Source organism: Propioniciclava sinopodophylli, assembly GCF_004324755.1.
Taxonomy (GTDB): domain Bacteria; phylum Actinomycetota; class Actinomycetes; order Propionibacteriales; family Propionibacteriaceae; genus Propioniciclava; species Propioniciclava sinopodophylli.
In genome coordinates this window covers 226,980-282,266 of sequence record NZ_SDMQ01000002.1, presented here as the reverse complement: position 1 = coordinate 282,266, position 55,287 = coordinate 226,980, and the positions used below count along the sequence as shown (strand labels likewise).

Annotated in this window: 56 protein-coding genes, 1 other RNA gene and 1 pseudogene (2 of these 58 running past the window's edge); 31 read left to right on the top strand and 27 right to left on the bottom strand. The window is 71.3% G+C overall.

The annotated features are described in order from the left end of the window. A protein-coding gene (locus ET989_RS03550; protein ID WP_131167179.1) for a DivIVA domain-containing protein crosses the window boundary here: on the top strand, positions 1-160 show its end. 170 nt of this gene lie to the left of the window's left edge; the window shows 160 of its 330 coding nt (coding positions 171-330); the start codon falls outside the window, past its left edge; the stop codon is at positions 158-160. Then, positions 132-299: a DUF3117 domain-containing protein gene (locus ET989_RS03545; RefSeq protein ID WP_131167178.1), complete on the top strand. Its 168-nt coding sequence runs from the start codon at positions 132-134 to the stop codon at positions 297-299. The genes ET989_RS03550 and ET989_RS03545 overlap by 29 nt, the downstream gene beginning before the upstream one ends. A gap of 70 nt (positions 300-369) precedes the next feature. Here the strand turns inward: ET989_RS03545 and glgA are convergent, their stop codons facing one another. Beyond that, entirely contained in the window at positions 370-1,566 is a 1,197-nt protein-coding gene (glgA, locus tag ET989_RS03540) for a glycogen synthase (protein ID WP_131167177.1), read from the bottom strand. A 139-nt stretch (positions 1,567-1,705) separates the two neighbouring features. Between glgA and glgC the strand changes: the two genes are divergently transcribed. Continuing rightward, positions 1,706-2,929 carry a glucose-1-phosphate adenylyltransferase gene (gene glgC / locus ET989_RS03535; RefSeq protein WP_131167176.1) on the top strand — a complete coding sequence of 408 codons (1,224 nt, stop codon included), beginning with the start codon at positions 1,706-1,708 and terminating at the stop codon, positions 2,927-2,929. A gap of 68 nt (positions 2,930-2,997) precedes the next feature. On the opposite strand, the gene ET989_RS03530 is transcribed toward glgC, so the two are convergent. After that, positions 2,998-3,648 (bottom strand): O-methyltransferase, encoded by a 651-nt coding sequence (locus ET989_RS03530; RefSeq protein ID WP_241656186.1) that lies wholly within the window; start codon positions 3,646-3,648, stop codon positions 2,998-3,000. Between the two features lie 51 nt (positions 3,649-3,699). Here ET989_RS03530 and dapA point away from each other — a divergent pair, with 51 nt between their 5' ends. Genes dapA through ET989_RS03505 form a run of 5 tightly spaced genes read left to right on the top strand, consistent with a single transcriptional unit; the run spans position 3,700 to position 8,084 of the window. After that, on the top strand, positions 3,700-4,581 hold the full coding sequence (dapA, locus tag ET989_RS03525; protein WP_131167175.1) for a 4-hydroxy-tetrahydrodipicolinate synthase: 882 nt from the start codon (positions 3,700-3,702) through the stop codon (positions 4,579-4,581). Positions 4,582-4,613: 32 nt separating this feature from the next. Next, on the top strand, positions 4,614-5,069 hold the full coding sequence (locus tag ET989_RS03520; RefSeq protein ID WP_131167174.1) for a sec-independent translocase: 456 nt from the start codon (positions 4,614-4,616) through the stop codon (positions 5,067-5,069). Between the two features lie 35 nt (positions 5,070-5,104). Beyond that, positions 5,105-6,364 carry a magnesium transporter MgtE N-terminal domain-containing protein gene (locus tag ET989_RS03515; protein WP_131167173.1) on the top strand — a complete coding sequence of 420 codons (1,260 nt, stop codon included), beginning with the start codon at positions 5,105-5,107 and terminating at the stop codon, positions 6,362-6,364. Then, positions 6,357-6,896, top strand: a complete 540-nt coding sequence (locus tag ET989_RS03510; protein WP_131167172.1) for a DUF1003 domain-containing protein — start codon at positions 6,357-6,359, stop codon at positions 6,894-6,896. Before ET989_RS03515 ends, ET989_RS03510 begins: the two co-directional genes overlap by 8 nt. A 36-nt stretch (positions 6,897-6,932) precedes the next feature. After that, positions 6,933-8,084 (top strand): Mrp/NBP35 family ATP-binding protein, encoded by a 1,152-nt coding sequence (locus ET989_RS03505; RefSeq protein WP_131167171.1) that lies wholly within the window; start codon positions 6,933-6,935, stop codon positions 8,082-8,084. 155 nt (positions 8,085-8,239) lie between these two features. Here the strand turns inward: ET989_RS03505 and ET989_RS03500 are convergent, their stop codons facing one another. Then, complete coding sequence (locus ET989_RS03500; protein ID WP_131167170.1) at positions 8,240-8,653, bottom strand: OsmC family protein; 414 nt, start codon at positions 8,651-8,653, stop codon at positions 8,240-8,242. A 63-nt stretch (positions 8,654-8,716) separates the two neighbouring features. Between ET989_RS03500 and ET989_RS03495 the strand changes: the two genes are divergently transcribed. The 3 genes and pseudogenes from ET989_RS03495 to ET989_RS03485 form a co-directional block, all read left to right on the top strand. Further along, complete coding sequence (locus ET989_RS03495; RefSeq protein ID WP_131167169.1) at positions 8,717-9,397, top strand: GNAT family N-acetyltransferase; 681 nt, start codon at positions 8,717-8,719, stop codon at positions 9,395-9,397. A gap of 192 nt (positions 9,398-9,589) precedes the next feature. Next, positions 9,590-10,546, top strand: coding sequence for an HpcH/HpaI aldolase/citrate lyase family protein (locus ET989_RS03490; protein WP_131167168.1), 957 nt, complete (start codon positions 9,590-9,592; stop codon positions 10,544-10,546). Beyond that, positions 10,543-11,049: pseudogene (locus tag ET989_RS03485) on the top strand (YflT domain-containing protein); the annotation flags it as partial. The gene ET989_RS03490 and the pseudogene ET989_RS03485, both read left to right, overlap by 4 nt. Before the next feature lie 381 nt (positions 11,050-11,430). Here the strand turns inward: ET989_RS03485 and ET989_RS03480 are convergent. The 4 genes from ET989_RS03480 to ET989_RS03465 all read right to left on the bottom strand — a co-directional run bounded on the left by ET989_RS03480 (position 11,431) and on the right by ET989_RS03465 (position 15,997). Further along, positions 11,431-12,741, bottom strand: coding sequence for a TrpB-like pyridoxal phosphate-dependent enzyme (locus ET989_RS03480; protein WP_131167167.1), 1,311 nt, complete (start codon positions 12,739-12,741; stop codon positions 11,431-11,433). 67 nt (positions 12,742-12,808) lie between these two features. Further along, positions 12,809-13,867 (bottom strand): magnesium and cobalt transport protein CorA, encoded by a 1,059-nt coding sequence (locus ET989_RS03475; protein WP_131167166.1) that lies wholly within the window; start codon positions 13,865-13,867, stop codon positions 12,809-12,811. Then, a complete protein-coding gene (locus tag ET989_RS03470) occupies positions 13,864-15,375 on the bottom strand; it encodes an aminopeptidase P family protein (protein WP_131167165.1) in 1,512 nt (503 codons plus the stop codon). The genes ET989_RS03475 and ET989_RS03470 overlap by 4 nt, the downstream gene beginning before the upstream one ends. 58 nt (positions 15,376-15,433) lie before the next feature. Next, the gene (locus ET989_RS03465) at positions 15,434-15,997 is read right to left on the bottom strand and encodes a histidine phosphatase family protein (RefSeq protein WP_131167164.1); all 564 of its coding nucleotides are present in this window, start codon (positions 15,995-15,997) and stop codon (positions 15,434-15,436) included. Positions 15,998-16,075: 78 nt separating this feature from the next. Here ET989_RS03465 and ET989_RS03460 point away from each other — a divergent pair, with 78 nt between their 5' ends. Both ET989_RS03460 and ET989_RS03455 read left to right on the top strand, forming a co-directional pair. Further along, positions 16,076-16,819, top strand: a complete 744-nt coding sequence (locus ET989_RS03460; RefSeq protein ID WP_131167163.1) for a zinc ribbon domain-containing protein — start codon at positions 16,076-16,078, stop codon at positions 16,817-16,819. A 3-nt stretch (positions 16,820-16,822) separates the two neighbouring features. Beyond that, positions 16,823-18,250 carry an RNB domain-containing ribonuclease gene (locus ET989_RS03455; protein ID WP_131167162.1) on the top strand — a complete coding sequence of 476 codons (1,428 nt, stop codon included), beginning with the start codon at positions 16,823-16,825 and terminating at the stop codon, positions 18,248-18,250. 16 nt (positions 18,251-18,266) lie between these two features. On the opposite strand, the gene rnpB is transcribed toward ET989_RS03455, so the two are convergent. From rnpB to map, 3 genes are all read right to left on the bottom strand, one after another. Next, positions 18,267-18,649, bottom strand: an RNA gene (gene rnpB, locus ET989_RS03450) — RNase P RNA component class A. Between the two features lie 46 nt (positions 18,650-18,695). Further along, positions 18,696-19,550, bottom strand: coding sequence for an aminodeoxychorismate lyase (locus tag ET989_RS03445; RefSeq protein ID WP_131167161.1), 855 nt, complete (start codon positions 19,548-19,550; stop codon positions 18,696-18,698). Next, positions 19,550-20,413 carry a type I methionyl aminopeptidase gene (map, locus tag ET989_RS03440; RefSeq protein ID WP_131167160.1) on the bottom strand — a complete coding sequence of 288 codons (864 nt, stop codon included), beginning with the start codon at positions 20,411-20,413 and terminating at the stop codon, positions 19,550-19,552. Before map ends, ET989_RS03445 begins: the two co-directional genes overlap by 1 nt. Positions 20,414-20,466: 53 nt before the next feature. Here map and ET989_RS03435 point away from each other — a divergent pair, with 53 nt between their 5' ends. The 3 genes from ET989_RS03435 to ET989_RS03425 all read left to right on the top strand — a co-directional run bounded on the left by ET989_RS03435 (position 20,467) and on the right by ET989_RS03425 (position 22,751). Beyond that, positions 20,467-20,718 (top strand): hypothetical protein, encoded by a 252-nt coding sequence (locus ET989_RS03435; protein WP_131167159.1) that lies wholly within the window; start codon positions 20,467-20,469, stop codon positions 20,716-20,718. 52 nt (positions 20,719-20,770) lie between these two features. Further along, on the top strand, positions 20,771-22,108 hold the full coding sequence (locus tag ET989_RS03430) for a glutamine synthetase family protein (protein ID WP_131167158.1): 1,338 nt from the start codon (positions 20,771-20,773) through the stop codon (positions 22,106-22,108). Between the two features lie 67 nt (positions 22,109-22,175). Then, positions 22,176-22,751, top strand: a complete 576-nt coding sequence (locus tag ET989_RS03425; protein WP_165490005.1) for a GNAT family N-acetyltransferase — start codon at positions 22,176-22,178, stop codon at positions 22,749-22,751. Positions 22,752-22,782: 31 nt separating this feature from the next. On the opposite strand, the gene ET989_RS03420 is transcribed toward ET989_RS03425, so the two are convergent. The 5 genes from ET989_RS03420 to ET989_RS03400 are packed head-to-tail and all read right to left on the bottom strand — an operon-like array spanning position 22,783 to position 28,130. Continuing rightward, positions 22,783-23,166, bottom strand: a complete 384-nt coding sequence (locus tag ET989_RS03420) for a sterol carrier family protein (protein ID WP_131167156.1) — start codon at positions 23,164-23,166, stop codon at positions 22,783-22,785. Beyond that, positions 23,163-25,043 carry an efflux RND transporter periplasmic adaptor subunit gene (locus ET989_RS03415; RefSeq protein ID WP_131167155.1) on the bottom strand — a complete coding sequence of 627 codons (1,881 nt, stop codon included), beginning with the start codon at positions 25,041-25,043 and terminating at the stop codon, positions 23,163-23,165. The genes ET989_RS03420 and ET989_RS03415 overlap by 4 nt, the downstream gene beginning before the upstream one ends. Further along, on the bottom strand, positions 25,043-26,266 hold the full coding sequence (locus ET989_RS03410) for an ABC transporter permease (protein ID WP_131167154.1): 1,224 nt from the start codon (positions 26,264-26,266) through the stop codon (positions 25,043-25,045). Before ET989_RS03410 ends, ET989_RS03415 begins: the two co-directional genes overlap by 1 nt. Then, entirely contained in the window at positions 26,263-26,952 is a 690-nt protein-coding gene (locus ET989_RS03405) for an ABC transporter ATP-binding protein (RefSeq protein ID WP_131167153.1), read from the bottom strand. Before ET989_RS03405 ends, ET989_RS03410 begins: the two co-directional genes overlap by 4 nt. Beyond that, on the bottom strand, positions 26,949-28,130 hold the full coding sequence (locus ET989_RS03400) for an efflux RND transporter periplasmic adaptor subunit (RefSeq protein ID WP_131167152.1): 1,182 nt from the start codon (positions 28,128-28,130) through the stop codon (positions 26,949-26,951). The genes ET989_RS03405 and ET989_RS03400 overlap by 4 nt, the downstream gene beginning before the upstream one ends. Positions 28,131-28,221: 91 nt before the next feature. Here ET989_RS03400 and ET989_RS03395 point away from each other — a divergent pair, with 91 nt between their 5' ends. The 5 genes from ET989_RS03395 to ET989_RS03375 all read left to right on the top strand — a co-directional run bounded on the left by ET989_RS03395 (position 28,222) and on the right by ET989_RS03375 (position 35,841). Continuing rightward, positions 28,222-31,179: a bifunctional [glutamine synthetase] adenylyltransferase/[glutamine synthetase]-adenylyl-L-tyrosine phosphorylase gene (locus tag ET989_RS03395; RefSeq protein WP_131167151.1), complete on the top strand. Its 2,958-nt coding sequence runs from the start codon at positions 28,222-28,224 to the stop codon at positions 31,177-31,179. A gap of 22 nt (positions 31,180-31,201) precedes the next feature. Then, positions 31,202-32,614: a decaprenylphosphoryl-beta-D-ribose oxidase gene (locus ET989_RS03390; RefSeq protein WP_131167150.1), complete on the top strand. Its 1,413-nt coding sequence runs from the start codon at positions 31,202-31,204 to the stop codon at positions 32,612-32,614. Continuing rightward, positions 32,611-33,372, top strand: coding sequence for a decaprenylphospho-beta-D-erythro-pentofuranosid-2-ulose 2-reductase (locus tag ET989_RS03385; RefSeq protein WP_131167149.1), 762 nt, complete (start codon positions 32,611-32,613; stop codon positions 33,370-33,372). Before ET989_RS03390 ends, ET989_RS03385 begins: the two co-directional genes overlap by 4 nt. Before the next feature lie 158 nt (positions 33,373-33,530). Further along, a complete protein-coding gene (locus tag ET989_RS03380; protein WP_206662204.1) occupies positions 33,531-34,949 on the top strand; it encodes an alanine/glycine:cation symporter family protein in 1,419 nt (472 codons plus the stop codon). A gap of 43 nt (positions 34,950-34,992) precedes the next feature. Continuing rightward, on the top strand, positions 34,993-35,841 hold the full coding sequence (locus ET989_RS03375; RefSeq protein WP_131167148.1) for a sulfurtransferase: 849 nt from the start codon (positions 34,993-34,995) through the stop codon (positions 35,839-35,841). Positions 35,842-35,902: 61 nt separating this feature from the next. Here ET989_RS03375 and glnA read toward each other — a convergent pair whose 3' ends face one another. Next, the gene (gene glnA, locus ET989_RS03370; RefSeq protein ID WP_131167147.1) at positions 35,903-37,333 is read right to left on the bottom strand and encodes a type I glutamate--ammonia ligase; all 1,431 of its coding nucleotides are present in this window, start codon (positions 37,331-37,333) and stop codon (positions 35,903-35,905) included. A gap of 110 nt (positions 37,334-37,443) precedes the next feature. Here glnA and ET989_RS03365 point away from each other — a divergent pair, with 110 nt between their 5' ends. The 10 genes from ET989_RS03365 to ET989_RS03320 all read left to right on the top strand — a co-directional run bounded on the left by ET989_RS03365 (position 37,444) and on the right by ET989_RS03320 (position 48,321). Further along, positions 37,444-37,863 (top strand): RDD family protein, encoded by a 420-nt coding sequence (locus ET989_RS03365; RefSeq protein WP_131167146.1) that lies wholly within the window; start codon positions 37,444-37,446, stop codon positions 37,861-37,863. Between the two features lie 211 nt (positions 37,864-38,074). Next, entirely contained in the window at positions 38,075-39,931 is a 1,857-nt protein-coding gene (locus ET989_RS03360) for an ABC transporter family substrate-binding protein (RefSeq protein ID WP_131167145.1), read from the top strand. Positions 39,932-40,070: 139 nt separating this feature from the next. After that, the gene (locus ET989_RS03355) at positions 40,071-41,597 is read left to right on the top strand and encodes an ABC transporter permease (protein ID WP_131167144.1); all 1,527 of its coding nucleotides are present in this window, start codon (positions 40,071-40,073) and stop codon (positions 41,595-41,597) included. Further along, complete coding sequence (locus tag ET989_RS03350; protein ID WP_131167143.1) at positions 41,594-42,838, top strand: ABC transporter permease; 1,245 nt, start codon at positions 41,594-41,596, stop codon at positions 42,836-42,838. Before ET989_RS03355 ends, ET989_RS03350 begins: the two co-directional genes overlap by 4 nt. Further along, the gene (locus ET989_RS03345; RefSeq protein ID WP_241656185.1) at positions 42,835-44,643 is read left to right on the top strand and encodes an ABC transporter ATP-binding protein; all 1,809 of its coding nucleotides are present in this window, start codon (positions 42,835-42,837) and stop codon (positions 44,641-44,643) included. The genes ET989_RS03350 and ET989_RS03345 overlap by 4 nt, the downstream gene beginning before the upstream one ends. Before the next feature lie 20 nt (positions 44,644-44,663). Further along, positions 44,664-45,137, top strand: a complete 474-nt coding sequence (locus ET989_RS03340) for a MogA/MoaB family molybdenum cofactor biosynthesis protein (RefSeq protein WP_131167142.1) — start codon at positions 44,664-44,666, stop codon at positions 45,135-45,137. After that, positions 45,137-45,586: a molybdenum cofactor biosynthesis protein MoaE gene (locus ET989_RS03335; protein WP_131167141.1), complete on the top strand. Its 450-nt coding sequence runs from the start codon at positions 45,137-45,139 to the stop codon at positions 45,584-45,586. Before ET989_RS03340 ends, ET989_RS03335 begins: the two co-directional genes overlap by 1 nt. Continuing rightward, entirely contained in the window at positions 45,583-46,629 is a 1,047-nt protein-coding gene (moaA, locus tag ET989_RS03330; RefSeq protein WP_206662203.1) for a GTP 3',8-cyclase MoaA, read from the top strand. Before ET989_RS03335 ends, moaA begins: the two co-directional genes overlap by 4 nt. 10 nt (positions 46,630-46,639) lie before the next feature. Then, positions 46,640-47,185 (top strand): pyridoxamine 5'-phosphate oxidase family protein, encoded by a 546-nt coding sequence (locus ET989_RS03325; RefSeq protein WP_131167140.1) that lies wholly within the window; start codon positions 46,640-46,642, stop codon positions 47,183-47,185. A gap of 188 nt (positions 47,186-47,373) precedes the next feature. Continuing rightward, positions 47,374-48,321 carry a hypothetical protein gene (locus tag ET989_RS03320; protein ID WP_131167139.1) on the top strand — a complete coding sequence of 316 codons (948 nt, stop codon included), beginning with the start codon at positions 47,374-47,376 and terminating at the stop codon, positions 48,319-48,321. Between the two features lie 145 nt (positions 48,322-48,466). On the opposite strand, the gene ET989_RS03315 is transcribed toward ET989_RS03320, so the two are convergent. The 11 genes in view from ET989_RS03315 to narH are tightly spaced (at most 25 nt apart) and all read right to left on the bottom strand, a layout consistent with a single transcriptional unit that may run on beyond the window. Further along, complete coding sequence (locus ET989_RS03315; RefSeq protein ID WP_131167138.1) at positions 48,467-48,706, bottom strand: MoaD/ThiS family protein; 240 nt, start codon at positions 48,704-48,706, stop codon at positions 48,467-48,469. After that, on the bottom strand, positions 48,706-49,551 hold the full coding sequence (locus ET989_RS03310; protein ID WP_131167137.1) for an NTP transferase domain-containing protein: 846 nt from the start codon (positions 49,549-49,551) through the stop codon (positions 48,706-48,708). The genes ET989_RS03315 and ET989_RS03310 overlap by 1 nt, the downstream gene beginning before the upstream one ends. Beyond that, complete coding sequence (moaC, locus tag ET989_RS03305; RefSeq protein WP_206662202.1) at positions 49,551-50,030, bottom strand: cyclic pyranopterin monophosphate synthase MoaC; 480 nt, start codon at positions 50,028-50,030, stop codon at positions 49,551-49,553. The genes ET989_RS03310 and moaC overlap by 1 nt, the downstream gene beginning before the upstream one ends. After that, positions 50,027-51,238, bottom strand: a complete 1,212-nt coding sequence (locus ET989_RS03300; RefSeq protein ID WP_206662201.1) for a molybdopterin molybdotransferase MoeA — start codon at positions 51,236-51,238, stop codon at positions 50,027-50,029. The genes moaC and ET989_RS03300 overlap by 4 nt, the downstream gene beginning before the upstream one ends. A 25-nt stretch (positions 51,239-51,263) precedes the next feature. After that, on the bottom strand, positions 51,264-52,454 hold the full coding sequence (locus ET989_RS03295) for a ThiF family adenylyltransferase (RefSeq protein WP_131167135.1): 1,191 nt from the start codon (positions 52,452-52,454) through the stop codon (positions 51,264-51,266). Beyond that, entirely contained in the window at positions 52,451-52,714 is a 264-nt protein-coding gene (locus ET989_RS03290) for a DUF6457 domain-containing protein (protein ID WP_131167134.1), read from the bottom strand. Before ET989_RS03290 ends, ET989_RS03295 begins: the two co-directional genes overlap by 4 nt. A 7-nt stretch (positions 52,715-52,721) precedes the next feature. Beyond that, on the bottom strand, positions 52,722-52,877 hold the full coding sequence (locus ET989_RS14775; protein WP_165490004.1) for a hypothetical protein: 156 nt from the start codon (positions 52,875-52,877) through the stop codon (positions 52,722-52,724). Then, complete coding sequence (locus tag ET989_RS03285; RefSeq protein WP_131167133.1) at positions 52,874-53,281, bottom strand: hypothetical protein; 408 nt, start codon at positions 53,279-53,281, stop codon at positions 52,874-52,876. The genes ET989_RS14775 and ET989_RS03285 overlap by 4 nt, the downstream gene beginning before the upstream one ends. Positions 53,282-53,290: 9 nt before the next feature. Beyond that, positions 53,291-54,031: a respiratory nitrate reductase subunit gamma gene (gene narI / locus ET989_RS03280; protein WP_131167132.1), complete on the bottom strand. Its 741-nt coding sequence runs from the start codon at positions 54,029-54,031 to the stop codon at positions 53,291-53,293. Next, positions 54,028-54,804, bottom strand: coding sequence for a nitrate reductase molybdenum cofactor assembly chaperone (narJ, locus tag ET989_RS03275; protein WP_241656184.1), 777 nt, complete (start codon positions 54,802-54,804; stop codon positions 54,028-54,030). The genes narI and narJ overlap by 4 nt, the downstream gene beginning before the upstream one ends. Further along, a protein-coding gene (narH, locus tag ET989_RS03270; protein WP_131167131.1) for a nitrate reductase subunit beta crosses the window boundary here: on the bottom strand, positions 54,801-55,287 show its 3' portion. The gene runs 1,235 nt beyond the window's last position; 487 of the gene's 1,722 nt are visible here — the last part of the coding sequence; its start codon lies beyond the right edge, outside the window — the gene reads right to left on this strand; it ends in the stop codon at positions 54,801-54,803. Before narH ends, narJ begins: the two co-directional genes overlap by 4 nt.

Here is a 55,287-nt window from a genome sequence, read left to right as displayed (position 1 = left end):
GGCGCGCGGCTACTCGATCGCCCAGGTGGACGAGCTGCTGGACCGGCTTGCGGGCCAGTTGGACGGGCCTTTCCCCGCGTCTGCGATAATGGAAGTCAGCGAGTTCTCGCAGTCTGGCAGAGAGGGAGAACATGGCAGCAATGAAGCCCCGCACGGGTGAGGGCCCCATCGAGGTCGCGAAGGAGTCCCGCGTCATCGCGATGCGGATCCCGGCCGATGGTGGTGGCCGGCTCGTGATCGAGATGAACGCGACCGAGGCAGCCGAGCTGCTCGAGGCCCTCAAGAGCGTCGTCGGCTGAGACACCCCACGAGAAGCAGGGCGTCCCCCGGGTTCAACCCGGGGGACGCTTTCGTTTCTCCGCCGCGGACTCAGCCCTGACGCGCCTGCCTGCGCTGCTGGGCCGCCTTGTAGACCTCGACGGTCTCCTGGGCGATCTTCTCCCAGCTGAACTCGTCGATGCAGCGTTGGCGTCCGGCCTTGCCCATCCTCTCGGCGAGCTCCGGGTCGCGCGTGATGGTGTTGACCTTGTCGGCGAAGGTCCTCTCGAAGTTCGCGATGAACTCCGCGTCGCCCGCCCTGGCGGGGTCGTAGGGCACCAGCAGGCCGGTCTCGCCGTCGACGACGACCTCCGGGATGCCGCCGACCGCGGACGCCACGACGGGCAGCTCGCAGGCCATGGCCTCGAGGTTGACGATGCCGAGCGGCTCGTAGATCGACGGGCAGGCGAACACGGTCGAGTGGGTGAGCACCTGGCGCACGGACGCGCGGGGGAGCATCTCCTGCACCCACTTCACGCCGCTGCCGCGGGCCTCGTTGAGCTCGGCGAAGGCGCCGTTGAACTCGGCGGCGATCTCCGGGGTGTCCGGGGCGCCGGCCAACAGCAGCACCTGGGTGTCCGGATCGAACATCTTCGCCGCGCGGACGAGGTGGATCAGCCCCTTCTGGCGGGTGATGCGGCCCACGAAAGTGACGATCGGCTTGGAGAGGTCGACGCCCAGGCCCTCGACGACGTCGGTGTCGTGGTCGGGCTTGAACTCCTGGGGGTCGATGCCGTTCTTCACCACATGGATGCGCTCTGTCTCCACGAACGGGTAGGCGTCCTGAATGTTCTTGATCATGGCAGCCGACACCGCGATGACGGCGTCCGCGTTCTCGTAGGCGGTCTTCTCGATCCAGCTTGAGACGCGGTAGCCGCCGCCGAGCTGCTCGACCTTCCACGGGCGGTCCGGCTCGAGGCTGTGGGCGGTGACGACCAGGGGGATGTCCTGGAACTGGCTCGCGATGATGCCGGCGAACTGGGCGTACCAGGTATGGGCGTGGACGACGTCCACCTCGGGGATGGCGGCGGCCATCGCCACGTCGGCGCCGAGCGTGCGGATCGCGCCGTTCGCGCCGGCCGGGTAGTTCTCGGCGTGGGCTGTGGCACCCTCGCGGGGCTCGCCCATGCACTGGACGTCGACCAGGTCGGTGAACTTCTCCAACTGGGGGACGAGCTGCCCGACGTGGACGCCGGCGCCGCCATAGATGAACGGGGGGTACTCACGTGTGAGGATCGAAACGCGCATGGCCCGATCGTGTCACAGCGTGCCCTCCGGGGAGGGGAAACAGGCGAGACCGCCCGTGGGGCGAACGCCGGGGGGACGGTGGCGTGACCATTCTCCGATTTCGGTGCCCTTTGCCCTCGAGGTGGCCTAGGTTGGGTTCATGCGCAATCGACCGAACGTCCTGTCGATTGTCCTGGCCGGTGGCGAGGGCAAGAGGCTGATGCCCCTCACCGCCGACCGGGCCAAGCCGGCGGTTCCCTTTGGCGGCACGTACCGCCTCATCGACTTCGTCCTGTCCAACCTGGCGAACTCCGGCCTCACGAAGATGGCCGTGCTCACCCAGTACAAGTCGCACTCCCTCGACCGGCACATCGCCCAGACGTGGCGTATGTCGACGTTGTTGGGCAGCTTCGTGGCCTCGGTGCCCGCGCAGCAGCGCACGGGCAAGCAGTGGTACATGGGCAGTGCCGACGCCATCTACCAGTCCCTGAACCTCATCACGGACGAGGAGCCGGACTACATCGTGGTCTTCGGTGCCGACAACATCTACCGCATGGACGTCAACGCCATGCTGGAGGCCCACATCGACTCCGGTTTGGAGTGCACCGTGGCCGGCATCCGCGTGCCGCGCTCCGAGGCGTCCGCCTTCGGCATCATCGACGCCGCGGACGACGCCAAGATCCTCCAGTTCCTCGAGAAGCCGGCCGACCCGCCGGGGCTGCCGGACAGCCCGGACGAGTCGTTCGCGTCCATGGGCAACTACATCTTCACCCGCAAGGCGTTCGTGGAGATGCTCAAGGCGGACGCCGAGGACCCGGACTCCAAGCACGACATGGGCGGCAACGTCGTCCCGTTCTTCGTGAACAAGGGCCAGGCCCAGGTGTACGACTTCACCAAGAACGACGTCCCCGGCTCGACCGACAAGGACCGCAACTACTGGCGCGACGTCGGAACCATCGACGCCTACCACGCGGCCCACATGGACCTCGTCAGCGTCGACCCCGAGTTCAACCTCTACAACCGGCACTGGCCGATCTTCACGCAGCAGTACCAGGCCCCGGGTGCGAAGTTCACCCTCCGCGGTACCGCCGAGGACTCGATCGTCTCGGCCGGCTGCATCATCTCCGGCGGCGACGTCGACCGCTCCGTCCTCAGCCCGAACGTCGTCGTCGACAAGTGGGCGAAGGTGGAGGAGTCGGTGATCTTCTCCGGTGCCCGCGTCGGTCGCAACGCCGTCGTCCGCCGAGCGATCCTCGACAAGGGTGTGCACGTGGAGGACGGCGCCGAGGTCGGCGTCAACCGGGACGCCGACCTGGCGCGTGGCTTCCACGTGTCGGACTCCGGCATCACGGTCGTCAGCAAGAACGGCAGCGTCAACGCCTGACCAGCACGGCGAACGGCCCCGCGGGAGTGATCCCGCGGGGCCGTTCCGCGTTCCGGAGGAGGTCCGCCTCAGGCGCGACGGGCCACCAGCAGGCCGTCGCCGAGGGGCAGCAGGACGGGGGAGAGTTCCTCGGACTCCTTCACCGCGGCCAGAGCCTCGCGGATGATGACGACCTCGTCGTCCTCGTTCGACTCGTCGGCCACGCGGCCGCCGGCCAGCGCGTGGTGCAGCACCAGCAGGCCGCCGGGGCGGAGCAGGCGCAGGCCCTGCTCGACGTACTCGACGTACTCCAGCGGGTCGCCGTCGACGAAGACCAGATCGTAGGCGCCGTCGCTCAGCTTGGGCAGCACCTGGAGCGCCGCGCCGGCGATCAGGCGGGCGCGGCGGTTGGCGTGGCCGGCGGCCGTGAAGACCGTGCGCGCGGCGCCCTGGTGCTCGGGCTCGGAGTCGATCGAGGTGAGGACGCCCTCGGGCGCCATGGCGTCCAGCAGGGCCAGGCCCGACACGCCGGTGCCGGTGCCGATCTCGGCCACCGCGCGGGCGCCGATGGTGCCGGCGAGGAAGCCGAGCACGCCGGCGACGCCGGGGGAGACTGAGCCGATGCCCATGCGCTCGGCGGCAGAGCGTGCGTCGCGGGCGGCCTCGGCCTCGGGCACGAAGGATTCCGCCCAGGCGTAGACGGACGGGCGGGGGGCGGCGGGCTTCGCGGCGGCGTTCACGCGCCCACCCTATCGCCAGAGCTGTGGCGGGCGTGTCCTAGACTGCTCAGCATGGCCAATCCTCCCTTCGGGCGCCTCATCACGGCCATGGTGACGCCCTTCAGCGATGACGGTTCCCTCGACCTCGACGAGGCGCGCCGCCTGGCGGCGTACCTGGTCGATGAGCAGGGCAACGACGCGCTCGTGATCAACGGAACGACCGGCGAATCCCCGACGACCGACGACGGCGAGAAGAGCGAGCTGCTCAAGGCGGTCGTGAACGAGGTCGGTGACCGCGCCAAGATCATCGCCGGCGTCGGCACCAACGAGACAGCGGCGACGATCAAGCGCTGCCGCGACGCGCTGGAGGCGGGTTGCGACGGCCTGCTCGTGGTCACCCCGTATTACAGCAAGCCGCCGGCCGACGCGCTGCTCGAGCACTTCCTGCTCGTCGCGGACGCCACCGACCTGCCCGTCATGCTCTACGACATCCCCGGCCGCTCGGCGATCCCGATCCCCGAGGACACGCTCATCGAGCTGGCCCGCCACCCGCGCATCGTCGCGGTGAAGGACGCCAAGGGCGACCTCGTCAGCTCCGCCAAGGTGATGTCGGTCACCGACCTGGCCTATTACTCCGGCGATGACGCGCTGACCCTGCCGCTGATGGCGGTGGGCGGCGTCGGCGTCGTGGGTACTTCGACGCACTTCAGCGGCGCGGCCACCAAGGAGTGGATGGACCTGGTCGCCGAGGGCGCCCACGAGGACGCCCTGGAGATCTACCGGCGCCTCCTGCCCGTCTACACCGGCGTCTTCGCGACCCAGGGCTGCATGCTCGTCAAGGCCGGCCTCGCCTCGCGCGGGTTCAACAAGACGGTGCTGCGGCGTCCGCTGAAGGCCGCGAGCCCGTCGCAGGCGCGCACGTTCGTCCAGTTGCTCGAGGCGGCCGGGCTCTAGGCCCGGCACGTCGCGGCGGGGGCCTCTCGGGTATGGACTTCAACCTGTGGGAGATCACCGGACTGGTGGTCCTCGCGATCATCGTGTTCGGCCCCGAGAAGCTGCCCGAGCTCGCCCGCAAGGCCGCCCGCGTCCTCAACTACCTGCGCCGCATCGGCAACGATGCGCGCGGGCAACTCCGCAAGGAGCTCGGCGACGAGTTCGCCGACATCAGCCTGGCCGACCTCAACCCGAAGACGTTCGTCGCCAAGCACCTGCTCTCGGGCGACGAGGTGGAGGATCTGCGCCAGATCCGCGAGGAGGCGATCGCCAGCGGCTCGCTGGTGCGGGAGACCTTGGAGAGCGGCCGCACGGCGGCGTCCGACATGGACACCGCCGAACCCACCCCGGACGCCGTCGGATCCGCCGGTGCGGGGGTTGAGAAGGCGGGCACGGAGCCTGTGGCCGCCGCCGCGGTGCACGTGCCGTTCGACCCCGAGGCGACCTGACCCGCCGCTGATTCCTCTGCGCTAACCTTCGCACCGTGAGTGCTTCGCCGTCATCGATCTTCGTCTCGCGGATCAAGGGCCTGCCCGTGCTGGACGCCAGCGGCGACCAGGTCGGGAAGGTCCGCGACGTGGTCGTCCAGAGCCGCACGAATGCGCGGCCGCCGCGTGTCAAGGGGTTCGTGGTGGAGCTGCTGCGCCTGCGCCGCGTGTTCCTGCCCATGGAGCGCGTCCACTCGATCGACGCCCAACAGGTGATCATCTCGGGCGTGGTCAACACCGTCGCGTTCCAGAGGCGCGAGACCGAGGCGCTGGTGTTCGAGGATCTGTTCGACAAGAAGGTCAACCGGGCCGGGGCTCCGGCGTCCACCATCTTCGACGTGGCCATCGAGCAGACCCGCACCCGCGGCAGCTGGGAGGTGGGCGAGGTCGCCCTGCGTGAGGTGACCAGCCGCTCACCGTTCTCGCGCGGCCACGTGGTCGTCGTCGACTGGGACGAGGTGCCCGACTTCTTCAACGACTCCGGGCAGGGCACCGACCAGGTGCTGGCCCAGCTGTCGGAGATGAAGCCCGCCGACGTCGCCCGCGAGCTGCACGAGATGAGCCCCGAGCGGCGGGCCGAGGTCGTCGAGGCGCTCGACGACGAGCTGCTCGCCGAGGCGCTGGAGGAACTGCCCGAGGCCGAACAGGTGCGGGTCATCCAGGCCCTCGACACCGAACGCGCCGCCGACATCCTCGAGGAGATGGACCCCGACGACGCGGCCGATCTCATCGCCGAGCTCGCCCCCGAGCTGGCCGAGACCCTGCTGGAGCGGATGGAGCCCGAGGAGGCCGAGGACGTCCGGCTGCTGCTCAACTACGACGCGGCCACCGCGGGCGGCCTGATGACTCCCGAGCCGGTCGTGCTCGGCCCGGACGCCACGGTCGCCGACTGCCTGGCCCTGCTCCGCAACGAGGAGGTCACTCCCGCCCTGGCGGCGTTGGCGTTCCTCTGCCGGCCTCCGCTCGACACCCCGACCGGGCGTTACCTGGGTGCGGTGCACATCCAGCGGCTGCTGCGCGAACCGCCGTCCGTACTGGCCGCCGGCCTGGTGGACAGCACGATCGCGCCCCTGCACCCGCACCACGACGTCGCCCAGGTCAGCCGCTACTTCGCGACCTACGACCTGGTTTGTGCGCCCGTGGTCAACGACGCCGGCCTGCTGGTCGGCGCGGTCACCGTGGACGACGTGTTGGACCACATCCTCCCGGCCGACTGGCGCGGCATCCAGCTCGCGCAAGGGGTGAGCGATGGCTGAGCGTCCGTCCGACCGCCTGAACACGCCCGGACGCCAGCGCACCTGGCTACCGAAGGTGAAGTTCTCCGAGGACGCGTTCGGCGCGTTCGCCGAGGCCTTTGCCCGGTTCATGGGCACCGCACGGTTCCTCATCTGGATGACGGTGTTCATCATCGCGTGGATCGTGGTCAACAACATCGCCCCCGACCTGCTGAACGACCCGTTCCCCTACATCTTCTTGACCCTGCTGCTGTCGTTGCAGGCCTCCTACGCGGCGCCGCTGATCCTGCTCGCCCAGAACCGGCAGGAGGCCCGCGACCGCGTCACCGCCGAGCACGACCGGCAGGTGGCGGCCCAGTCGCGCGCCGACATGGACTTCCTGGCCCGCGAGATCGCCTCGCTGCGCATGCGCATGAACGACATGCCCACCCGTGACTTCATCCGCGGCGAGCTGCGCGACCTGGTCGAGGAGCTGAACCGGGAGGCGGACACCGACGCCGAACCCCGCCGCGAACGCCGGGACAAGCCCGCCAAGCGCCGCCCCGAGCAGTGACCGGGGGAGGGCGCGCGGCTCGGTAAGGTGGGGCGCATGTCTGTTCAGAGCCTGACCGAAGCCGTCTGGGACGTCCTGTCCCGCGTCAACGACCCCGAGATCCACAAGCCGATCACCGAGCTCGGCATGGTCGAGAAGGTCGAGGTTGACGACGAGGGCCAGGCGTCGGTGAAGGTGCTGCTGACGATCTCCGGCTGCCCGATGCGCAACACCATCGAGCACGACGTACACGCCGCGCTGCAGGGCGTGGAGGGCATCACCGGGCTCGACCTGGAGTTCGGCGTGATGAGCGACCAGCAGCGCGACGAACTGAAGACCAAGCTGCGCGGCGGCGTCCAGGAGCGGGTGATCCCGTTCGCGCAGGCCGACAACCTGACCCAGGTGCTGCTGATCGCCTCCGGCAAGGGTGGCGTGGGCAAGTCCTCGGTCACCGTCAACCTCGCCCAGGCCCTCGCGGCCCGCGGCAAGAAGGTGGGTGTGCTGGACGCCGACATCTACGGCCACTCGATCCCGCCGATGCTCGGCATCGCGGACGCCGACGTCACCGGCATCGACGACATGATCCTGCCCGTGCCGGTCGGCGACATGAAGGTCATCTCGATCGGCATGCTCAAGCAGTCCCGCGACCAGGTGATCGCGTGGCGCGGACCCATCCTCGACCGGGCGCTGCAGCAGTTCCTCGCCGACGTGTACTGGGGCGACCTGGACTTCCTGCTCGTCGACCTGCCCCCGGGCACCGGCGACGTGGCCATGTCGCTCGGCTCGAAGCTGCCCAACGCCGAGGTCATCGTCGTGACGACCCCGCAGCAGGCCGCCGCCGAGGTGGCCGAGCGGGCCGGCACGATGGCGTCCATGGTCGACCAGAAAGTCGTCGGCGTCATCGAGAACATGGCCTACCTTGAGTCGACCTGCCCGCACTGCGACCAGACCCACCGCGTCGACTTGTTCGGCACGGGCGGCGGCGCCCGGGTGTCCGAGGCGCTGACGCTGCGCCTGGGCTACGACGTGCCGCTGCTGGCCGAGGTGCCGCTCGACCCGGCCATGAGCGCGTCCGGTGACGCGGGCGTCCCGCTGGTGCAGACGCACGCCGACAACCCGGCGGCCGCCGCGCTGACGGGGCTTGCCGAGCGGCTGGCGTCCCGCAAGCGGGGGCTGGCAGGACGCAAGCTCAACCTGGTGGTGAACTGACCTGCCCAAGGTGGGTTGCGGGTCTGAGTGACGCCTCGGCGTCCGGGCGACATGTCTGAGTGACAGAACCCACGCCAGGGCGTGCGACGCGTCAGCCAGCTTTGTCACCCGGCACGCGGACGCGTCAGCCAGCTCCGTCGCACGGGTGCGCCGCGTCAGCCCTCCGCGACCTTGAAGCGGATCGGCGTCCCCAGTTCGACGGTGCGGGAGACCGTGCAGTCACGCTCGTGGGAGGCGCGGACCGCGGGCTCGATGCGCGCGCGGGCCTTGTCACCGTCGGGGCCCTCGGCGAAGCGCAGGCGGAAGGTGACCTGGAGGTCCTCCATGTGGTTGCCGCCCTCGGTCGACTTGCGCCCCGACGAGACGACCTCGAACACCTCGGGTGCGGCGCGGCGCGACGTCATCACGTCGACGTCGACGGCAGTGCAGCCCGCGATGGCGGCCAGCAGCAGCTCGACGGGGGAGAAGTTGCCCTCCCCGCCCACCTCGATGCGGGCGCCGCGGCCGTTGGTGGCCTCGTAGTGGGTCAGGTCCAAGCGCCTCAGGGAGACGGTGGTGGCATCACTCATGCCGCCCATCATGCCGCGCCCGGTGCCCCCCCGCGGGAGGCGGCCGGGCGCTACGCTTCGAGGGTGCAGCCTGAGACACGCTCCCGGATCGACGGGCACTGGTCGCGCCGCTTCGGCATGCCCGTCCCCGGCCTGGCGCCGGTGATGGTGGGCGCCTCAGGCCGGTACGAGGACGCCGCCCTGGTCGTCCTGCTCGGCGATCACGCCTACGTCGACGCCCCGCTGGGCCGCGTCGAGGAGGTCGCTGGCCTGGCTCTGGCCAACGGTCCCGCCCAGCTGCTGGACCCGTACGTCTGGACGCCCCAGGCGTCCCGCCCCGTCCTGGGGCCCGCCGACCACTTCTGGGCCGACCACGACACCGCGCTGCCTGCTGGCGCCGACCCGCTGGATCCCGAGCAGTGCGACGAGTTGCGGGCGCAGGTGCCGGACGCGGAGTGGCGCGAGTCCGGGTTCGACCGCACCCCGCACGCCAGCTTCGGCGTCGTCGAGGACAACCGGCTGATCGCCGCCTCCGTGCTCACCACCCTGTGGGGCTGGCCCGTCGACGTCGGCATCCTCGTGGCCCCGGACGCCCGGGGCCGCGGCCTCGGGTCGCGGGTCGCGGCGGCAGCGCTGGCGGCCGGCGTCGCCCTGTCGGGCTTCGCGGCGTTCCGGGTCGCCCGCACGAACGCGGCCTCCCGCGGCGTGGCCGGACGCCTCGGGCTCACCGCCTACGGGGCCAACCTGGCCGTGCCGCTGGCCTGAGCCGACATCAGGGGAGAACTCCCCGGTCCGCGGCGGCGCCGAGCACCAGGGCCAAGGCGGCGCCGAGCAGCGAGGCGGTGCCGGTGGCCACGTTGGAGAGCGCCACCGGGTCGTGGAGCGGTCGGTGGTCACCCGCGCACCCCAGCCGCCCGCGTCCCGGCCAAGGAGCGAACCACCCGTAGGCTGGGACGCATGTCCCGCCCGTCCCGTCCCGCCCGCGTCCGGCGCACCGTGCTCGCCGTGCCCGGGTCGTCCGACCGGTTCATCGCCAAGGCCCGCGACCTGCGCGTCGACGCGCTGTTCCTCGACCTCGAGGACGCCGTCGCGCCCGCGGTCAAGGAGGAGTCGCGGCAGCGCATCGCGGACGCCCTCAACGACCCCAGCGGGTTCGCCGCCCCGACCGTGACCGTCCGCGTCAACGACTGGACCACGCCCTGGACCTTCCGCGACGTCGCCGAGGTCGTCGGCGGCGCCGGCGCCCGCATCGACTGCCTCGTGCTTCCCAAGGTGACCCGCGCCGATCACGTGGTCGCTCTCGACCTCCTGCTCACCCAGGTCGAGCAGGACGCCGGCCTACGGGTCGGCATGATCGGGGTGGAGGCGCAGGTCGAGGACGCCGTGGGCCTGCTCCACGTCGCCGAGATCGCCGCCTCGTCGCCGCGGCTGGAGAGCCTCGTCTTCGGGCCCGGCGACTTCATGGCCAGTCTCGGCATGGGCGGTCTCAATGTGGGGTCCCAGCCCGCCGGCTACCCCGCGGACGCCTTCCACCACGTGCTCATGTCGATCCTCGTCGCCGCCCGCGCGAACGGGCTGCAGGCCGTCGACGGGCCGTTCGTGGCCATCCGCGACGTGGCCGGGTTCGAGGCGTCCGCCGCCCGCGCGGCCGCGCTGGGTTACGACGGGAAGTGGGTGCTGCACCCGGCGCAGGTCGAGGCCGGGAATGCCGCCTTCAGCCCGCGCGTTGAGGACTACGAGCGCGCGCACCGCATCATGGACGCCTACGCCGACGCCACCTCGGCACGGGGTGGGGCGACCGGCGCGATCATGGTCGACGACGAGATGGTGGACGAGGCCGGGGTCAAGCTCGCCGCGGCTATCGTGGCGCGTGGACAGGCCGCCGGCGTAGGGGCAGGAAGGGAACACCGATGACACAACAGCAGAACCCGATCGCGGGCAACCAGGCCTTGTTCCGGCTGGAGTACCCGCAGTCGCTGGGGGTGTTCGACACCTACGCCGACGCGCAGAAGGCCGTCGACCACCTGGCCGACAACAACTTCCCGGTGGGCAACCTCGCCATCGTGGGCACCGACCTGCGCTTGGTCGAGCGGGTGACCGGACGCCGCACGTGGGGCACGGTGCTGGGCCAGGGAGTGATGAGCGGCCTGTCGACAGGCTTCATCGTCGCGATCTTCATGATGATCCTGTTCCCCTCGCAGAACTTCCTCGGCCAGCTGCTGACGGCGCTCGTGATCGGTGTGGCCATCGGCCTGCTGTTCGCGATCCTCGGCTACGTCGTCAGCCGCGGCCAGCGCGACTTCACGTCGGTCACCCAGACGATCGCCACCAAGTACGAGATCCTCTGCGAGCACAAGGTCGTCGGCCAGGCCCGCGAGTTGCTCGCGAAGGCACCCGGCGCGCGGGCGTCCCAGTTCAGCAACCCGGGTCAGGCGCCCTGGCAGCAGGGCGCCCCCCAGCAGGGCTGGCCACAGCAACAGCCGCAGCAGGGCTTCCCGTACCCGCAGCAGCCGGGCCAGCCGTACCCGCAGCAGCCGGGCTACCCGTACCCGCAGCAGCAGACCCCGCAGGGCCAGCCGTGGCAGGCACCCCAGCAGCAGGGCTGGCCGAACCAGCCCCCGGCGCCCCAGCAGCCCCCGCAGCATCAGGGCTGGGCGGCGCCCAACCCGGCCGAGCGAACGGGCACGCAGCCGCCTCCCGAACCCGACGGCCCCTACCGTCCGCCGAGCCCCAGCACGCCGACCGAGCGCTGACCCACTCTTGTTGCAGTTCGGGGCGGGTGGGCGCACTGCCCAGCCTCAGGCGTCCAGCATGTTGCCGGCGAGGAACTCCGAGTAGGCCGGCAGGTCGAGCTGGCCCGAGCCGGAGACGCCGATCAGGATGACCGGTGAGGTGCCGTCCTCGGTCGCCTTGCGGGCGGCCGCGAGGGCGCCGGCGATCGCGTGGTTGGACTCGGACGCCGGGACGATGCCCTCGGCGCGCGCGAACTCCACGCCGGCGGCGAAGGCGTCGCGCTGCTTGACCGCGATCGCCTTCATCAGGCCCTCGTGGTAGGCGTGCGAGACCAGCGGCGCCATGCCGTGGTAGCGCAGGCCGCCCGCGTGGACGGGGTCGGGCACGAACTCGTTGCCGAGCGTGTACATCTTCAGCAGCGGCGTCATGCCGGAGGAGTCGCCGAAGTCGTAGCGGTACTCGCCCTGCGTCAGCGACGGCGCGGCGGCCGGCTCGCAGGCGGTGATCTTGACGTTCATCCGGCCCTCGATGTTCTCGCGCAGGAACGGGAACGCGATGCCGGCCAGGTTCGACCCGCCGCCCGCGCACGCGAACAGCAGGTCGGGGGCCTGCTCGCCGAACTTCTCCAGCTGCTTGATGGCCTCCAGGCCGATGATGCTCTGGTGGAGGGTGACGTGGTTGAGCACCGACCCCAGCGAGTAGGAGGCGCCCGGGTCCTTCGCGGCTTCCTCGATGGCTTCCGAGATCGCCATGCCGAGAGAGCCGGTGGTGTCGGGGAACCGCTCGCGCAGCGCCCGGCCCACCTCGGTCTTGTCGGACGGGCTCGGCGTGACGGTGGCGCCGAAGGTCTCCATGAGGATGCGGCGGTACGGCTTGCTCTCGTAGGTGTTGCGGACCTGCCACACCTCGCAGGTCTGGCCGAAGATCTGCGTGGCGAACGCGAGCGCCGATCCCCACTGGCCGGCCCCGGTCTCGGTGGTGAGCCGCATGCGGCCCTCCTGGGCGTTGTAGTACGCCTGCGGCACCGCCGAGTTGGTCTTGTGCGAGCCCACGGGGCTCTCGCCCTCGTACTTGTAGTAGATCCGCGCGGTGGTGCCGAGGGCGGCCTCGAGGCGACGCGCGCGGTGCAGCGGGCTGGGACGCCACAGGCGGTAGATCTCGCGCACCTTCTCGGGGATCTCGATCCACCGCTCGGTCGACGCCTCCTGCGCGATGAGCCCCATCGGGAACAGCGCGGCCAGGTCGTCGGGGACCAGCGGCTCCTTCGTGCCCGGGTGCAGCGGCGGCGGCGGGGGCGTCGGGAAGTCGGCGACGATGTTGTACCAGTGCGTCGGGATGTCGTCCTCGTCGAGGAACACCTTTGTGGGATCAGCCATGGCAAAACTCTAGGCCGAGGCCGGATGCCGCGGCGGGCATCTCGCGGCGCGTCCAACCGGGGCGTCCTCAGAGCCAGCCGCGCCGCCGGAAGATCACCGCCAGCGCGATGATCGACAGGGCCATCACGCCCAGCACGACGTAGTAGCCGTAGGCCGTGTGCAGCTCGGGCATGTTGTCGAAGTTCATGCCGTAGATGGCGCCGATCGTCGTCGGCACCGCGAACATGGCCACGGCCGCTGAGATGCGGCGCATGTCTTGGTTGTCGGCCAGCGAGACCCGGGTCAGGGCGGCCTGGATGATCGCGCCGAGCACCTCGTCCAGGGCCATGGTCGACTCGCGGGCCGCGGTCAGGTGGTCGGAGACCTCGCGGAAGTAGGCGCGCGCCTGCTCGGGCACGTTCGGCAGCCTCGGGTCGGCCTGGGCCAGGCGCTGCAGCGGGGCCGCCAGCGGCGTCAGGCAGCGCTTGAACTCGATCAGCTCCCGCTTGAGGTGGTAGACGCCGTCGACGTCGGGCCGCACCCCGGGAGCGAACACGGACTCCTCGACGAGCTCGACGTCCTGCTCGATCTCGGTGACCGTCTCGGTGAAGTCGTCGACGACGTGGTCGAGGATCCGGTACAGGACCCGCCACGGCCCCTCGGCGAGCAGCGTCGGCTGGGCCTCGAGGTCGCGCCGGATCGCGTTCATGAACGGACGCCCACCGCGGCGGGCGGTCAGCACGAACCACGGCCCGACGTAGGCCATGACCTGGCCGGTGGACACGATCTCGGAGGTGTCGTCGACCGAGGCGTGGGCGACGTAGTCGACGGTGGAGATCACCATGAACAGGGCGTCGTCGAAGACCTCCAGCTTGGAGCGGGTGTGCCCCTCGACGGCGTCCTCGGCGGCCAGCTCGTGCAGGCCGAGCAGCTGCTGGAAGGTGGCCATCGTGACGTCGTCGGGGTCCTTCAGGCCGCACCAGACGAAGCCCTGCCCGGTCCGGGCGCGCTCGGCGGCGATGTTGAGGACGACCTCCTCGCGCTCCTGGCCGTCGACGTACCAGTGCCACCCGACGTGGGGGCGCGCCGGGTCCTCGCGCGGCAGGGCCAGGCGCTGCCGCATGTCCTCCCAGTCGTGGACGGTCATCGCCCGAGCAGGCCGGCCATCCACTCCTCGACGGCGTCCGCCTCGCGGGGCAGCGCCTTGGACAGGATGAGTGGATCGTCGTCGGTGATCACGATGTCGTCCTCGATGCGGACGCCGATGCCGCGCAGCTCCTCGGGGACGAGGAGGTCGGTCGACTTGAAGTAGATGCCCGGCTCCACGGTGATGCACATGCCGGGCCGCAGGGTGCCCTCGCGGTAGAACTCCTTGCGGGCCTGGGCGCAGTCGTGGACGTCGATGCCCAGGTGGTGCGAGGTGCCGTGCACCATCCACCGGCGGTGCTGGCCGCCGGTGACCGGGTCGAGGGACTCCTCGACCGAGACGGGCAGGATGCCCCAGGCGTGCAGGTGCTCGGCGACCACGCGGATCGCGGCGTCATGCACCTCGTGGAACGTGCGCCCGGCGCGGGCCGCGTCGATGCCGGCCTGCTGGGCGGCGAGCACCGCGTCGTAGACCGTGCGCTGGGCCGGGGTGAACCGGCCGGTGACAGGCAGGGTGCGGGTGACGTCGGCGGTGTACAGCGTGTCGACCTCGACGCCCATGTCGAGCAGGACGAGGTCGCCCTCGCGCAGCTCGCCGTCGTTGCGCACCCAGTGCAGGGTGGTGGCGTGGTCGCCGGCGGCGCAGATGCTGCCGTAGCCGACGTCGTTACCGAGGTGGCGGGCGTGCAGGGCGAACACGCCCTCGCACCAGCGCTCGCCGCGTCCGTTGGCCACGGCGGCCGGGAAGTCGGCGACCACGGCCTCGAAGCCGACGGTCGTCGCGTCGCAGGCCAGCTGCAACTGCTCGAGCTCGAAGTCGTCCTTGATGAGCCGCAGCTCGCTGAGCATGGTCTCGAGCTCCTCGTCGACGCACACGTCGAAGTCGACCTCGTGGGTGCGGCGGAGCTCGTCCAGCAGCGTGGTGATCCGGTCGTCGACGTTGCGGACCACGCGGCTCGGGATGCGGTCGAGGTGGACGCTGAGGGCGCCAGGCAGCGCGGCCAGTGCCTCGCACTGGAGGCCGGTCATGGCCTGCATCTCCTCCAGCGACTCTCGCTGGCCGACCCACATCTCGCCGTAGCGGGCGTCGGCGTAGAACTCCGGGTCGGTGCGCGGGGCGCGTGGCTTGAAGTACAGGGTGGCGACGTGGCCGGCGTCGTCCACGGCGTGGGTGGCGTCCGGCGAGTCGACGAAGATCGGCTCGAGCACGAGCACGGCGTCCGGCTCGCGATCGGTGCCGAGCCCGGTCAGGTGGGCGAAGGCCGAGTGCGGGCGGAACCGGTGGTCGGTGTCGTTGCTGCGCACCTTCAGCCCGCCGGCGGGGACGACGATGCGCTCGCCCGGGTAGGCGGCGCTGACGGCGTCGCGGCGCGCCTGCGTGTGCTCGGCGGTGGCCAGGCGGGCGGGCAACTCGGACGGGTACGGGGCCCAGTCCTGGGGGATGAAGGCGATGAAGGCGTCGGAGAAGGGCACCTGCCGGTTGGGCAGTCTGGGTTCCTTCTGCGTCATGGTGGGTTCCCCTCGGGTCGAGCGCACGGATCACGCCCACTCTACGCGGGGCCGGCGTTCAGCTGTTCCAGCGCAGGACGGCCCACGACTCCTTTTCGCGCCCGAGGATCGACACGGATGCCGTCTCGACGGGGAAGGCCTGCCCGAAGATGAGCGGGAAGTCGAGCCAGCACAGCGCCAGCACCCGCGAGGCGTGGCCGTGCCCGAAGCAGATCGCCTTGTCCACGCCCGAGTCACGGACACGACGGACGACCCGGCTGAGCCGCTCGCGCACCTCGTCGTGGGTCTCGCCGCCGGGGACGCCGTTGAACCACAGGCGCCAGCCCGGGTGGTGGTTGGTGCGGATCTGCTGGCTGGTCAGCCCCTCGTAGTCGCCGTAGTCCCACTCGGCGAGGTCGTCGGTCACCTCGGGGTCACCGAACCCAGCCAGGGCGGCCGTCCTGCGCGCCCGCAGCCGGGGGCTGCTCAGCACGAGCCCGAACTCGGCCGGGTCGAGCTTCTCGCGCAGGGCGCGGGCCTGCTCGACGCCCCGTTCGGTGAGGTCGAGGTCGGTGTGGGAGGTGTGCTGGCCCGACTTGCTCCACTCGGTTTCACCGTGGCGGACGAGGTACAGGATCGTCATGGCGCCATCGTCGCACCAGGGGCCCGCGCGCGCTGCGGTATCGTGCCAACACGCCGTCGCGATCAGGAGGATTCCCCCATGAAGGCTGCCGCCGAGGCGCAGCGCAGGCTGCTCGACCTACAGGCCAGCGACACCGCGATCGCCCAGTTGGACCACCGCCGCAACACCCTCCCCGAGACCGCCCGGGCCCGGGCGTTGCAGGCCGACCGCGCGCGTGCCGCCGAGGGCGTCATCGCCGCCGAGACGATCGTCTCCGACCTCGAGGGCGAGCAGGCCAAGGCCGAGTCCGACCTCGAGCCCGTCCGCCAGCGGCTGGCCCGCAACGAGCAGCGCGTGGCCGACGGGTCGGTGACCGACCCGAAGGCGCTGCAGGGCCTGCTGGAGGAGATCGGCCACCTCAAGCGCCGCATCGGCGAACTGGAGGACACCCAACTCGACGCCATGGAGCGCCTGGAGACCGCCCGCGAGGCCGCGGAACGCGCGGTGGAGGCCAAGTCCACACTGGAGGACGGGCTGCGCCAGGTCCTGTCCGTGCGCCAGGACAAGCTGGCGGAGCTGGCCTCCGAACGCGGCCGCCACGAGGCCGAGCGCGACGCGATCGCAGCCGCCGTCCCGGCCGACCTGCTGGCGCTCTACACCCGCATTGCCGAGAAGTCCGGCGGCGTCGGCGCCGCCCTGCTCCAGCACGGGCGCTGCGGCGGCTGCCAGCTCGAGGCGAACGCCGCCGACCTGAACCGCTACCGCGCCGCCGCCGAGGACGAGGTGCTCCGCTGCGAGGAGTGCAACCGGATCCTCGTGCGCACGTCCGAGTCGGGTCTCTGACCCGTGCCGGCACTACACCTCGCGATCCGTGACGGCGCCCCCGAGCCGATCCGCGCCGGCCTGGCCCGGCTGCGCGAGGAACTCGAGGTCCCCGGGGACTTCCCTGCCGATGTGCTGGCCGAGGCCGAGCGCGCGGCGTCCGCGGTCGACCTGCCTGGCCTCGACCGCACCGACCTGGCCCTGGTGACCATCGACCCGCCCGGCTCCACCGACCTGGACCAGGCGGTGTTCATCGAGCGCGATGGCGACGGGTACGTCGTCTGGTACGCCATCGCCGACGTGGGCGCCTTCGTCACTCCCGGCGGCGCGATCGACCGCGAGGCCCACGAGCGGGGCGTCACGCTCTACGCCCCCGACGGCCGGACGCCCCTGCACCCGCCCGTGCTGTCGGAGGGGGCGGCGTCCCTGCTGCCGGACCAACTCCGCCCGGCCCTGCTCTGGGAGCACAGGCTGGACGCCGCGGGCGAGGCGCTCTCCACCACGGTGGTCCGCGCTCGGGTCCGCAGCCGCGAGCAGCTCACGTACGCGGGCGTCCAGGACGCCATCGACGCCGGCACCGCGCGCGAGTCGCTGCAGCTGCTGCGCGAGGTCGGACGCAAGCGCGAGGCCCTCGAGGCGGCGCGCGGCGGCGTGAGCCTGCAGATCCCCGAGCAGGAGATCCGCGTCACCTCCTCGGGCGGCTGGGAGCTCGAGTTCCGCCGCACGCTGCCGGTCGAGGGCTGGAACGCCCAGATCTCGCTGCTCACCGGCCTTCAGGCGGCCGGGATCATGCTGGACGCGAAGGTCGGCATCCTGCGGACGCTGCCGCCGGCCCAGCAGTACGGCATCGACAAGCTGCGCCGCGTCGCCAAGGGGCTCGGCATCACGTGGCCTGGCAAGGTGAACTACCCCGAGTTCGTCCGCTCGCTCGACCCCGCCCAGCCCAAGCACCTGGCGATGCTGAACGCCTGCACGGCGCTTTTCCGCGGGGCGGGATACGCCGCCTTCGACGGTGAGGTGCCCGAGCAGCCGCTGCACGGTGCGATGAACGCCGCCTACGCTCACGCCACCGCGCCGCTGCGCCGGCTCGTGGACCGCTACGTCGGCGAGGCCTGCCTCGCGCTGTGCGCGGGGGAGCCCGTGCCCGACTGGGTGCGCGCCGAGCTGGACGCCCTGCCCAAGGCGATGGGGTCGGCGACGCAGCGCTCCAACAAGTACGAGCGGGGCATCCTCGACCTCGTGGAGGCGCTGGTGCTGGCCGACCGCGTGGGGGAGACCTTCACCGGCACCCTCGTGGAGTGGAACGAGAAGGACGACCACGGCGAGATCCAGCTGGCCGAGCCCGCCGTGGCGGCCCGGCTGACGGGCCGGCGTCCGGAACTCGGCGAGGAGGTGGCGGCACGCCTGGCCAAGGCGGACGTGCGGACCGGTGAGGTCGAGTTCCGCGCCTGACGGGGGCTGGGGATGGGGGACGAGCCGGCCGTAAGCCGGATTCTGATCTCTCGCGAGAGGTGATCATCCATCTGTGACGGCTGTTGCCAGCCGCCTCCGACACGACCTTCCGACCGTGCCGTGCAACCTACCCGGAGACCTCGCGCGAGCAACGCTCGAACGGCCTCCGCGGGCCGAAGCCCTTCTTGGTCTTGCTCCGGGTGGGGTTTGCCGTGCCGTCCCTGTCGCCAGGAACGCGGTGAGCTCTTACCTCGCCGTTTCACCCTTACCCCATGGGGGCGGTCTGATTTCTGTGGCACTGTCCCGCGGGTCGCCCCGGGTGGGCGTTACCCACCACCCTGCTCTGTGGAGTCCGGACTTTCCTCGACGGTTTCCCGCCGCGATCACCCAGCCGACTCGTCCAGTGGACCAGTCTAGCGCGACAGTGCCCGGAGTTCCCCGAGGCTCAGGCGGTGCCGAAGCCCGCCAGCTCGCACAGCAGGGCGGACGCCTCGGCGTCCGTCGCGAGGGGGGAGCCGTTCAGCGCGACGATCTCGGCCACGCCGCGCCCGGCCGACAGCAGCCACCCGCCGTCGGAGGCGATGAGCTCGGCCGGGGTGACCAAGCGCTCAGAGAACGCCAGGCCGCGCGAGCGCAGGCCCTCGGCGACGACCCCGATCGTGACCGAGTCGAGGATGCCCGTGCCCGCCACGGGCGTCGTGACGAAGGCGTCCCCGAACCGGACCAGGAGTCCCGAGCGCGGGCCCTCCAGGCAGTAGCCGTCGCTGGAGGTGAACAGCACGTCGTCCACGCCCCGGCGCTTGGCCTCGCGGGCCATGGCGACGTTGACCGCGTACGACAGTGACTTCACCCCGCCGAGCAGCCACGGGGCGTCGGCGAAGGCGTCCGAGGCCCGGCCGGTGGTCAGGGTGATGACGCGCAGCGGCGGGCAGGGCGCGGTGTCGGCGGCGGTCAGGGTGAGGAAGGACGCCCCGGGTGCGCCCGGCTCGTGCTCCAGTCCGCGGGTGGCGATCAGCTTCAGGATGGCCTCGCCCGGCACGTCCCAGGCCGCGACGGCCTCCTCGATGAGCGCGCGCCAGGCGGCGAGGTCGGGCTCGGCCATACCCATCTTCTGGTGCGACCGGGCGAACCGGGCCAGGTGTGGCTCCAGCAACTCCACCCGGACGCCCGCGGCGTCCGACACCACGCGGGCGGCGTCGAAGACCCCGTCCCCGCGGTTGATGCCGAGGTCGTCGGCCGTGACCACGGCGTCCGACGCGTCGACGACGCCGGTGCCGAGGACGGCCACGAGCTGGCGCATCAGGCGGCCTGGTCCGGCGGCAGGGTCAGGATCTCGACGCCGTCGTCGGTGACCACGACCGTGTGCTCCCACTGGGCGCAGCGCGAGCCGTCGTTGGTGACGACGGTCCACTGGTCGTCCCAGACGTGGGAGCTGGGGTCGCCGAGCGTGAGCATCGGCTCGATGGTGAACGTCATGCCGGGCTCCAGCACGTCGCGGTACACCTCGTTGTCGTAGTGCAGGATCACCAGGCCGGAGTGGAAGGCGGTGTGGACGCCGTGGCCGGTGTACTCGCGCACCACCCCGTAGCCGAACCGCTTGGCGTAGGCCTCGATCACCCGGCCGATCACGTTCGTCTCGCGCCCCGGCTTGACCGCGCGGATGGCCCTCATCATCGCCTCGTGGGTGCGCTCGCTGAGCAGGCGGGACTCCTCGTCGACGTCGCCGCAGAGGAAGGTGCCGCAGTTGTCGCCGTGGACGCCGTTCTTGAACGCCGTCACGTCGATCTTGACCAGGTCGCCGTCCTCCAGCGGGCGGGCGTCCGGGATGCCGTGGCAGATGACCTCGTTCACCGACGTGCAGCACGCCTTCGGGAAGCCGCGGTAGCCGAGTGAGCTCGGGTAGGCGCCGTGGTCGAGCATGTACTCGTGGGCGACGGCGTCCAGCTGGTCGGTGGTGACGCCGGGCGCGATGGCCGCGGCCGCGGCGTACATGGCGCCGGACGCGATGCGCGAGCTCTCCCGCATCAGCTCGATGGTCTCCGCGGACTGCACGTGCGATCCCGTGTAGCGCTCCGGCGCGGGGCGGTCCACGTAGTGGGGGCGACCGATGGAGGCGGGGACGGGACGGCGCGCGGAGATCGGGTGAGGCTTGATGGGAGTCACGCGCCGATCATAGTGTGGGTGCACCGACGGGCTCAGCGAGGAGGGTGGAGGCGATGACGCACGACACCGAGTGGTACTACAACCTGGTCACGGGCCAGGTCGAGCAGTACGAGGGTGGCCGGGCGGAGGATCGCCTCGGCCCGTACCGCTCCCGAGAGGAGGCCCAGCAGGCCCTCGAGCACGCCCAGCTCCGCAACGAGCAGTGGGAGAACGACCCCCGCTTCAACGACCCGGACGAGGACGACGCGGACGGCGATGGCGAGTCCGACTGGGGCACCTCGGCGTTCGACACCTTCAAGCCGTAGACAACGCACCCACGTAACCCGCGTGTAACACCGCATCGACCAAGATGGGTGCATGGACAAGCAGACCGATTTCGTCCTGCGCACGATGGAGGAGCGGGACGTCCGGTTCGTCCGGCTCTGGTTCACCGACGTGCTGGGGTTCCTGAAGTCCGTGGCGATCGCCCCGGCCGAGCTGGAGGGCGCCCTGAGCGAAGGCATCGGCTTCGACGGTTCGGCCATCCAGGGCTTCGCGCGTGTGTACGAGTCGGACATGGTGGCGCACCCCGACCCGTCCACGTTCCAGATGCTGCCGTGGCGCGGCGCCGCCGGCGGGACAGCCCGCCTGTTCTGCGACATCGGCCTGCCCGACGGGTCGGCGAGCTTCGCCGACCCCCGCGGCGTCCTGAAGCGCACGATGAAGAAGGCCGCCGACATGGGGTTCACCTTCTACGTACACCCGGAGATCGAGTTCTACCTGTTCAAGCGCCCGATCGTGCCCGGCGTCGAGCCGACCCCGGTCGACACCTCGGGCTACTTCGACCACACCACCGACACCGCCGGCACCGAGTTCCGCCGGACGGCGATCTCGATGCTGGAGCAGATGGGCATCTCGGTCGAGTTCAGCCACCACGAGGGGGGCCCCGGCCAGCAGGAGATCGACCTGCGCTACGCCGATGCGCTCACGATGGCCGACAACATCATGACCTTCCGCGTGGTCGTGAAGGAGGTGGCGGTCATGCAGGACCTGTTCGCCTCCTTCATGCCCAAGCCGCTGGCCGACCAGCCGGGCTCGGGCATGCACAGCCACGTGTCGCTGTTCGAGGGCGACACCAACGCCTTCTACGACGCCTCCGGGGAGTACAACCTCAGCCGGACGGGCCGCCAGTTCGTCGCCGGCCTGCTGCACCACGCGGCGGAGCTGAGCGCCGTCCTGAACCCGTGGGTGAACTCCTACAAGCGGCTCGCCGCCGGCGGCGAGGCCCCGGCCTACATCACGTGGGGCCAGAACAACCGCTCGGCGATGGTGCGCATCCCGATGTTCAAGCCCAGCAAGGCGAGCTCGGCGCGCATCGAGATCCGGTCGCTTGACAGCTCGGTCAACCCGTACCTCGCCTATGCGCTCATCCTGGCCGCGGGCCTGTCCGGCATCGAGAACGAGATGGAGTTGCCCGACCCGGCCGAGGACGACGTCTGGTCGCTGACGGAGAAGCAGCGCGAGGCGCTGGGCATCAAGCCGCTGCCCAACAGCCTGGACGCCGCCGTCCGCGCGATGGAGAACAGCCAGCTCGTCGCCGACACCCTCGGCGAGCACGTGTACGACTTCGTGCTGCGCAACAAGCGCGCCGAGTGGGCTGAGTACAGCAGGCAGGTCACCCCGCTCGAGCTCAGCAAGCAGCTCCCGGCGCTCTGATCGTGCGCCCCCGCGGTTTGGGACGCGCGGGGTCGGGCCGATCCGTTGTGCCAGTGTGTTCCCCATCGTGAACACGCTCTTCGCCCCCTACCAGCCGGACGCCCACGGCGTCCCGCTGGCCGGCGTCACCATTCGGGAGGCCGACGCCGACGACGTCGCCTTCACCGGCGCGCTGACGGCGTCGCGCGAGGGCGGTGACCCGGCCGAGTGGGCCGCCCAGCACGCCCGCCGGCTGGACAACGACTGCCAGGCACTGCTGGTGGCCGAGCACGAGGGCCTCATCATCGCCTACGGCTGGCTCGCCTACCTGACCCCCGGCGCGGACGGCGGCCGCGACGCCCCCGACGGGTGGTACCTCAGCGGCGTCGTGGTGGCCCCGCCCTTCCGGCGGCGCGGGGTCGGACGCCGCCTCACCCGGGCGCGCGTGGAGTGGGTGCTCGAACGCGACTCGTCGGTGTTCTACGTCGTCAGCGCCAGCAACCTCGCCTCGCGCACATTGCACGCCGAGCTGGGTTTCCGCGAGGTGACCGACGACTTCGTCGTGCCCGGCGTGGTGTTCGCCAACGCCGACGGCATCCTCTGTCGCCTCGACGCCCGCCCGGACGCCGACGTCATCGTCCTCGCCGCCCGGCGCCACTCCTGAGCGCCTGCGCCAGGACTCGTGGTCGGGGTGACTACGCGTCCTGGGCGAAGGCCGCCAGCAGGCCGGCGATGTCGGCGTGGGCCCCGCTGGCGCTGACCCGGTGGGCGGCGAGCGCGTCGGCCCAGCCGAGGCGTCCGGACGCCAGGGCCAGCCACGTGCGCGGGTCGGACTCGACCACGTTGGGCGGCGTGCCGCGCGTGTGCGCCGAGTCCTGGCCCGGGACGCCCACCTGCACGGCCCCGAACGGCGGGACGCGGACCTCGACGAGCTTCCCGGGGTGGGCGTGGGCCAGCCACGCGAGAGTGGTGCGGACGGCCGTGGCGAGCTCGGAGCGTCCGACCTCGTCGCCAGCTTCCAGCCGGGCCGCCACCTTGCCCGCGGCGACCAGCGCCGCCGCGTCCGGGACGCGCCTCATCGTGCCGGTGTGGGGGTCGCGCCGCCGCCCGAACGGGCCATCGGTTGGTACTGGTCGATGCCGCCCGGTACGGGGAGGCGCGTGTCCGACAGCACGATGATCTGCCCCTCGGCCAGGCCCGAGACGATCTCGACCCGCCCGCCGCCGGTGCGGCCGGTGACGACGGTCACGGTGCGCGCCGTCTGGTCGAGGGGGGCGTCCACGACCTCGACGGTGGCGGTGGTGTCGGTGATCTTGGTCACCGCCGAGGCCGGCACGGTGAGCACGTCGGACGCCTGCGCGAGCGTCAGCGTGACGTCGGCCCACGACCCGGAGCGCAGCGTCTGGTCGGGGTCGTCGGCGACGACCTCGGTGCGGTAGGACTGCCCGGTGGCGGTGCTGGGCAGCACGCTGACCCCGGTGACCTGCCCGTTCAGGGTGGCGGGCGCGGCCAGCTGGCCGACCCGGGCGGGGACGCCGGGGGCGACCAGACCGCGGACGGCGAGCGGGACGTCCACGCTCACGCGAGCCCCGCCGTCGCCGACGATGACCGCCGATCGACCGGCGGAGCTCTCGCCGACCGCGTAGTCGATCGCGCCGACGACGCCGGCGATGGGGGTGGACTGGGTGGCGGCCGCCAGGTCGGCCTGCGCCGAGTCGAGCTGCTGGCGGGCCTGCACGAGCCGCGCGCGGTCGCTGGCGATCGTCGCGTCGGTCACCACCCCGCCGTACGTGGCGGCCATCTGGGCCTCGAGTTGGGCCTGTGCCTGACGGATGGCGTCCTCGGCGGCCTTGCGGGCGGCGGCCTCGACCTGCGCCTGGGCCGCCTGCATCGCCTGTTCGAGCTCGGCCCGCGCCTGCGACAGGGCCACCTGCGCCTGCTGGGTCTGGGCGGCGAAGCCCTGGACGGCCTCGCCGATCGCCGTGCCCGCCTCGCCCTCGGCGCGGGCGAGCCCGACCATCGCCTCGGAGCAGGCCTCCAGCTGCCCGGCCATGCCAAGGAGTTCGGCCAGACGCTGGCGCAGTTCGGGGGTCAGCTCATCCAGCGGGGGGATCGACGGGAGGGCCGTCGGGGTCGCGCTCGGGGAGGCGGACGCCGTGGGCCCGGTCGTCGGCTCGGGGGAGGCGGACGCCGTGGGCTCGGGGGAGGCGGACGCCGTGGGCTCGGGGGAGGCCTGCGGGGTCGGCGTCGCGGTGGGCTCGGCGGTCGGCTGTCGGGTGGGCAGCGCCGTCGGCACGGCCGTGGGCAGGGCGGTCGGCAGCGCCGTGGGGATCGCGGTGGGCAGGTTCTCCTGGAGCTCGCGCAGCTGCTGGAGCGCCTGGAAGACCGGGGTGCACTGCTGCTGCTGGAACTGGACGGCCTGCTGCAGGCTAACCAGGGAGGTGTTCATCCGGGTCAGGTAGGCCGGCGGAGCGGCGTCGGCCGGGGGACTTCCGGGCGACGGGCCGCCCGGGGACGGGGTGCCGGGGAGCAATCCGGGGGTTGCGGCGGCTGGCGGGTTGCCGGTGGACGGTGTGCCGATGGCCGGGGCGCCGGACCGTTGGGCCGCCAGGTCGGCGTCCAACTGCGCCTCGGCCTGGGCGACCTGGGCCTGCGCCTGCAACACGGCCAGCCGCAGCGGGGCCGAGTCGATGCTGACGACCTGCTGGCCGGCAGCAACCTGGTCGCCCACGCGCACGTGGACCGCGGTGACCATGCCGTTGCTGCGGTAGGTGACCTCCGCCTGCCCGTCCCGTTCGACCGGGCCGACCAACGAGATGGTCTGGGTGATGCCCCCGCGGGAAGCCGGGGCGGTCACGTAGGCGGCCTCAGCGGCGCGCGGCCACGCCGCCCACGCGACGAGGGCCAGCACGACGGCGGCGACGACAACACCGACGAGCACTCGGGTGCGCTTCATCACTCGCTCCTCAGCGCGTCGATCGGGGGCAGGTTGGCGGCCCGGGCGGCCGGGTAGGTGCCGGCGCCGATGCCGATGCCCAGCGACACGGTCAGCGCCAGCAGCGTGGCCGGCAGCGAGACCGTGACCTGCAGGTCCAGCAGCGGGGTCAGGATGGCCGCCCCGAGGACGCCGAGCGCGACGCCCAGGGCGCCGCCCAGAAGGCCGAGAATGCCGGCCTCGACGAGGAACTGGCGCCGGATGAGCGCCGGGGTCGCGCCCAGCGCCTTGCGCAGGCCGATCTCCCGGACGCGTTCGGTGACCGACACCAGCATGATGTTCATGACGCCGATGCCGCCGACCACCAGCGAGATGGCGGCCAGCCCGGCCAGCAGGGTGGTCAGCACCGCCGTCATGGTGTCCATGGCGCTGAGCAGCGCCTGGAAGGTCATGATCGAGAAGTCCTGGTCGGCGGTCGTCCTCGCGTGGTTCACCGTGATCGCGCGCGTGATCTGCTGGTGGGCCGACGAGATCGCGGCGTCGTCGCGGGCGGCGACGTAGATCGCCTGCAGGCTCCGGGCCGAGGACGGCGGCACGAGCCGCTGCGCGACGGTGGTGATCGGCAGCACGACCAGGTCGTCGTCGTTGGTCATGGAGTTGGCGCCCACCGACTCCAGGACGCCGACGACCAGGAACGTCTGCCCGCTGATCACGACCTCCTGGCCGACGGCCGGGGTGTCGGAGAAGAGGTTGCCGGCCGTTGTCGGGCCGAGTACGACGACCTGGGCGGCCGAGGCCTGCTCGACCTCGGTGAAGAACCGGCCGTCGATGAGGTTGCGGGCGCGCACCTCCGGCCAGGCGGTCGTCGTCCCGGTGGCCTGCGACGACCAGTCGTCGGTGCCGTACTGGACGCTGACCCGCGTGCCCATCACGGGCGCGACGCCCGCCACGTCGGGGGCGACGGCCGGGTCTGCGATGAGGTCGGCGTCGTCGAGGGTCAGGGTCATCACGCTGGAGGAGGAGCGCAGGCTGGCGTTGGACAGCGACCCGGGCATCACGATGAGCAAGTTGCTGCCCAGCTTGTTGATCTCCGCGGTGATCTGTTGCCGTGCCCCCTCGCCGAGCCCGACGGTGAGCATCACGGCGGCGATGCCGATCAGGATGCCCAGCATCGTCAGCAGCGAGCGCATGCGTCGGCCCAGCAGGGCCTCCACGGCGGTGCGGAACGTCTCGGACCAACTCATGAGGGCACCGCCGCGCCCTCCGACAGCAACCCGTCGGTGATGCGGACCACGCGGCGCGCCTCCTGGGCGACCTCCGCCTCGTGGGTGATCAGCACGATCGTCCGGCCCGCGTCGTGCAGCTCGTGGAACAGCTCCAGGACGTCGTGGGTGGAGGCCGAGTCGAGGTTGCCGGTCGGCTCGTCGGCCAGGATCAGCGCCGGGTCGGTGACCAGGGCGCGCGCGACCGACACGCGCTGCTGCTGGCCGCCCGACAACTCGCCGGGGCGGTGGTCGACCCGATCGGCCAGGCCCACGCGGCGCAGCGCCTCCTGGGCCCGCTCGCGCCGCTCGGCGCGTGGTACTCCGGCGTAGACGAGGGGGAGCTCGACGTTGCGCAGGGCCGTCATCGACGGCAGGAGGTTGAACTGCTGGAAGACGAAGCCGATGCGCCGGTTGCGGACGTCAGCCAGTTCGGCCTCGGTCATGTGGCTGACATCGACGCCGTCCAGCTCGTAGGTGCCCGCGCTGGGCACGTCCAGGCAGCCGAGGATGTGCATGAGGGTCGACTTGCCCGAACCCGACGGCCCCATGATCGCCACGAAGTCGCCCTGCTGGACGGCCAGGTCGACGCCCCGCAGCGCCTCCACCTGGATGGCCCCGGTGTCGTAGGTCTTGCGGACGCCCACCATCCGCAGCAGCGCGCTCATCGCCCCGGGGTCGGGTCGGGGGAGGCGATGGTGCCGTTGGGGCCGAACTGCGGGCGTGCCGGGGCGGTGACGACCATGCTCTGCCGCGCGACGACCTCCTCGCCCTCGGCCAGACCGGTGGTGATCTCGATGCGCTCGCCGAAGCGGCGCCCGGTGGTGACCTCGACGGCCTCGCCCGAGGGGCGCCGGACCGTCGGTCGGCCGTCGGCGATCCAGATGGCCTCGGCGGGGACGGTCAGGACGTCGGTGACGGTGCCGGTCGTGACCACGGCGTCCGCGTTCGCGCCCGAGAAGAGGGTGGCGGACGCGTCGGTCACTTTCAGCGTCACCGGGAAGGTCGCGGCCTGGCCGGACGCCGCCTCGGCGACGATGCCGACCGTGTCAACGGTGGCCGACACGTGCTGGGAGGTGCCCGTTGGGGTGACGATGGCGGGCTGGCCGGGGGCCAGCAGCGGCAGGTCTGCGGTGCCGACCTTGGCCTCGAGCTTCCACGCGTCCGGCACCACGACAACGATGTGCGCGGCCCCGCCGCCGGAGACCTGGCCGGTGGAGCCGATGCCCGCCATGCCGGAGAGGCCGCCGAGGCTGCTGCCCAGCGAACCGGTGGCCACCGAACCCGTCCCGGAGACCTGGTCGCCCACCTCGATGGAGATCGCCGCGACCACCCCGGCCAGCGGGGAGGTCAGGAGGGCGTCGTCGAGCCGGTCGCGGGCCTGGGCGACCCCGGCGTCCGCCGACTCGACCTGGGCGCGCGCCGCCGCGATCTGGCCGGACGTGGCGCGGTCGGAGTCCCGGACCGTCTGGAGTTGGGCACGCGCGGCCGTGGCCTGGGCCTCGGCGAGCGTGAGGGCGTTGCGGAGGTCGCGGTCCTCGACGGAGGCGAGCGGCTGGTCGACCGTCACCTCGTCGCCGACCTTGACGTCGATGGTTCGCACCGTGCCCGGCACGGCGAAGGACACGTTGGCCTGCTGCTGCGGCGCCAGGACGCCCGCGAGGGAGACGGTGGTCGTCTCGTCCGACATCAGCGCGCGGACCACTTGGGTGCCGGGCTCGGCGGCGCTGCGCCCCGAGTTCCAGATGACGAGGACGGCCGCGGCGGCGACCGCCAGGAGGGCGAGGGCTGCGACCAACGCCACGCGGCGGCGCGACCAGGGCTCGCGCTGGCGCGGCTCGTTCATGGCGACTCCTGGGTTCGGCGGGTGCCGCTCCAGCGTAGTCGACGCTCGGGACGTCCCGGCCCGAGGTCGGGGGCTGCACTAGCATCCGGTCATGGACCGGATGTCGACCCCCGCCGGACGTCTCGCCCGCCGTGGCTTCGGCGACCCCCACCACGCCGTCACCGTCATCGAGCCGTGGATCGAGCGTTGCGAGGACGAGGCACTCATCCGCCGGCTGGTCGACGAGATCCTCGCCAGCGCCGACCCCGACCTCGCGATGAGCGGCTTCGCCCGGCTCGACGCCCACCCCGACATCTTCCGTTCCGTCATCGATGACCCCGACCGCGTCCGCCGGGTCGCTCGCGTCCTGGGGGCGTCCGTGGCCCTCAACCAGCACGTCTGCGTCCGGCCGGAGGCGCTGGGCGTCCTGCACGACTGGCCCGAACCGCGCGGGGCGGAGGCCCTGCGTGCCGACCTCCTGCGCGCCGTCGGCGCCGACCCGGACGCCCCGGCCCCGGTCGCCGAGGCGGGCACGTCCGACCGCCTGCGCCTGGCCTACCGGGAGGCCCTGCTGCGCATCGCCGCCCGGGACCTCATCGCGCCCGACCCCTTCGAGGCCGTCGAGGACATTTCCCGCGAGCTCGCCGACCTCGCCGACGCCGTCGTGGAGGCCGCCCTGGCGCTCGCCCGCGCTGAGGTCCCGGGGCACGAGCGCGTCCGGCTCGCGGTGCTGGCCATGGGCAAGTGCGGGGCCCGCGAGCTCAACTACGTCTCCGACGTGGACGTCCTCTACGTCGCCGAGCCGGCGCTCGACGGTGCCGGCGAGCCGCTGGTCAGCTCGGGCGAGGCGATCACGGTCGCGACCAAGCTCGCGGCGTCCATCGCCCGCACCTGCTCCGCGCACACCGCCGCCGGCACGATCTGGCAGGTGGACGCCAACCTGCGGCCCGAGGGAAAGGCCGGGCCGCTGGTCCGGTCGCTGGCGAGCATGGGCACCTACTACGAGAAGTGGGCCAAGAACTGGGAGTTCCAGGCCCTGCTCAAGGCCCGCCCGATGGCCGGCGACCGTGCGCTCGGCCAGGAGTTCGTCGACCTCGTCGCACCCCGGGTGTGGGCGGTTGCCGACGACGACCGGTTCGTCGGTGAGACCCAGGCCATGCGCAAGCGCGTCATCGCGCACATCCCGGCGAAGGAGGCCGACCTCGAGATCAAGCTCGGTGCGGGCGGACTGCGCGACACCGAGTTCAGCGTCCAACTGCTGCAGCTGGTCCACGGCCGCGCGGACGAGCGCCTGCGCCTGCGCGGCACCTTCGCGGCGCTGGACGCCCTCGTCGCCGCCGGGTACGTGGGGCGCGCCGACGGGCGGGGCCTGGGGGAGTCCTACCGGTTCCAGCGCGTGGTCGAGCACCGCCTCCAGCTGTTCCAGCTGCGCCGCACCCACCTCATGCCCACCGACGAGCTCAGCCTGCGCCGGATCGCCCGCAGCATGGGGCTGGCGGACGCCACCGCGCTGACGTCCGCATGGCGCGCCTCGACCCGACGCGTCCTGCGACTGCACCAGCGCATCTTCTACTCGCCACTGCTCGAGGCGGTCGCCCGCGTGCCGTCCGGGGCCGTCCGGCTCACCTCGGAGGCCGCCGAGACCCGCCTGCGCGCGCTGGGCTTCAACGACACCCGGGCCGCGCTGCGCCACATCGAGGCGCTGTCTGCGGGCATGTCCCGCCCGGCGGAGATCCAGCGGCAGCTCCTGCCTGCGATGCTCGGCTGGTTCGCTGACGGGCCCAATCCCGACCACGGCCTGCTGGCGTTCCGCCAGGTGTCGGAGGCGCTCGGCTCCTCGTCCTGGTACCTACGCGCCCTGCGCGACGAGGGGGCGATGGCCGAGAACCTCGCCCGCGTGCTGTCGTCCAGCCGCTTCGCGGTCGACCTGCTGCTCCGGGCCCCGCAAACCGCCCAGCTGCTCGTCCGCACCGACGGCCTCGTGCGCACGCGCGCCGAGATCCTCGGTGAGATGGCGGCCATCGCCCGCCGCCACGACGACCCGCGCGCCGCCGTGGAGGCGATCCGCGGCGTCCGGCGGCAGGAGCTGCTGCGCATCGCCATGGCCGACCTGCTGGGCCGCATGGACGTCGTGGCCGTCGGCGACGGCCTGACCGACGTCATGTGCGCCACGATGGACGCCGCCCTCGACGTCGCGCGCCGCGAGGTTCCGGGCGCGCCCGACCTGGCCATCATCGCCCTGGGCCGCTGGGGTGGGAACGAGCTGTCCTACTCCTCCGACGCCGACGCCATGGTCGTCGTGGCGGACGCCGACGGTGACGCGGTCGCGCTCGGCACCAAGGTCATTTCGCGCCTGCGCGAGCTGCTGCGCCAGCCGGGGGCCGACCCGGCGGTGGAACTCGACCTGGACCTGCGCCCCGAGGGGAAGAACGGCCCCGTCGTCCGCACGCTGGCGTCCTACCGCGCCTACTACGAGAAGTGGTCCTCGACCTGGGAGGCCCAGGCCCTCGTCCGGGCCGGTCACGGGGCCGGCGACGCCGCGCTCTCGCGTGAGCTGCTGGGCGTGATCGACGCCGTCCGGCACCCCGAGGGTGGCATCTCGGCACGCCAGGTCAACGAGATCCGGCGGCTCAAGGCGCGCATGGAGAATGAGCGGCTGCCCCGCGGCCTCGACCCGCGACGGCACGTCAAGCTCGGCCCGGGCGGCCTCTCGGACGTGGAGTGGTGCGTCCAGCTGCTGCAGCTGGAGTACAGCCACGAGGCGCCCGCGCTCCGGACGCCCCGCACCCTGGCGGCGCTGGAGGCCGAGGTCGGCGGCGGGTTCCTCTCGCAGTCGGACGCCGCGGCCCTGCGCGAGGCGTGGGTCATGGCGACCCGCATCCGCAACGCGACGATGCTGCTGCGCGGGCGCGCCTCGGACGCCATCCCCACCGACGCCCGCGAGCGCTCCGCCGTGGCCGAGCTGCTCGGCTACGCCAGGGGCGAGGCGTCCCTGCTCATCGACGACTGGTCGCGCCGCGCGCGCTTCTCGCGCGAGGTGATGGACCGGGTCTTCTGGGGACTGGGCTGAGCCGAAGGACTAGGCTGGCGGGGTGACCGAGTCCCTCACGACCACACCCTCCAAGCTGACCGGCTGGGGGCGCACCGCGCCCACGACCGCCGAGGTGCTGCGCACCACCGACGCGGGGGTGATTGCGCGGGCCGTGGCGCGCGAGGCCGAGCGGCGGGCGTCCGGCGTCGGGCGCGGCGTGCTGGCCCGCGGACTGGGCCGCAGCTACGGCGACGTGGCACAGAACGGCGGCGGCCTGGTGGTCGACATGACCGCGCTCGACCGCATCCTCGACATCGACGACGCGGACGCCACCGTCACGGTCGAGGCCGGCGTCAGCCTGGACGCCCTCATGAAGGCGGCGCTCCCGCACGGGCTGTGGGTGCCCGTCCTGCCCGGCACGCGCCAGGTCACGGTCGGCGGGGCGATCGGCAACGACATCCACGGCAAGAACCACCACTCGGCGGGCAGCTTCGGCGACCACGTCCGCTCCATGGACCTGCTGGTGGCCGACGGCCGCGTCCTCACCCTCACGCCCGAGGGCAGCGCCGACGACCCCGACGGCCGCCTGTTCTGGGCCACCGTCGGCGGCATCGGACTGACCGGCATCATCCTGCGCGCAACGCTGGCGATGGAGCGGGTCGAGACGGCGTGGTTCCTCGCCGACGGCATCATCACCTCCAGCCTCGAGGAGACCATCGCCGTCCACTCCGACGGTTCGGAGGAGCGCTACGACTACTCCAGCGCCTGGTTCGACGCGATCTCCGCACCGCCGAAGCTCGGCCGGGCCGCGATCTCGCGCGGCTCGCTGGCCACGCTCGCCCAGTTGCAGGAGTTCGCGCCCAAGCTCGCGGCCCGCCCACTGGAGTTCGGCGGCAAGACGTTCGTCACGCTGCCCGATGTGTTCCCCAACGGGCTGGCCAACAAGCTCACCTTCGGCACGCTCGGCCAGGTCTGGTACGCCAAGTCGGGCACGTACACCAACAAGATCCAGAGCCTCACCGGCTTCTACCACCCACTGGACATGTTCGGGGAGTGGAACCGCGCCTACGGCAGCAACGGCTTCCTGCAGTACCAGTTCGTGGTGCCGCCGGACGCGGTCGGGGAGTTCAAGAAGATCATCGCGAGCATCCAGGCCTCGGGGCACTACTCCTTCCTCAACGTGTTCAAACTGTTCGGCGAGGGCAACCGCGCACCGCTGTCCTACCCGATGGCCGGCTGGAACGTGTGCGTTGACTTCCCGATCAAGGCCGGACTGTCCGAGTTCCTGGGTGGGCTGGACGCCCGCGTGCTGGAATTCGGCGGACGCCTCTACACCTCGAAGGACTCGCGGACGACCGCGCAGACCTTCCACGCGATGTACCCCGACATCGACGCGTGGATCGCCACGCGCCGCGAGATCGACCCGACGGGGGTCTTCGCCTCCGACATGGCCCGACGACTGGAGCTGATGTGATCGACGCCACCGGCAACCCCCAGACCATCCTGCTGCTGGGCGGCACGTCCGAGATCGGCCTGGCGATCGTGGGGGAGTACCTCTCCCACGCGCCCGCCCGCGTCGTCCTGGGCGTCCAGCCCGGCGACGACCGCACGGACGCCACCGTGTCCGCCCTCACCAACGCCGGCGCGCGCGAGGTCGAGGTGCTCGACTTCGACGCCACCGACTTCGACGCGCACCCGGCGTTCATGGAGTCCGCATGGGCCGGCGGCGATGTCGACGTGGCGATCGTGGCGTTCGGCGTCCTCGGCGACAACGAAGAGCTGTGGACCGACCAGCGCAAGGCGGTCCTCGCGGCGCAGGTGAACTACACCGGGGCGCTGAGCGTCGGCGTGCTGCTCGGACAGCGGATGAAGGCCCAGGGCTTCGGCCAGATCATCGCCATGAGCTCGGCCGCCGGCCTCAAGGTGCGCCGCTCGAACTTCGTCTACGGCTCCACCAAGGCCGGCCTCGACGGCTTCTACACCAACCTCGGCGACGCGCTCGCGCCGTCGGGGGTGAACGTGCTCGTCGTCCGCCCGGGCCAGGTGCGCACCCGCATGTCGGCGCACGTCAAGGAGGCCCCGCTCACCCTCAACCCGGACGAGGTCGCCTCGCTGGTGGTCACGGCCGCCCGCAAGGGCCAGCGCGTCGTCTGGACGCCCCCGGCGTTCGAGGCCGTCATGTTCGTCCTGCGGCACATCCCGGCCCCGATCTTCCAGCGCCTGCCCATCTGAGCGATAGACCTGGGGCGGGCCGCCCAGGCACACCCTGGACGCGGCCTGCCCGTCAACGCTTGGAGCGACCAAGGCGTGGAATGGTCGGCCGGGTGCTTGCCACGACGGTTTTCGGGATGGTCTCATGTAGCGCCCGTCCAACCGTCGTGAGGAACATCGTGCTGGAGCAAGTGCTCGGCGACATCGCCAACATCGTCTGGGGGCCGTTCGTGCTCCTGCCCCTGCTGCTCGGAACCGGCATCTGGCTGACGGTCCGCCTCGGCGGCCTGCAGTTCACCAAGCTCGTGCCGGCCCTGCGCCTGGCGTTCATCAACCGTCACGACGGACTGGAGGAGGACGGTGACGTCAGCCACTACCAGGCTCTGACCACGGCGCTGGCCGCCACCGTCGGTGTCGGCAACATCGCGGGTGTGGCCACGGCCATCACCCTCGGTGGCCCCGGTGCGGTGTTCTGGATGTGGGTCTCGGCCATCTTCGGCATGGCCGCCAAGTACTCCGAGGCGTTCATGGGGGTGCGCTTCCGCACGCTCGACGCCAAGGGGGAGATCTCCGGCGGCCCGCAGTACTACCTGCAGAAGGCGATCGGCGGCGGGTTGGGCAAGTTCCTGGCCCTGTTCTTCGCCGTCGCCGCCGTCATCGCCTCGTTCGGCATCGGCAACATGACCCAGGCCAACACCGTGGCGCACACGCTGCAGGAGACGTTCGCGGTCGACCCGATCGTCACCGCGATCTTCGTCTCGGTGCTCACCGCGGCGGTGCTGCTGGGTGGCATCAGGGTCATCGGTCGCGTCACCGCCGGCTTCGTGCCCGTCATGATCATCATCTACGTCGTCGGCGCGCTGGTGGTCCTCGGCCTCAACTGGCAGGCCCTGCCCGGCGCGTTCGCCCTGATCTTCTCCGACGCGTTCACCGGCACGGCCGCCGCGGGCGGCTTCCTGGGCTCGGTCGTGGCCCAAGCCATCCAGTACGGCATCGCGCGCGGCATCTTCTCCAACGAGTCCGGCATGGGCTCGGCGGCCATCGTCGCCGCGGCGGCCAAGACCAAGCACCCCGTCCGCCAGGGCCTGGTCTCGATGACCCAGACCTTCATCGACACCATCATCGTGGTCTCCATGACCGCCCTGGTCATCGTCTCCACCGGCGCGTGGATGAGCGACAAGAAGGGCGCTTCGCTGACTGCCGAGGGCTTCTCCCTCGGCCTCCCCGGTACGAGCGGTGGCGTGATCGTCGCCATCTCGGTCGTGTTCTTCGCCTACTCCACGATCCTCGGCTGGGCCTACTACGGCGAGCGCAACGTGGAACGCCTGGTCGGCATCAAGGGCGTCGTGCCCTACCGCCTGCTGTTCAGCGCGGTTGTCTTCCTCGGCTGCGTGAGCGAGCTCGAGCTCGTGTGGACGTTCTCCGACATCGCCAACGGCCTGATGGCCATCCCGAACCTGATCGGCCTGCTGATCTGTTCGGGCCTGATCGCCCGCGAGACGAAGGCCTACCTGGCCGTCGACCCGACCCTGCAGAACGAGCCGGCGGTCTCCACGCTGCACGGCATCGACGACCTGGTGAAGCTGCCACGACGCTGAGCGGTCGCACCTCAGGAAACGCGCCGTCGCTACAGTGGCGGGCATGATCCCACCGGTCGTGCCCGCCACTTTCCTGTCCGACCACCCGGATGCCGTGCTGGCCGACGTCCGCTACACGCTGGCGGACGGGCCGCAGCCGGACGCCTACGCCAACGGGCACCTGCCCGGGGCGGTATTCGTCGACATGAACGCGGCGCTGGCCGCCCCTGCCGGCCCCGATACCGGCCGGCACCCCCTGCCGGAGCCCTCGGTGTTCGCCGAGCAGATGGCGGCCCTGGGCATCGGCGATGACAGCCTCGTGGTGGCCTATGACGACGGCACGGGCGCCTGGGCGGGCCGCCTGGTCTGGATGCTGCGCACGCTCGGGGTGGACGCCGCCCTGCTGGACGGCGGGCTGGCGGCCTGGGAGGGGCCCCTGGAGACGGGAGCCCCGGCGCGCGAGCAGGCCACCTTCACCGCCCGGCCGTGGGACCCGGCGTCCCTGGCCACCATCGACGACGCCGCCACGGCGCCGCTGGTCGTGGACGCCCGCGCCCCCGAGCGCTACCGCGGCGAGTCCGAGCCGGTCGACCCCCGCGCCGGGCACGTCCCCGGCGCCGTGAACGTGCCCTTCTCCGGCAACCTGGCCGATGGGCGCTTCCTCTCCCCGGACGCCCTGCGCGAGCGCTTCGCCGAGCACGGGATCACCGACGCCACCGGCGTGGTCGTCTACTGCGGGTCGGGCGTCACCGCCTGCCACGACCTCATCGCGCTCGAGCACGCCGGCTTGGGTCGGGGCCGGCTCTATTCCGGGTCGTGGTCGCAGTACGCGGCGACCGACCGCCCGGCCGCGACCGGTGTCGAGCCGGGCAGCAAGACGCCCATCGACACGACGGGCCGCCTGTCCGTCTGACCGGACGCCCTGCGAACGCACGGACGCCCCGGCCCGAGGTGGGCCGGGGCGTCCGAACTGCTCAGAGGTCGAAGTAGAGCTCGAACTCGTGGGGGTGCGGGCGCAGGCGGATGGCGTCGATGTCCTCGCGCTTCATCTCGATCCAGGTCTCGATGAGGTCGGCGGTGAACACGCCACCCGCGAGCAGGTAGTCGTGGTCGGCCTCGAGGGCGTCCAGCGCCTCCCCCAGCGAGCCGGGCACCTGCGCGATCTCCGCGTGTTCCTCGGGCGGGAGCTCGTAGAGGTCCTTGTCGATCGGCTGCGGCGGCTCGATCTTGTTCTGGATGCCGTCCAGGCCGGCCAGCAGCATCGCGGCGAACGCGAGGTACGGGTTGGCCGACGGGTCGGGGCAGCGGAACTCCATGCGCTTGGCCTTGGGGGAGGGGCCGGTCAGCGGGATGCGGATGCAGGCCGAGCGGTTGCGCTGGCTGTAGACCAGGTTGACCGGTGCCTCGAAGCCCGGCACCAGGCGGTGGTAGGAGTTCGCGGTCGGGTTGGTGAACGCGAGCAGCGACGGCGCGTGGTGCAGGATGCCGCCGATGTACCACCGGGCGATGTCCGACAGGCCCGCGTACCCGGCCTCGTCGGCGAACAGGGGCTCCCCGCCCGCCCAGATCGACTGGTGCACGTGCATGCCCGAGCCGTTGTCGCCGAAGATCGGCTTCGGCATGAAGGTGGCAGTCTTGCCGGCCTCCCAGGCGGTGTTCTTGATGATGTACTTGTACTTCTGAATGTTGTCGGCCGCGCGCATCAGCGTGTCGAACTTCGTGGCGATCTCGCCCTGGCCAGCGGTGCCGACCTCATGGTGGGCGCGCTCGATCGTGAGGCCCACGTCCTGCAGGTGGCGGACCATGTCGTCGCGCAGGTCACCGAAGTGGTCGACCGGGGCCACCGGGAAGTAGCCGCCCTTGTACTTGACCTTGTAGCCGCGGTTGGCGCGACCGTCCAGGTCCGTCTCCGAGCCGGACGCCCACGCGCCGGCCTCGGACTCGATGAAGTAGTAGGAGGCGTTCGACTTGGTCTCGAAGCGGACGGAGTCGAACACGTAGAACTCGGCCTCGGGGCCGAAGAAGGCGGTGTCGCCGATGCCGGTCGACTTGAGGTACTCCTCGGCCTTGCGGGCGATGTTGCGGGGGTCGCGGCTGTAGGGCTCGCGGGTGATCGGGTCGTGGACGAACCAGTTCAGGTTGAGCGTCTTGCTCTTGCGGAAGGGGTCCAGGCAGGCCGAGGTGACATCCGGCAGGAGCGCCATGTCGGACTCGTGGATCTTCTGGAACCCACGGATCGAGCTGCCGTCGAAGGAGAGGCCCTCCTCGATGATGTCCTGGGTGAGGAACTTCGCCGGGATGGTGAAGTGCTGCATCACGCCGGGCAGGTCGCAGAAGCGGACGTCGACGGTCTCGACGTCGTTCTCCTCGATGTAGGCGAGGAGCTCGTCTGCGTCTTTGAACATGGATCCTCCGAATAGGTAGGGGCTTGACGATGGAACGGTAGGCCGGTGACGTCACCGCTCGGTGTCGTCCGTGTTTCGGTGGTGTTACGCCCGCCGGTAGGGTGACGCGGGTGACCGACGTCGACACCTACCCGGGCCAGTCGTTGGGCCTGCCCGCCACCGGGCCGGGTTCCCTGGCGCGGTGGGCGAGTCGGCTGGGCGCGCTCGTCCTCGACTGGGGCGCGAGCATGATCGTTGCCATCGGGGCCTTCGGGGGCGGCGTCCTCACCGAGAGCGGCTGGAAGGCCTGGATGGTGCTGGCCACCTACTTCGTGCAGAAGTCCGTGCTCACCGCGCTCACGGGCAGCTCGTTCGGGCAACTCGTTTCGCGCATCGGCGTGACAAGGGTCGATGGCTCCCCGATCGGCCCCCTGCGCGCGATCGCGCGCGCGGCGATGGTGAGCCTCGTGGTGCCCGCCGTCGTGATCGGGCCGGACCGGCGCGGCATCAACGACCTGCTGCTGGGCACCGTGGTCGTCAATCGTCGCTGAAACCGATCACTTTTCACTTGGCGACTTGGGGTTTTTGTCGTTCCTGTCACGGTCGGATAACGAATCAACCTCTGTTCGGCGACACCTGTTGCCTCCGCATCGAGGTGGCTGTGTACGGTTCACTCACGACGCCCGACTGCCCACACCCGGGGGCAGACTGGTCCGCACGGGGGCCCTACCGCAGGAGCCTCCCGGAACCCATGGAGGAACATTGAGCAAGCGCAAGCTTCTGGCCACGGCGGGCATCGCTGTGGCGAGCGCGTTGGCGTTCTCGGCGTGCACGCCGGCGACCCCGACCGCCCCCGCCGGCACCGCCGGCACGAGCGCCGCCCCGACGGGCCCCACGGCGCTCAGCGTCGCCTGGAACCAGGCGTTCTACAGCCGCAACTCGGACACCGACTACGGCAACGCCACCGCGAACGCCAACATCCTGTACCTGACCAACGACTCGATCGGGTACTACGACCAGGATCTGGAGATCGCCCAGAACTCCTCGTTCGGCAAGTACGAGAAGGTCTCCGACGATCCGCTGAAGGTCAAGATCACCCTGGCCGACACGGCCACGTGGTCGGATGGCACCCCGGTCACCGCCGCCGACGCCGTCCTCCTCTGGGGCGCGGTCTCCACCAACTTCAACACTGTCGAGTCCGACGCGGTCAAGACCGACGAGAACACCGGTGAGGTCTCCGGCGTCGAGGGCGACAACGTCTACTTCAACGCTGCCTCGCCCGGGTACACGCTGGTCAAGGACTTCCCCGAGATCTCGGCGGACGGCAAGGAGATCACCTACACCTGGTCGGAGCCCTTCGTCGACTGGGAGATCCTCGCCATGTCGCCGGTCGGCGTTCCCGCGCACGTCGTCGCCAAGCGGGCTCTGCAGACCGCCGACGCCGAGGCCGGCGAGCAGGCCATCATCGACGCGTTCAAGAACAACGACCGAGCCAGCCTGGCCAAGATCGCCAAGGTCTGGAACAACGACTTCAACTTCAAGTCGACGCCGTCCGACGAGGAACTGTTGGTCGGGTCCGGCCCGTACGTCATCTCCGAACTCGTCGAGGAGCAGTACCTCACGGTCGAGAAGAACCCCAACTACAAGGGCATGCGCGCTCCGAAGATCGACAAGCTCACGGTCCGCATCATCCCGGACGCCCAGGCGTCGGTGCAGGCCCTGCAGAACGGTGAGGTCGCAGTCACGCAGCCTCAGTCGACGGCCGACATCCTGCAGCAGCTGCAGGCGCTCGCGCCCAACGTCGAGACCCTGACGCAGTCCGGCGGCACCTACGAGCACGTGGACCTTGTCTTCAACAACGGCGGGCCGTTCGACCCCAAGTCCTACGGTGGTGACGCGGAGAAGGCGAGGAAGGTTCGCCAGGCGTTCCTCCAGACCCTGCCCCGCCAGCGGATCATCGACAACATCATCAAGCCGCTGAACCCCGAGGCAACGGTCCGCAACACCTTCAACGTCGTCCCCGGCTCGCCCGAGTACGACGCGACCGCCGAGGCCAATGGCATGGAGGCCACCTACGGCGGCGGCTCGAACGTCGACAAGGCCAAGGAGCTGCTGGCCGAGGCCGGCGTCACCAACCCGACCGTCCGGATGCTTTTCGCCCAGAACAACACCCGCCGTCAGCAGGAGTTCCAGCTGATCAAGGAGACCGCCGAGCAGGCCGGCTTCACGATCGTGGACGCTTCCAGCACGGACTGGGGTCAGCTGCTGAGCACCAACGACGTCTACGACGCATCGCTGTTCGGGTGGCAGTCCACCGCTCTGGGCGTTTCGCAGGTTCCGCCGAACTACCTGTCCGATGGGCAGAACAACTACGGCGGCTACAGCAACGCCCAGGTCGACAAGCTCCTCAACGAGCTGAACACCACCACCGACACGGCCCGCCAAGGCGAGATCGTCAAGGAGGTCGAGAAGATTCTCGTCGAGGATGCGTTCGGTCTGACCATCTTCCAGTTCCCGGAGATCACCGGCATCGACACCACCAAGGTGAAGGGCGTTTCGTCCATCCCGCTGTCGCCGACCTTCTTCTGGAACTTCTGGGAGTGGGAGACCGTGGCCTGACCATGGTCGAAGGTCGCTAGGTATCAAGACTGTGGGGCGCCAGGCAAGCCTGGCGCCCCACAGCGCGAGTCGACCTCGCTACTATCACACGATGCACCCGATCGTCCGTCCGCCGCATGCCCCTGACTGGGAGTAGTCCATGGCACGTTTCATCGCTCGAAGGCTCGGCCTGGCCCTCGGCACCCTGTTCATCCTGTCGTTCCTCATGTACGGCCTCCTCGAGTTCGCGCTCGACCCGTTGCAGGACCTGCGGGAGAACCCGGCTCCCAACCGCGCCGAGCTCATCGCGAACCGCGTGCGCTTGCTCAACCTCGACGTGCCGTGGTATCAGCGCTACTTCCTGTGGCTGGGCCACTTCGTCCAGGGTGACTTCGGCATCGCCTGGCGCACCATGCAGCCGGTCAGCCAGCTCATCCGCGGCGCGATCGCCACGTCGGTCCAGCTGGTGCTCGCCGCCACGATCATCTCGATCCTGCTCGGCGTCACGATCGGCCTCGTCTCGGCGCTGCGCCAGTACACGACGTTCGACTACGTCATCACCTTCGTGTCGTTCCTGCTCTACTCGCTGCCGATCTTCTGGGTCGCGGTCCTCCTGAAGCAATTCCTCGCCATCGGCGCCAACGACTACCTGCAGAACCCCACGATCAACTGGCCGTTGGTGGTGACACTCAGCCTCATCTCGGCACTGTTCTGGACCGGCGCACTGGGCGGGCGGCGCGACAAGAAGATCAAGGTCTTTCTTGGCGCGCTCATCGTGACCTTCGCCGTCCTCGTGCTCACGCTGGCCACCGGGTGGGTCGAAAACCCGACGATCGGCGTCGTCGGCGTTGGCGTCCTCTCGATCGCCTTCGCCTTCGGCGTTACCGCGATCTTCGCCGGCCTGAACAACAAGCGTGCCCTCTACTCCGCCCTCACCACCGCCCTGCTCGGGACCATCATCTGGTGGCCGCTGCAGTGGCTGTGGGCCTACTGGGAGATGAGCTGGCCCTGGATGTTCGGCTTGCTGGCCGTCTCGCTGGCCGTGGCCGCCCTCATCGGCTTGCTCTTCGGCGGCCCCGACCGCCAGATCTCCATCCGCGGCGCGATGATCGTCGCCCTGTTCACCGGCGTGCTGATCTTCGCCGACCGCGTCCTCCAGACCTGGGTGCCCTACAACAACGCGCCTCAGATCCGGGGCAGGCCGCTCGCCACGATCGGCGCCGCAACGCCGGGCCTGAGCGCCGACTTCTGGATGAGGCAGCTGGACATGGCCACCCACCTGATGCTGCCGACCCTCGCCCTGGTGATGATCTCGTTCGCCACCTACGTCCGCTACCAGCGCGGCGCCATGCTCGAGGTGCTGAACCAGGACTACATCCGCACCGCGCGGTCCAAGGGCCTTTCGGAGCGGGTCGTCATCGTCCGCCACGCCCTGCGCAACGCGCTCATGCCGCTGGCCTCGATCGTCCCCGTCGACTTCATCACGCTGATCGGCGGCGCGGTCATCACCGAGACCATCTTCGGTTGGGCAGGCATGGGCCGCATGTTCCTCACCTCGCTCGGAGGCCAGGAGGTCGACCCGGTCATGTTCTACATCATGCTGACCGGCGGCCTGGCGATGATTGCCAACCTGGTGGCCGACTTCCTCTACGCCGTCATCGACCCCAGGATTCGGGTGAACGCATGAGCAACGACAACTACACCCCGAAGTACTCCTCGGACGATCCCGACCGCATCGAGGAGGCGCTCCCCGACGCGCCGCCGCACGACACGGAGATCCCCGTCGACACCAACGACTCCGGCGCGGCCGCGGTCGAGGTGCCCGAAACGGTCGCCGACGACGAGGCCTACGGCCGCGGCGAGGGCGTCGGCGAGGGCCAGGACGTGAAGGGCCTCTCGCAGGGTCAGATCGTCTGGAGCCGGTTCGTCCGCCATCGCGGCGCCATGTTCGGCCTGATCACCATCGCGGCAGTCTTCGTCTTCTCCGCCATCTCGATGGGCATCGGCCCCATCGACGGCCTGTGGCGCGTCCAGACGATCAGCTCCGGCGACGTCATCAACGGCGGACGCCCGAGCCTGAGCATCCCCGGCATCGGGGGCGCCACCGAGTTCGCCATCGGCGCGAACCCCTTCGGCCAGGACTCGCTGGGCCGCGACTACTTCGCCCAGGTGATGACCGGCGTGCAGACCTCGCTGCTCGTGGCCGTGGTGCTCGGCGCCGTCGCGATCACGCTCGGCGTGACCGTCGGGTCGCTGGCCGGCTTCTACCGCGGCAAGGTCGACATGGCGCTGATGCGCTTCACCGACCTGGTCATCACGCTGCCCGTCATCGTGCTCGGCGCCGTGCTGGGCGCCCTGGTCAGCAAGATTCCGCTGCGCCTCAACGCCGGCCCGGAGCTGACCCAGAGCATCCGCGAGAACATGCCCGTCATCCTGGCCGTCGCGCTCGGCTGCATCCTCTGGACCGGCCTGGCGCGCCTCGTCCGCTCGGAGTTCCTGACCCTGCGCGAGCGCGAGTTCGTCGACTCGGCCCGCGTGGCCGGGGCGTCCGACTGGCGCATCATCACCAAGCACATGCTGCCCAACGCGGTCGGCGTCATCGTCGTCAACGGCACCCTGCTGATGTCGGCGGCCGTCACCCTCGAGGCGGCGCTGAGCTTCGTCGGCTTCGGTATCACCGAGCCCACGATCTCGCTGGGTCGCCTGATCTCGGAGAACCAGGGTGCGTTCTCCACCCGTCCGTGGCTGTTCTGGTGGCCGGGCGTGTTCATCATCTTGATCGCCTTGAGCATCAACTTCATCGGCGACGGCCTGCGTGACGCCTTCGACCCGCGCACCAAGAAGATCCCGTCCGCGCGCGCCATGGCCAAGGCCGAGAAGCAGCTGGCCGCCTCGCGCGCCGCCCAGAGCCAGGAGGTGGCCCCGTGAGCCAGCCGCAGCAGCACCCCGAGAAGGCGCGCTCGGTCTTCACCGACGCCATCAAGCTCTCCCGCGACACCGGCGGCCCGGTGGCCAAGGGCGACACGATCCTGAAGGTCCAGGACCTGACCGTCCGGTTCTGGGTCGGCCAGGAGTGGTTCACCGCCGTCGAGAACATGAGCTACGAGCTCAAGGCCGGCGAGGTGCTGGCCATCGTGGGCGAGTCCGGTTCGGGCAAGACCCAGTCGTCGATGTCCCTGCTGGGCCTCCTGCCGCCCACGGGCCGCGCCACCGGCTCGGCCGACCTGAAGGGCACCGAGCTGGTCGGCATGTCGATCCAAGAGCTGCGCGAGGTGCGCGGCAACGAGATCTCGGTGATCTTCCAGGAGCCGATGACCGCTCTCAACCCGGTCTACACCGTCGGCTTCCAGATCGTGGAGACGCTCCGCACGCACTACCTGATGAACCCGGCGGCGGCCAAGGCGCGCGCCATCGAGCTCATGCGCATGGTGGAGATCCCCGAGCCGGAGGACAGCTTCAACAAGTTCCCCCATCAGCTCTCGGGTGGCCAGCGCCAGCGCATCATGATCGCCCAAGCGCTCGCGTGTGAGCCGAAGCTCCTGATCGCCGACGAACCCACCACCGCCCTCGACGTCACCGTCCAGGCCGAGATCCTGAAGCTGATGCGCGAGCTGCGCGAACGGGTCAGCGCGGGCATCATCCTCATCACCCACGACATGGGCGTCGTCGCCGACATGGCCGACCGCATCATCGTGATGAAGGACGGCAAGGTCGTCGAGCACGGCTCGAGCCACGACATCTTCAAGAACCCCCGTCACCCCTACACCCAGCAGCTGCTGGCGTCCGTCCCGCACCTGGCGGAACACGTGGACGACGACGACCTGGCAGACCGGCCCAACACGGTCATCGAGACCGAGGGCAACCCCGTCCCGCTCAGCGCCGCGCGCACGAACACCGAGCCCGCCCTCCTCATGGAGGACGTCGCAATCGTCTACCCGAAGCAGGGGCGTCGTCCCGAGTTCCGGGCCGCGGAGCACATCAACCTGCGCGTCGACCAGGGCGAGGTCGTCGGCCTGGTCGGCGAGTCCGGCTCCGGCAAGACCACGCTCGGCCGCGCCGCGGTCGCGCTGCTGCCGGTGCGCGAGGGCAAGCTGACCGTGGGCGGGTTCGACATCACGAACAAGTCGGTCAAGGAGCTCAAGCCCTTCCGTAAGACCGTCGGCATCGTGTTCCAGGACCCGGGCTCCTCGCTGAACCCGCGCCTGCCCGTGGGCGAGTCCATCGGCGAGCCGCTGTTCCTGCACGAGGGCCTCAAGGGCGCCGCGCTGAGCAAGAAGGTCGAGGACCTGCTGGACTCGGTGCACCTGCCGCGCGCGATGCGGAACCGCTACCCGCACGAGCTGTCCGGCGGCCAGCGCCAGCGCATCGGCATCGCCCGCGCGCTCGCGCTGAACCCGAAGCTGCTGATCGCCGACGAGCCGACCTCGGCCCTGGACGTGTCCGTCCAGGCCCGCGTCCTGAAGCTCTTCAAGGAGCTGCAGGAGCAGTACGGCTTCGCCTGCCTGTTCATCAGCCACGACCTCGCGGTCGTCGAGCAGGTGTCCAGCCGCATCGCCGTCATGCACCGCGGCCACCTGGTCGAGGTCGGCGACACCCTCGACATCGTGACCCGCCCGCAGCACCCGTACACGCAGCGCCTGCTGTCGGCCGTCCCGGTCCCCGACCCCGACGAGCAGCGCAAGCGCCGCGAGCTGCGCGACGCGATCATCGAGCGGGAGCACCTGGTCTCCTGACGCGAGGTAGCCTGACCCACATGCCCGTCCGCCCGCACGCCCACGTGGTCACCGTCTCCGACCGGTGCCACGCGGGCGAGCGGGCGGACGCATCGGGCCCCGCGGCGATCACACTGCTGGCCGGGGCGGGCTACGACGTCACGTCATCGGTCATCCCCGATGGCGAGCAGTCGGTGGCGGACGCCCTGCGTGCGGCGCTGGCGTCCGGCGCACGCCTGGTCGTGACGTCGGGCGGCACCGGGCTCGGCCCACGCGACCGGACGCCGGAGGGGACCCGCGGCGTCCTCGACCGGGAGATCCCGGGCATCCCCGAGTTGTTGCGCGCGTGGTCCGGCAAACCGCACGCCTACCTGAGTCGCGGGCTGGCAGGCGTGGCCGGCGACGCGGTCGTCGTCAACCTGCCCGGCTCGCCCCGGGCCGTCACCGAGGGGCTGGAGGTCGTCCTCCCGCTGGTCGCCCACCTGCTCGATCAACTGGATGGAGGAGACCACTGATGGGGCTGGAACGGGCAGCCGTGACCACCGGCGTCCTCGACGTCGCCGAGCACGCCGCGCTGGTCACCTCAGCGCGCGCGGGGGCGATGGCGACGTTCACCGGCATCATCCGCGACCACGACCCCGAGGCGGCCGGCGAGGTCGTCGGCATCGACTACTCCCACCACCCGGACGCCGGGGCTGTCCTGGGGCGGATCGCCGAGCGGGTGATCGGCGAGCTCGACCCGGCCGGCGAGGCGTCCGTCGCTCTGTCGCACCGGGTGGGGCGCTTGAACGTGGGGGAGGTCGCCCTCGTGTGCGCGGTCGCCACCCCGCACCGGGCGGAGGCGTTCGCGCTGTGTTCCGCCCTGGTCGAGGCGGTCAAGGCCGAGCTGCCCATCTGGAAGCACCAGACCGAGGCCTCGGGGCGCCGCGTCTGGTCGAACCTCGGCCTGGGGGACGGAGCGTGAGGAACCTGCCCCTGCTGGTCGACGGCCACGGCCGCGAGCACCGCGACCTGCGCGTCTCCCTCACCGACCACTGCAACCTGCGCTGTACCTACTGCATGCCCGGCGAGGGCGTCCCATGGCTGCCGAAGGCGTCCCTGCTGACGCTGGACGAACTCGTGGAGCTGGTCGGTATCGCCGTCGAGGCCGGCATCTCCGAGGTGCGGCTCACCGGTGGGGAGCCGCTGCTGCGCGCCGACATCGTCGCGATCGTGGCCAGCATCGCGGCCCTGTCGGGGCCGGGGGGCCACCCCGAGGTGTCGATGACCACCAACGGCATCGGGCTGGCGAAGCTCGCCGAGCCGCTGGCCGAGGCGGGGCTGGCGCGGGTGAACGTGTCGCTCGACACCCTGGACGCGGAGACGTACCGGCGGATGGCCCGGCGCGACCGCCTGGACGACACCCTCGCCGGCATCGAGGCCGCCCGAGCCGCCGGGCTGGGGCCGCTGAAGCTCAACACCGTGCTGCTGCGCGACGTGAACACCCACGAGGCCGTCGACCTGCTGCGGTTCGCGCTGGAGCGCGACGCCGAGCTGCGCTTCATCGAACAGATGCCGCTGGACGCCGGCCACACCTGGACGCGCGAGGGCATGGTCACCGCCGACGAGGTGCAGGCGTGGCTGTCGGAGGCGTTCGACCTGGAGGCGATCCCGGGCCGGGGGGCCGCCCCGGCCGAGCGCTACCGCGTCCGCCCCCTCGGGTCCCTGAGTTCGTCGAAGGGCGAGCCGGACGGTGACCCGCTCGGCACCGTCGGCATCATCGCCTCGGTCACCCGCCCGTTCTGCGGCGCGTGCGACCGGCTGCGACTGACCGCCGACGGCCAGCTGCGCAACTGCCTGTTCGCCACGGCCGAGTCGGACCTGCGGACGCCCCTGCGTGAGGGGGTCGACCGGGGCGAGATCATCCGGCGCATCCACGCGAGTCTGGCGGTCAAGCTGCCCGGGCACGGCATCAACGACCCGGGATTCCTGCAGCCGCGGCGTCCGATGAGCGCCATCGGGGGGTAGGTTCTGCGCCATGGGCAGCTTCTACGACACGATCGAACCCCAACTCGTGCGCTTCATCGCCAAGCAGCACATGTTCTTCGTCGCGACGGCTGCACCCACCGGGCGCGTCAACGTGTCGCCCAAGGGGCTGGACTCATTCCGGGTGCTGGGGCCGAACCGGGTCGCGTGGCTCAACGGGACGGGCTCGGGCAACGAGACCGCCGCCCACGTGCTCGCCAACCCGCGGATGACGCTGATGTTCTGCTCGGTCGAGGGCAAGCCGTGGATCCTGCGCCTGTACGGCACCGCCCGCATGGTGCAGCCGCCGGACCCCGAGTGGGACGAGCTCCTCGCCCTGTTCCCGCCCATGGATGGCGCCCGGCAGGTCTACGTCGTGGACGTGGACCAGTGCCAGACCTCGTGCGGGTTCGGCGTCCCCCTGTACAGCTACGAGGGACAGCGCGACCTCATGCCGCAGTGGGCCCAGAACAAGGGCCCCGACGGCATCGCCCGCTACCAGGCGGACAAGAACGCCACCTCCATCGACGGCTTCGCCACGGGCCTCCCGCCGCGGTAGCACGGCCTTGCTGCCCCCCCGTGTGCATTTCTATGGGGCGAAAACCGCAGCACAGAAGCGCCCGCGGGGCTCTGCGGGCAGGTTGTGCCCCATAGAAATGCACACGAGGTCGAGGGGCGTGTGCGACGTTGTCCACAGGCTCGGAGATTGGGTGACAGGACGGCCGCCCAACCGCCCATCGTCTCGGCATGAGCGACAGACCATTTCCCTCCATCCCCAGCCAGTTTGGCTTCGCCACGACGGCCCAACTCAGGGAGCGTGGGTTCAGTGAGTGGGAGCTGCACGAGTTCGCCCTGGCCGGACGCCGCGTCACCCGGGCCGTGTACGCCGCGACGGTGGGTCCGTGGCCCGAGCCGCTGCTGAGGATCGCCGGCGGGCTGTGGGCCGGGCCGGCGGCGGCGTTGACGGGGGTCGCGTCGCTCAAGCTTTGGGGCGTGGAGGATCTGCCCAAGCCGGAAGTGATCCGCTTCCTCGTCCCGCCCGACTGCCGGACCCGGCGCAACAGCCTGGGCATGCTCACCGTCCGCTCACGGCGGGCGCCCCGGAAGTTCGTCCGATCGGATGTCACCGTCGCCTCCCTCGAGCGCTCACTCGCCGATGCGGGCCGGTTCAAGGAATTGTCGGGCAACGATCTGCTCGCTGCGACGTTGGCGATGTTGTACGCGCGTCGGACGACTCAGGAACTCCTGGCTCGGGAGGTGGCAGACGGGGGTGACGCCGGAACCCGCGGCGTCCATGAAGCGATCGTCGCGTTCAGGCAGGGCGCATGGTCGCGCCCCGAAGCGGTGCTGGGGGACGCGATCCGCCAGGATCACCGGTTCCCACGGATGCTCTCGAACCCGCGCCTGTCCACGCGTGCAGGCGTGTTCGTCGGGGTGCCGGACGGATATTTCCCCGGCGAGGGCGTCGCGGTGCAGGTGCACTCGAAGAAGTACCACCGTGGCGTGGACGCCGCGGGCGCGGATCGCTGGGAACGGACCCTGACCAGGGACCTGGGATATGAGGAGCAGCAGATCCACGTCGTCCCCGTCGCCCCGAGGACCCTGTACGAGGATATGGGGCGCTTCCGTGATGCCTTGGCCGTGGTCGTGTCGGCAAGGAGAGGCCAGGGTCCCTCCCACATCGTCATTGACTGAACTGTCGCGGTTCGGCCGTCTGGCCCTGTGGCGCGCCCCTTCCGTGTGCATTTCTATGGGGCGAAACACGTCGACGCCGGGGTCTGGGCATTGCTGTGCGGCGGTTTCCGCCCCATAGAAATGCACACACCCCGGCCGCAGGCGGTCAGCCCCCGGCGAACGGGGGCAGAACGTCGACGAGCGTGGCCTCGGCCAGCGGGGCTCCGGGATCGGCGGTGTTGGCGCCGTCGACCAGGACCGAGCAGCGGTCGAGGACGCCGGCGAACGACGCGCCGTGCGCGACGACCAGCGCCTGGCGGAGCTCGCCGAGCGTCGGCGCGTCGACCGACTCGGAGTGGACGCCGGCGGCCTCGGCGGCGGCGGCGAAGTAGCGGACGTGGGCCATCAGTCCTCCAGGGTGGGTTCGGGGGCCGTGGCGATGGCGTCCTGCAGTTCGGCCATCACCATCGCGGGGTCGGCGTCGGGACGGGCGCCGAGCGCCAGCCCCAGGATGTATCCGGACACGGGCGCCATCGGGCGGGCGCCCTGGTGGGCCACGCGGCGCGCCAGGCGCAGGATCGCGTGCTCGTCGATGCCCGCCGGGTCGAGGCCGAGCCGGGCGCAGGCGTCCTCGACGAACGTCCGCCAGTCGCGCTTGTCGTCCTCGGCGCTGCCGGGGGCGGCGGGGTGCGAGGCGATCCAGTGGGCGAGCTGCTCGGGGGTGTCGAGGTCCTCGACCGAGGCGCCGCCCGGGTCTACCGGCAGCAGGGACAGGGACGCCATCACGCCCCGCACCGAGCGGTTGGCGGGGTCGCCCCACGCCGCGAACGCGGACCGCAGCGCGGGCGTCCGGTAGAGGGCGGCCAGGTGCTGCAGTTCGCCGCCGGCGTCCCGCAGGCACAGGCCGTCGGCCTCCTCGGGGGCCGTGGCGAGGGCGTCCGTCAAGCGGCGGACGGCGGCGGGGGCGTCCGGCAGGTCGCAGGCCAGCACGAGCGTCCACGGCGCGGGGGCGCCCACGGCGTCCAGCCCCGCCAGCAGGCCGGCGGCGGGGCCGGTGCCGGGCGGGTCCTCGCGCGTGAGCAGGACGCCGTCGGGCACGGCCACGTCGCCCACCACGACCGTGGTCGCGGCGCCCGTGACGGCCGAGAGCACGATGTCGAGCAGGCGGCGTCCGCCGATGTCGAGGTCGGCCTTGGACACCCCGCCCATGCGCGAGCCCTGCCCGCCGGCCACGATGATCGCGTCGTACATCAGTTCTCCCGCTTCCAGGTGCCGGAACGGCCGCCCTCCTTGGCGAGCAGGCGCACGTGCTCGATGTGGGCGAAGCGGTCCAAGCCCTTGACCATGTCGATGATCGCCAGCGCGGCCACGCTGACGGCCGTGAGCGCCTCCATCTCGACCCCGGTGCGGTCAGCGGTGCGCACGGTGGCGCGGACGTCCACGCCGTCGTCGCGCAGGGTCAGGTCGACCTCGCAGCCGTGGACGCCGATGACGTGCGCCAGCGGCAGCAGGTCGGGGGTCTTCTTCGCGGCCTGGATGCCCGCGATGCGGGCCACCGCGAGCACGTCGCCCTTGGGCACGTCGCCCGAACGCAACAGGTCGACCACGTCGGCGGACACGACGACGGACGCCGCGGCGGTGGCCGCGCGCACCGTCGGCTGCTTGGCGGTCACGTCGACCATTCGGGCGCTGCCGGACGCGTCGAGGTGGGTGAACGGCATCTCGGTCACGGGAGCCTCCTGACGGCGACGAGGTCGCCGGGGGCGACCGTGGTGACGTCCTCGCCGACGGCGGCGATCCCGTCCGCGAGCACGAGCGAGGTGACCATGTGCGACGCCGACCCGCGGCGGTGCGCGGGCCGGGCCAGCTGGCGGCCGGTTGTGTCGACGTCGAGGACGACGGGGATGAGCTGGCGGCGTCCGGGCGGTGAGTCCCAGCCCACGGTGGCCACGGCGACCGACCAGCCGGGGGTGGGGCGGTCGTGCAGCCGGTCGAGGGCGGGGGCGACGAACGTCTCGTAGCTGATCGCGGCCGACAGCGGGTTTCCGGGCAGCGCGACCACGGGGACGCCCCCCGCGCCCCAGCGCGCCCAGCCCTGCGGCTTGCCCGGCTGCATCCGGACGTGGCGGAACCGCGCCCCGCCAGCCTCGAGCACGATGCGGGTGACGTCGGCGTCCCCGACGCTGACGCCGCCGGAGACGACGATGAGGTCGCACGCGGGGGCGAGGGCGTCCAGCGCCGCGGTGAGGTCCTCAGGGGTGTCGCGCACCGCGTCCGGGGTGCGGGGGGTGGCGCCGTCGCGCGTGAGCAGGGCGGCGAGCAGCGTTCCGTTGGACTCGAAGATCTGCCCGCGTCCCAGCGCCTGGCCGGGCGGGATGAGCTCGTCGCCGGTCGCGATCACGCCCACCACGGGGCGGCGCACGCAGGCGAGGGTGGGAACCCCGGCGGCGGCCGCGGCGGCCAGCGCGTGCGCGTCGAGCCGGACGCCGGCGTCCAGTGCCAGGTCGCCGGCGCGGAGGTCCTCGCCGGCGTGCCTGACGTGGCGTCCGCGCTCGACGACGGCGTCGATCCGGACGCCGCCCTCGACGGGCGTGGTCTGCTCGACGGGCACGACGGCGTCCGCGCACGAGGGGAGGGGGGCGCCGGTCATGATCTTCACGCAGGCGCAGCCGCCGAAGACCGGGTCCTCCGACGCGCCGGCGAGGACTTCGCCGGCGACGTGCAGGGTGACGCCGGGTACGAGGTCGGCGGAGCGCACGGCGTAGCCGTCCATGGCGGAGTTGGCGAAAGCGGGCACGTCGCCGCGGGCCAGCACGGGCTCGGCCAGCGTGCGGCCGGACGCCTCGCGCAGGGCCACGCGCTCGACGTCGGGAAGGGGCGTGACGAGGGCCAGCACCTCGGCGAGGTATTCCTCGACATTCAGCAGGACCCTGCTCACGATCGCGCGCTCCTCATCGGTGCTGTCAGTAGGTGGGTTGGCTCGGGTCGACGTCGGCGACCCAGGCGAGGATGCCGCCGGCCAGGACGCGCACCCGGGTGTGCCCCGCAGCCAGCAGCGCGTGCGCCGCGGCCTCGGAGCGGGGTTGCGCCTTGCAGTGGACGACCAGGTCGGCGTCCGGGGCGATGCCGGTGCCGGCGGGGTCGGCCAGCACCTCGCCCAGCGGGACGCGCACCGACCCGTCGATGGCGGCGATGCCGACCTCGGCGGGCTCGCGCACGTCGAGCACCACGGGCGGGGTGTCGGACGCCAGCGCCGCGGCCAGGTCGGTGGCCGAGATCGTCGGCAGGGGGTCTGGGCGCACGGACCCAGGGCTGTCGGCGGACGAACCCGGGGCTCTCGGCGGAGAGAGCCGGGGCTCTCGGCGGCGGCGGGGGGTGTCGCGGCGGGGGAGGAGCGGGATGCAGGTCGTGGTGGCGGCGAGCAGGTCGACGAAGGCGACGCGGCCGAGCAGGGGGTCGCCGACGCCGCAGATGAGCTTGACCGCCTCGGCGGCCATCATCGAGCCCACCTGGCCGGTCAGGGCCCCGAGCACCCCGGCGTCGCCGCAGCTGGGCACCGTGCCCGGGGCCGGCGGCTCGGGGAACAGGTCGCGCAGGTCCGTGCCGACGGACCCCGCCGGCGGTGAGGCCCAGAACACCGACACCTGCGCTTGGGTCCGGTACACCGACGCCCAGACGTACGGAAGCCCGAGGTCGGCGCACGCGTCGTTGACGGCGTAGCGGGTGTCGAAGTTGTCGGTGCCGTCCAGCACGAGGTGGACGTCGCCGAACAGTTCGGCGGCGTTCCCCCGCGTCAGCCGGACGCGGTGCGTCACGACCTCCACGGTCGGGTTGAGGGCTGAGACGGACGCGGCGGCCGAGTCCACCTTGGGGTGCCCGACCGCGCGGTCGGGGTGGATCACCTGGCGGTGGAGGTTGGTGACGTCCACGACATCGTCGTCGATGATCGTCAGCCTCCCCACGCCGGCGGCGGCCAGGTAGAGCAGTGCGGGGGAGCCGAGCCCGCCGGCCCCCAGGACCGCGACGTGGGCGGCCCGCAGCCGACGCTGGCCGGCCTCGCCGATGGCGGGGACGAGCAGGTGCCGCGAGTAGCGCTGGGCCTCGTCCCGGCCTAGTGGGGGTCCGGGGGCCACGAGCGGCGGCAGCGGTGTCACGACCCACCCCCGCGGGCGGCGTCACGGGCGGCGTCCAGCAGGGCTGCGCCCGCGGCGTCCGCATCGGCGCCCGCGCCGACCGCGACGCCCCACAGGTGGGCCGACACGGGGGCCATCGGGCGCTCCCCGACCCGAGCGACCTCGCCGGTCAGGTCGTGGATGGCACGGGCGTCCACCAGCGCCGGGTCGACGCCGACGGCGGCGCACACATGGTCGATCCAGGGCTGCCAGAGTGCCTGGTCCACGGGGGGTCGGGTCATCGCTGCCTCAGCCGAACCAGCCCAGCAAACCGCAGCCGACGGCGAAGATGACCATGAAGGCGAAGAGCGCCACGTTGATCAGGGTGGCGACCGCGCCGCCCCCCTCCTCGTCCCCGGCGACCTCCTCGGCGGTCCGCAGCGTGCCGTTGTCGTCGGTTGTCATGCGATTCCTCCCAGTCGGCCGAGGTCGGAGACCAGCGCGAACGCGAGCACCACGAACACGACGGCAATGAACCCGGTGTAGAGCCAGCGACTGGGGTGGTCCGACCCCCAGAAGCGCCGCAGGCTCACGATGCCGTTGACCACGGCGTAGATGCACAGCGCGATGCCGATCGGGGCCGCCACCCACCCGGACAGGGCGAGCAGGGGCACCACGACAGGAACGACCACGTAGGTGACGATGCACCGGATCGCCGAGACGATCACCGAGGTGCGGAACGCCTTCTGGGCCCCCGCCCCCGACACCCCGCCGCCGCTGACCCCGAGCAGGCGCCGCATGAAGCGGTCCGGCGCGGCCTCTGAGCGGAAGCCCGGGGACGTCGTCTCCGCAGCGATCATGTCGGTCATGGCACGAGGTTATCGCTTGGACGCCGTGGGGCTCTTCCATGTGCCCTGCGGTGCGCGCGAGGGTGTAGGCCGCTGGCCGGTGTCGCCTTTGCTGCGGTAGACGATGTACGGGCGGGCCAGGTACTGGAACGGCGCCGAGAAAACGTGCACCAGGCGGGTGAACGGCCAGATCATGACCAGCAGGAACGCGGTCACCGCGTGCGCCTGGAACTGGAAGGGCGCGCCGGCGATCAGGTCGACGTTGGGCTGGAACGTGAAGATGCTGCGGAACCACGGGGAGACGCCCTCGCGGTAGTGGTACTCCTCGGGTGCGAACGCGGTGCTGATGGTGTTCCACATGCCGAAGAGGATCGTGAGGCCCAGCACCAGGTACATGACCTTGTCGTTGACGGTGGTGGCGTTGAAGACCGTCTTCACCGTCCGGCGACGGAAGACCAGGATGACGAATCCGACGACGATCATGATGCCCGCGGTCATGCCGCCCCCGACGGCGACGGCGTGGTAGATGTCCTCGGGCACGAGGACATCCGTCCACGCCTTCGGGATCACCAGGCCCATCGCGTGGCCCAGCACGGCGAGCAGGATGCCGTAATGGAACAGCGGCGACCCGATGCGGAGCATCCGGCTCTCGTACAGCTGGGAGCTGCGGGTGGTCCACCCGAACTTGTCGTACTTGTAGCGCCAAATCGTACCGACGACGAACACCGCCATCGCCAGGTACGGGAAGACGCCGAACAGGAAGGTGTTCATCGCGGGGCTCCTGTCAGATCGAGAGAAAGATCGAGGTCGTCGTCGGCGGGGTGCGGGTTGAGCCGCGGGTCGAGCGCGTAGCCGTCGAGGCCGACGTCCTCGTTCGGGGGGCCCTCGGCGAGCAGGCGGGCCACGGCCTCGGCCTGCGAGCCGTCCAGCGGGGGCAGCGTCGCGCGCAGGGCGCTCACGGCGTCCGCCCACGGCGAGTCCTTGGCGTCCAGCCCGAGCTGCAGCAGCTCGATCCCGGACCTGTGGTCGTTCAGCAGCTTCCACGCCACAGCGACCGAGCCCGTGGCGCCGAACTCCAGCACCACCGACAGGTGGTCGGGCAGCTCGTCCTCGCCCACCTCCAGGCCGGCGCGGCGGTAGGCCTGCTTGAACTGCACCAGGGCGATGCCGCGCTTCCGGGTGTCCCCGTGGGCGTAGTAGGTCAGGTGCAGCGCGCACTTGCGGGTCGTGTCGAAGGTGTCCACGTAGGCCGTGCACACGGCCTGCGGGTCGGCGTCCGCCAGGTGGCCGGCCAGGCGCAGCAGGGGCGAGCCCACGGCGTCCGGCAGCGTGCCGGCCGCCTCACGGATGGTCGGCAGCAGGCCAAGCAGGCGGTCGTCCGGGTAGGACAGCAGCAGCGAGACCAGCTGCCAGCCCGTCCGGAGCGCGGGTTCGGGCAGGCTCGGCGCCGGGTGCCGGCGCCGCACCGGCATCTCGGACGCCGCGGGCTGCGGCCGGCCGCCCCCCACGAGGCGGCCGAGCCACTCGGCGGGTCGTCGGCTCACTGCGGGTCCTCCTGTGCCCTCATGCCCTTCAGCGGCGCCTCGGCGCGCGGGTCGGCGGTGATGTCGGGGCCGGCGCCCGGGATGCCCTGGCGGTGCTCCACCTCCTCGGGTGACGCCTTGCCCGGCACGCCGCGGCCGTCCCACTGCAGGTAGCTGACCGAGCCGGGGACCTGGCTCATGTCGTCGGCCTGCATGCGCTCCTTGGTCTCGCGCAGCGTCTGGATCGCGACGGGCACCGGCCCGCCGGAGCCGCCGCCGAACGCGCCCGGGCCGCCCTCGCCGACCGGGCAGTCGGTGGCGAGCTCCTCCAGCGCGTGCGCCTGCTCGGCGTGCGCGGTGGGGATGACGTAGCGCTCGTCGTACTTGGCGATGGCGAGCAGGCGGAACATCTCCTTCACCTCGGAGCCGGTCATGCCGACGGCCTGGGCGATCTCCTCGCGCGGTTCCCGCTCGAGGTTGATGTCGCGCATGTAGGAGCGCATC

Coding starts and splice junctions, on each gene's coding strand:
- ET989_RS03355 (WP_131167144.1), top strand. CDS start 40,071: ATGGCACGTTTCATCGCTCGAAGGCTCGGCCTGGCCCTCGGCACCCTG.
- ET989_RS03320 (WP_131167139.1), top strand. CDS start 47,374: ATGAGCGACAGACCATTTCCCTCCATCCCCAGCCAGTTTGGCTTCGCC.
- ET989_RS03475 (WP_131167166.1), bottom strand. CDS start 13,867: ATGACCGTCCACGACTGGGAGGACATGCGGCAGCGCCTGGCCCTGCCG.
- ET989_RS03505 (WP_131167171.1), top strand. CDS start 6,933: ATGTCTGTTCAGAGCCTGACCGAAGCCGTCTGGGACGTCCTGTCCCGC.
- glgA (WP_131167177.1), bottom strand. CDS start 1,566: ATGCGCGTTTCGATCCTCACACGTGAGTACCCCCCGTTCATCTATGGC.
- ET989_RS03465 (WP_131167164.1), bottom strand. CDS start 15,997: ATGACGATCCTGTACCTCGTCCGCCACGGTGAAACCGAGTGGAGCAAG.
- glgC (WP_131167176.1), top strand. CDS start 1,706: ATGCGCAATCGACCGAACGTCCTGTCGATTGTCCTGGCCGGTGGCGAG.
- ET989_RS03325 (WP_131167140.1), top strand. CDS start 46,640: ATGGGCAGCTTCTACGACACGATCGAACCCCAACTCGTGCGCTTCATC.
- ET989_RS03315 (WP_131167138.1), bottom strand. CDS start 48,706: ATGGCCCACGTCCGCTACTTCGCCGCCGCCGCCGAGGCCGCCGGCGTC.
- ET989_RS03470 (WP_131167165.1), bottom strand. CDS start 15,375: ATGACGCAGAAGGAACCCAGACTGCCCAACCGGCAGGTGCCCTTCTCC.
- ET989_RS03395 (WP_131167151.1), top strand. CDS start 28,222: ATGGACCGGATGTCGACCCCCGCCGGACGTCTCGCCCGCCGTGGCTTC.
- ET989_RS03410 (WP_131167154.1), bottom strand. CDS start 26,266: ATGAGTTGGTCCGAGACGTTCCGCACCGCCGTGGAGGCCCTGCTGGGC.
- ET989_RS03340 (WP_131167142.1), top strand. CDS start 44,664: ATGCCCGTCCGCCCGCACGCCCACGTGGTCACCGTCTCCGACCGGTGC.
- ET989_RS03480 (WP_131167167.1), bottom strand. CDS start 12,741: ATGGCTGATCCCACAAAGGTGTTCCTCGACGAGGACGACATCCCGACG.
- ET989_RS14775 (WP_165490004.1), bottom strand. CDS start 52,877: ATGACAACCGACGACAACGGCACGCTGCGGACCGCCGAGGAGGTCGCC.
- ET989_RS03400 (WP_131167152.1), bottom strand. CDS start 28,130: ATGAACGAGCCGCGCCAGCGCGAGCCCTGGTCGCGCCGCCGCGTGGCG.
- ET989_RS03510 (WP_131167172.1), top strand. CDS start 6,357: ATGGCTGAGCGTCCGTCCGACCGCCTGAACACGCCCGGACGCCAGCGC.
- ET989_RS03490 (WP_131167168.1), top strand. CDS start 9,590: ATGTCCCGCCCGTCCCGTCCCGCCCGCGTCCGGCGCACCGTGCTCGCC.
- dapA (WP_131167175.1), top strand. CDS start 3,700: ATGGCCAATCCTCCCTTCGGGCGCCTCATCACGGCCATGGTGACGCCC.
- ET989_RS03460 (WP_131167163.1), top strand. CDS start 16,076: ATGAAGGCTGCCGCCGAGGCGCAGCGCAGGCTGCTCGACCTACAGGCC.
- ET989_RS03285 (WP_131167133.1), bottom strand. CDS start 53,281: ATGACCGACATGATCGCTGCGGAGACGACGTCCCCGGGCTTCCGCTCA.
- ET989_RS03415 (WP_131167155.1), bottom strand. CDS start 25,043: ATGAAGCGCACCCGAGTGCTCGTCGGTGTTGTCGTCGCCGCCGTCGTG.
- ET989_RS03445 (WP_131167161.1), bottom strand. CDS start 19,550: ATGCGCCAGCTCGTGGCCGTCCTCGGCACCGGCGTCGTCGACGCGTCG.
- glnA (WP_131167147.1), bottom strand. CDS start 37,333: ATGTTCAAAGACGCAGACGAGCTCCTCGCCTACATCGAGGAGAACGAC.
- ET989_RS03430 (WP_131167158.1), top strand. CDS start 20,771: ATGGACAAGCAGACCGATTTCGTCCTGCGCACGATGGAGGAGCGGGAC.
- ET989_RS03350 (WP_131167143.1), top strand. CDS start 41,594: ATGAGCAACGACAACTACACCCCGAAGTACTCCTCGGACGATCCCGAC.
- ET989_RS03405 (WP_131167153.1), bottom strand. CDS start 26,952: ATGAGCGCGCTGCTGCGGATGGTGGGCGTCCGCAAGACCTACGACACC.
- ET989_RS03310 (WP_131167137.1), bottom strand. CDS start 49,551: ATGTACGACGCGATCATCGTGGCCGGCGGGCAGGGCTCGCGCATGGGC.
- ET989_RS03435 (WP_131167159.1), top strand. CDS start 20,467: ATGACGCACGACACCGAGTGGTACTACAACCTGGTCACGGGCCAGGTC.
- ET989_RS03335 (WP_131167141.1), top strand. CDS start 45,137: ATGGGGCTGGAACGGGCAGCCGTGACCACCGGCGTCCTCGACGTCGCC.
- ET989_RS03420 (WP_131167156.1), bottom strand. CDS start 23,166: ATGAGGCGCGTCCCGGACGCGGCGGCGCTGGTCGCCGCGGGCAAGGTG.
- ET989_RS03375 (WP_131167148.1), top strand. CDS start 34,993: ATGATCCCACCGGTCGTGCCCGCCACTTTCCTGTCCGACCACCCGGAT.
- ET989_RS03545 (WP_131167178.1), top strand. CDS start 132: ATGGCAGCAATGAAGCCCCGCACGGGTGAGGGCCCCATCGAGGTCGCG.
- ET989_RS03500 (WP_131167170.1), bottom strand. CDS start 8,653: ATGAGTGATGCCACCACCGTCTCCCTGAGGCGCTTGGACCTGACCCAC.
- ET989_RS03290 (WP_131167134.1), bottom strand. CDS start 52,714: ATGACCCGACCCCCCGTGGACCAGGCACTCTGGCAGCCCTGGATCGAC.
- narI (WP_131167132.1), bottom strand. CDS start 54,031: ATGAACACCTTCCTGTTCGGCGTCTTCCCGTACCTGGCGATGGCGGTG.
- ET989_RS03520 (WP_131167174.1), top strand. CDS start 4,614: ATGGACTTCAACCTGTGGGAGATCACCGGACTGGTGGTCCTCGCGATC.